Origin of the sequence: Streptomyces sp. NPDC004732 (assembly GCF_040609235.1) — a bacterium.
GTDB lineage: Bacteria > Actinomycetota > Actinomycetes > Streptomycetales > Streptomycetaceae > Streptomyces.
Map to the genome: position 1 here is coordinate 56071 of NZ_JBEXJR010000007.1, position 56728 is coordinate 112798.

At 70.6% G+C, this 56728-nt stretch carries 49 protein-coding genes and 1 tRNA gene (1 of these 50 cut by a window edge); 26 read left to right on the forward strand and 24 right to left on the reverse strand.

Translation table 11 applies throughout. From position 1 onward, the window contains the following. Positions 1-649: the 5' portion of a zinc-binding dehydrogenase gene (locus tag ABZV77_RS21700; protein WP_356259175.1), read on the reverse strand. It extends 275 nt beyond the left edge of the window; 649 of the gene's 924 nt are visible here — the first part of the coding sequence; it begins with the start codon at positions 647-649; its stop codon lies off the left edge, out of view. Positions 650-743: 94 nt separating this feature from the next. On the opposite strand from ABZV77_RS21700, the gene ABZV77_RS21705 reads away from it, so the two are divergent. Next, positions 744-1193, forward strand: coding sequence for a MarR family winged helix-turn-helix transcriptional regulator (locus ABZV77_RS21705; RefSeq protein ID WP_356259178.1), 450 nt, complete (start codon positions 744-746; stop codon positions 1191-1193). Between the two features lie 88 nt (positions 1194-1281). Here the strand turns inward: ABZV77_RS21705 and fdhD are convergent, their stop codons facing one another. The 5 genes from fdhD to ABZV77_RS21730 are packed head-to-tail and all read right to left on the reverse strand — an operon-like array spanning position 1282 to position 7870. Continuing rightward, positions 1282-2130 carry a formate dehydrogenase accessory sulfurtransferase FdhD gene (fdhD, locus tag ABZV77_RS21710; protein ID WP_356259181.1) on the reverse strand — a complete coding sequence of 283 codons (849 nt, stop codon included), beginning with the start codon at positions 2128-2130 and terminating at the stop codon, positions 1282-1284. A gap of 7 nt (positions 2131-2137) precedes the next feature. After that, complete coding sequence (locus ABZV77_RS21715) at positions 2138-2998, reverse strand: 2Fe-2S iron-sulfur cluster-binding protein (protein ID WP_356259183.1); 861 nt, start codon at positions 2996-2998, stop codon at positions 2138-2140. Beyond that, a complete protein-coding gene (locus tag ABZV77_RS21720) occupies positions 2995-4974 on the reverse strand; it encodes an NADH-ubiquinone oxidoreductase-F iron-sulfur binding region domain-containing protein (protein WP_356259186.1) in 1980 nt (659 codons plus the stop codon). Before ABZV77_RS21720 ends, ABZV77_RS21715 begins: the two co-directional genes overlap by 4 nt. Before the next feature lie 8 nt (positions 4975-4982). Next, positions 4983-6902: a molybdopterin-dependent oxidoreductase gene (locus tag ABZV77_RS21725; RefSeq protein ID WP_356259188.1), complete on the reverse strand. Its 1920-nt coding sequence runs from the start codon at positions 6900-6902 to the stop codon at positions 4983-4985. After that, on the reverse strand, positions 6899-7870 hold the full coding sequence (locus ABZV77_RS21730) for a 2-dehydropantoate 2-reductase (RefSeq protein ID WP_356259191.1): 972 nt from the start codon (positions 7868-7870) through the stop codon (positions 6899-6901). The genes ABZV77_RS21725 and ABZV77_RS21730 overlap by 4 nt, the downstream gene beginning before the upstream one ends. 186 nt (positions 7871-8056) lie before the next feature. Between ABZV77_RS21730 and ABZV77_RS21735 the strand changes: the two genes are divergently transcribed. The 3 genes from ABZV77_RS21735 to ABZV77_RS21745 all read left to right on the forward strand — a co-directional run bounded on the left by ABZV77_RS21735 (position 8057) and on the right by ABZV77_RS21745 (position 11343). Then, on the forward strand, positions 8057-9391 hold the full coding sequence (locus ABZV77_RS21735; protein ID WP_356259194.1) for an OFA family MFS transporter: 1335 nt from the start codon (positions 8057-8059) through the stop codon (positions 9389-9391). Positions 9392-9615: 224 nt separating this feature from the next. Continuing rightward, positions 9616-10563, forward strand: coding sequence for a beta-ketoacyl-ACP synthase III (locus ABZV77_RS21740; RefSeq protein WP_356259197.1), 948 nt, complete (start codon positions 9616-9618; stop codon positions 10561-10563). Between the two features lie 102 nt (positions 10564-10665). Continuing rightward, positions 10666-11343: a GntR family transcriptional regulator gene (locus ABZV77_RS21745; RefSeq protein ID WP_356259199.1), complete on the forward strand. Its 678-nt coding sequence runs from the start codon at positions 10666-10668 to the stop codon at positions 11341-11343. Here the strand turns inward: ABZV77_RS21745 and ABZV77_RS21750 are convergent. Continuing rightward, a complete protein-coding gene (locus tag ABZV77_RS21750; RefSeq protein WP_356259201.1) occupies positions 11309-11752 on the reverse strand; it encodes a PaaI family thioesterase in 444 nt (147 codons plus the stop codon). The genes ABZV77_RS21745 and ABZV77_RS21750 overlap by 35 nt on opposite strands. Positions 11753-11906: 154 nt before the next feature. Between ABZV77_RS21750 and ABZV77_RS21755 the strand changes: the two genes are divergently transcribed. The 17 genes from ABZV77_RS21755 to ABZV77_RS21835 all read left to right on the forward strand — a co-directional run bounded on the left by ABZV77_RS21755 (position 11907) and on the right by ABZV77_RS21835 (position 32933). Next, positions 11907-12500 (forward strand): GNAT family N-acetyltransferase, encoded by a 594-nt coding sequence (locus ABZV77_RS21755; RefSeq protein ID WP_356259204.1) that lies wholly within the window; start codon positions 11907-11909, stop codon positions 12498-12500. Positions 12501-12717: 217 nt separating this feature from the next. After that, entirely contained in the window at positions 12718-13899 is a 1182-nt protein-coding gene (locus tag ABZV77_RS21760; RefSeq protein WP_356259207.1) for an ROK family transcriptional regulator, read from the forward strand. A 195-nt stretch (positions 13900-14094) separates the two neighbouring features. Further along, entirely contained in the window at positions 14095-15612 is a 1518-nt protein-coding gene (locus ABZV77_RS21765) for a sugar ABC transporter ATP-binding protein (protein ID WP_356259210.1), read from the forward strand. Next, positions 15609-16628, forward strand: coding sequence for an ABC transporter permease (locus tag ABZV77_RS21770; protein WP_356259213.1), 1020 nt, complete (start codon positions 15609-15611; stop codon positions 16626-16628). The genes ABZV77_RS21765 and ABZV77_RS21770 overlap by 4 nt, the downstream gene beginning before the upstream one ends. Before the next feature lie 16 nt (positions 16629-16644). Then, the gene (locus ABZV77_RS21775) at positions 16645-17685 is read left to right on the forward strand and encodes a substrate-binding domain-containing protein (RefSeq protein WP_356259216.1); all 1041 of its coding nucleotides are present in this window, start codon (positions 16645-16647) and stop codon (positions 17683-17685) included. A 147-nt stretch (positions 17686-17832) separates the two neighbouring features. Beyond that, complete coding sequence (locus ABZV77_RS21780) at positions 17833-18981, forward strand: Gfo/Idh/MocA family oxidoreductase (protein ID WP_356260169.1); 1149 nt, start codon at positions 17833-17835, stop codon at positions 18979-18981. A gap of 59 nt (positions 18982-19040) precedes the next feature. After that, positions 19041-20054 carry a sugar phosphate isomerase/epimerase family protein gene (locus ABZV77_RS21785; protein WP_356259219.1) on the forward strand — a complete coding sequence of 338 codons (1014 nt, stop codon included), beginning with the start codon at positions 19041-19043 and terminating at the stop codon, positions 20052-20054. A gap of 195 nt (positions 20055-20249) precedes the next feature. After that, complete coding sequence (locus tag ABZV77_RS21790; RefSeq protein WP_356259221.1) at positions 20250-22712, forward strand: PQQ-dependent sugar dehydrogenase; 2463 nt, start codon at positions 20250-20252, stop codon at positions 22710-22712. Between the two features lie 13 nt (positions 22713-22725). Beyond that, the gene (locus ABZV77_RS21795) at positions 22726-24249 is read left to right on the forward strand and encodes a ThuA domain-containing protein (RefSeq protein ID WP_356259224.1); all 1524 of its coding nucleotides are present in this window, start codon (positions 22726-22728) and stop codon (positions 24247-24249) included. Between the two features lie 192 nt (positions 24250-24441). Then, positions 24442-25632: an inositol-3-phosphate synthase gene (locus tag ABZV77_RS21800; RefSeq protein ID WP_356260172.1), complete on the forward strand. Its 1191-nt coding sequence runs from the start codon at positions 24442-24444 to the stop codon at positions 25630-25632. Next, positions 25629-26663, forward strand: coding sequence for an SCO3242 family prenyltransferase (locus tag ABZV77_RS21805; protein WP_356259227.1), 1035 nt, complete (start codon positions 25629-25631; stop codon positions 26661-26663). Before ABZV77_RS21800 ends, ABZV77_RS21805 begins: the two co-directional genes overlap by 4 nt. Next, positions 26660-27646, forward strand: a complete 987-nt coding sequence (locus ABZV77_RS21810; protein WP_356259229.1) for a sugar phosphate isomerase/epimerase family protein — start codon at positions 26660-26662, stop codon at positions 27644-27646. Before ABZV77_RS21805 ends, ABZV77_RS21810 begins: the two co-directional genes overlap by 4 nt. Next, a complete protein-coding gene (locus ABZV77_RS21815) occupies positions 27643-28317 on the forward strand; it encodes an EboA domain-containing protein (RefSeq protein ID WP_356259232.1) in 675 nt (224 codons plus the stop codon). The genes ABZV77_RS21810 and ABZV77_RS21815 overlap by 4 nt, the downstream gene beginning before the upstream one ends. An 8-nt stretch (positions 28318-28325) precedes the next feature. Further along, positions 28326-29177: a TatD family hydrolase gene (locus ABZV77_RS21820; protein WP_356259235.1), complete on the forward strand. Its 852-nt coding sequence runs from the start codon at positions 28326-28328 to the stop codon at positions 29175-29177. A gap of 3 nt (positions 29178-29180) precedes the next feature. Then, entirely contained in the window at positions 29181-30350 is a 1170-nt protein-coding gene (eboE, locus tag ABZV77_RS21825) for a metabolite traffic protein EboE (protein WP_356259238.1), read from the forward strand. Beyond that, positions 30347-31723, forward strand: coding sequence for a nucleotide pyrophosphatase/phosphodiesterase family protein (locus ABZV77_RS21830; RefSeq protein ID WP_356259240.1), 1377 nt, complete (start codon positions 30347-30349; stop codon positions 31721-31723). The genes eboE and ABZV77_RS21830 overlap by 4 nt, the downstream gene beginning before the upstream one ends. A gap of 148 nt (positions 31724-31871) precedes the next feature. Beyond that, on the forward strand, positions 31872-32933 hold the full coding sequence (locus ABZV77_RS21835; protein ID WP_356259242.1) for a sugar phosphate isomerase/epimerase: 1062 nt from the start codon (positions 31872-31874) through the stop codon (positions 32931-32933). Positions 32934-33003: 70 nt separating this feature from the next. Here the strand turns inward: ABZV77_RS21835 and ABZV77_RS21840 are convergent, their stop codons facing one another. The 5 genes from ABZV77_RS21840 to ABZV77_RS21860 form a co-directional block, all read right to left on the reverse strand. After that, a complete protein-coding gene (locus tag ABZV77_RS21840; protein WP_356259245.1) occupies positions 33004-34383 on the reverse strand; it encodes an OFA family MFS transporter in 1380 nt (459 codons plus the stop codon). 1 nt (position 34384) lies between these two features. After that, positions 34385-35773: an OFA family MFS transporter gene (locus ABZV77_RS21845; protein WP_356259247.1), complete on the reverse strand. Its 1389-nt coding sequence runs from the start codon at positions 35771-35773 to the stop codon at positions 34385-34387. 123 nt (positions 35774-35896) lie between these two features. Then, positions 35897-38050 (reverse strand): acetate--CoA ligase family protein, encoded by a 2154-nt coding sequence (locus ABZV77_RS21850; RefSeq protein ID WP_356259250.1) that lies wholly within the window; start codon positions 38048-38050, stop codon positions 35897-35899. Between the two features lie 3 nt (positions 38051-38053). After that, entirely contained in the window at positions 38054-39283 is a 1230-nt protein-coding gene (gene frc, locus ABZV77_RS21855) for a formyl-CoA transferase (RefSeq protein WP_356259252.1), read from the reverse strand. A 15-nt stretch (positions 39284-39298) separates the two neighbouring features. Next, positions 39299-40984: a thiamine pyrophosphate-binding protein gene (locus tag ABZV77_RS21860; protein ID WP_356259255.1), complete on the reverse strand. Its 1686-nt coding sequence runs from the start codon at positions 40982-40984 to the stop codon at positions 39299-39301. A gap of 199 nt (positions 40985-41183) precedes the next feature. Here ABZV77_RS21860 and sucC point away from each other — a divergent pair, with 199 nt between their 5' ends. The 3 genes from sucC (at position 41184) to ABZV77_RS21875 (ending at position 44909) form a co-directional block, all read left to right on the forward strand. Beyond that, complete coding sequence (gene sucC, locus ABZV77_RS21865; protein ID WP_356259257.1) at positions 41184-42314, forward strand: ADP-forming succinate--CoA ligase subunit beta; 1131 nt, start codon at positions 41184-41186, stop codon at positions 42312-42314. Positions 42315-42325: 11 nt separating this feature from the next. Beyond that, complete coding sequence (sucD, locus tag ABZV77_RS21870) at positions 42326-43198, forward strand: succinate--CoA ligase subunit alpha (RefSeq protein WP_356259260.1); 873 nt, start codon at positions 42326-42328, stop codon at positions 43196-43198. Positions 43199-43349: 151 nt separating this feature from the next. Beyond that, positions 43350-44909, forward strand: coding sequence for an aldehyde dehydrogenase family protein (locus ABZV77_RS21875; RefSeq protein ID WP_356259262.1), 1560 nt, complete (start codon positions 43350-43352; stop codon positions 44907-44909). Positions 44910-45063: 154 nt separating this feature from the next. Here the strand turns inward: ABZV77_RS21875 and ABZV77_RS21880 are convergent, their stop codons facing one another. Next, positions 45064-46407, reverse strand: coding sequence for a DUF2254 domain-containing protein (locus tag ABZV77_RS21880; protein WP_356259264.1), 1344 nt, complete (start codon positions 46405-46407; stop codon positions 45064-45066). A 141-nt stretch (positions 46408-46548) separates the two neighbouring features. Between ABZV77_RS21880 and ABZV77_RS21885 the strand changes: the two genes are divergently transcribed. Next, a tRNA-Leu gene (locus ABZV77_RS21885) sits at positions 46549-46633 on the forward strand. Between the two features lie 166 nt (positions 46634-46799). On the opposite strand, the gene ABZV77_RS21890 is transcribed toward ABZV77_RS21885, so the two are convergent. The 4 genes from ABZV77_RS21890 to ABZV77_RS21905 all read right to left on the reverse strand — a co-directional run bounded on the left by ABZV77_RS21890 (position 46800) and on the right by ABZV77_RS21905 (position 49362). Further along, the gene (locus tag ABZV77_RS21890) at positions 46800-47423 is read right to left on the reverse strand and encodes a TetR/AcrR family transcriptional regulator (RefSeq protein WP_356259267.1); all 624 of its coding nucleotides are present in this window, start codon (positions 47421-47423) and stop codon (positions 46800-46802) included. A gap of 44 nt (positions 47424-47467) precedes the next feature. Further along, positions 47468-48340, reverse strand: a complete 873-nt coding sequence (locus tag ABZV77_RS21895; protein WP_356259269.1) for an NAD(P)H-binding protein — start codon at positions 48338-48340, stop codon at positions 47468-47470. Beyond that, positions 48337-48834 (reverse strand): nuclear transport factor 2 family protein, encoded by a 498-nt coding sequence (locus ABZV77_RS21900; RefSeq protein ID WP_356259272.1) that lies wholly within the window; start codon positions 48832-48834, stop codon positions 48337-48339. Before ABZV77_RS21900 ends, ABZV77_RS21895 begins: the two co-directional genes overlap by 4 nt. 102 nt (positions 48835-48936) lie before the next feature. Continuing rightward, complete coding sequence (locus ABZV77_RS21905; protein WP_356259275.1) at positions 48937-49362, reverse strand: Rid family hydrolase; 426 nt, start codon at positions 49360-49362, stop codon at positions 48937-48939. Positions 49363-49512: 150 nt separating this feature from the next. Between ABZV77_RS21905 and ABZV77_RS21910 the strand changes: the two genes are divergently transcribed. Then, the gene (locus ABZV77_RS21910) at positions 49513-50001 is read left to right on the forward strand and encodes a MarR family transcriptional regulator (RefSeq protein ID WP_356259278.1); all 489 of its coding nucleotides are present in this window, start codon (positions 49513-49515) and stop codon (positions 49999-50001) included. Between the two features lie 13 nt (positions 50002-50014). Here the strand turns inward: ABZV77_RS21910 and ABZV77_RS21915 are convergent, their stop codons facing one another. The 7 genes from ABZV77_RS21915 to ABZV77_RS21945 form a co-directional block, all read right to left on the reverse strand. Beyond that, positions 50015-50677: a GntR family transcriptional regulator gene (locus ABZV77_RS21915; RefSeq protein ID WP_356259280.1), complete on the reverse strand. Its 663-nt coding sequence runs from the start codon at positions 50675-50677 to the stop codon at positions 50015-50017. A 141-nt stretch (positions 50678-50818) separates the two neighbouring features. Further along, a complete protein-coding gene (locus ABZV77_RS21920; protein ID WP_356259282.1) occupies positions 50819-51823 on the reverse strand; it encodes a proline racemase family protein in 1005 nt (334 codons plus the stop codon). A gap of 36 nt (positions 51824-51859) precedes the next feature. Beyond that, positions 51860-52768, reverse strand: coding sequence for a dihydrodipicolinate synthase family protein (locus tag ABZV77_RS21925; RefSeq protein WP_356259285.1), 909 nt, complete (start codon positions 52766-52768; stop codon positions 51860-51862). Further along, on the reverse strand, positions 52765-54327 hold the full coding sequence (locus ABZV77_RS21930; protein ID WP_356259287.1) for an NAD(P)/FAD-dependent oxidoreductase: 1563 nt from the start codon (positions 54325-54327) through the stop codon (positions 52765-52767). Before ABZV77_RS21930 ends, ABZV77_RS21925 begins: the two co-directional genes overlap by 4 nt. Positions 54328-54361: 34 nt before the next feature. Further along, on the reverse strand, positions 54362-54670 hold the full coding sequence (locus ABZV77_RS21935) for a (2Fe-2S)-binding protein (protein ID WP_356259289.1): 309 nt from the start codon (positions 54668-54670) through the stop codon (positions 54362-54364). Further along, entirely contained in the window at positions 54667-55872 is a 1206-nt protein-coding gene (locus ABZV77_RS21940; protein WP_356259291.1) for an FAD-binding oxidoreductase, read from the reverse strand. Before ABZV77_RS21940 ends, ABZV77_RS21935 begins: the two co-directional genes overlap by 4 nt. Positions 55873-55937: 65 nt before the next feature. Beyond that, complete coding sequence (locus tag ABZV77_RS21945) at positions 55938-56684, reverse strand: helix-turn-helix transcriptional regulator (protein WP_356259293.1); 747 nt, start codon at positions 56682-56684, stop codon at positions 55938-55940. Positions 56685-56728 lie beyond the last annotated feature (44 nt).

Sequence of the window (56728 nt, forward strand, 5' to 3'; positions counted from 1 at the left end):
GCGGGGCCAGGGCTCTGACGGCGGGCGTCAGGAGGTCGCCGCCGACCGCGTCCAGGACGTAGTCGACCGGTTCGCCCCACCCCTCCTGGTCGTACGTGACGACGTCGTCGGCGCCGAGCCCGCGCACGAAGGCCGCCTTGCCGGGGCCGGAGACGGCGGCCACCACGCGCGAGGCACCCTTCAACTTCGCGAGCTGCAGGGCGAGATGGCCGACACCGCTCGCGGCCGCCGTGACGAGCGCGGACTCGCCGGGCGCGGGGCGGGCGGCTTCGAGCGCCCCGTACGCGACGAGGCCGGAGCGGACCAGCGCGACCGCGTCGACGGCGCTCGCCCCGTCCGGGACGGGGGAGGCCATCGCGGCGTGGAGCACGGCGTAGTCGGCATAGCCGTGCCCGAAGACCAGGCCGGTGACGCGGTCGCCCGGCGCGTGGCCGCCGACCCCTTCGCCGAGCTCGACGACCTCACCGGCGACCTCGCCCCCGAGCGGGATCGGCTCGCGGCCTTCGCCGACCTTGCGGACGACGGGAAGGGTCACGCCGACCGCCTCCACGCGCACGAGGAGCTCGCCGGGGCCCGGCGTGGGCACGGGCGCGTCCTCCAGGAACAGGACTTCGGGACCGCCGCTGTGTTCGTACCGGACACGACGCATCGGCACCACCTCCAGATGCAGGAATCGTTGGGAGTCCCAACGATAGGCACATAGTCGTGGGGAAGTCCAACGATTCTTTGGCTACGCTTCCCCCATGGCCACGACACCGCCCGCCCCCAGTACCATCCGTACCCTCCCCAGCTGGCTGCTCGGCCGCGCGGCAGCCCGCGGGCGCGGTCTGGTCGCCGACGCGCTGGCCCGCGAGGGCCTCAAGATGTGGCACCACGTGGTGCTCGCCGCCGTCGCGGACCTGGGCCCCGTCGCCCAGGCGGAGCTCGGCCGCAGCGTCTCGCTCGACCCGAAGGACATGGTCGGCGTCATCAACGACCTGGCGGCCGAAGGCCTCGTCGAGCGCGCCCCCGACCCCCGCGACCGCCGCAAGAACGCCATCACCATCACGGCGCGCGGCAGGCGCACCGTCACACGCTGCGCGGCAGCGGCCGAACAGGCCAACGCCGAACTCCTCGCGCCCCTCTCGCCCGACGAGCGGAAGCGGTTCCTGGAGCTGCTCGGCCGGATCTCGGGGGTCGAGGAGTCGGCCTGACGCCGCGGCACCGGGGCAGGGGCCCGGCCGGCGCAGGGGGCGCTCCCCGCCGGCCGGGGCGCCGCCGCCGTGCGGCGGGGAGCCCGGATCAGCCCTGGGCGGCCGCGGCCCGCAGGGCGACGCGGTGCTCGCCCGCGTACACGTTCATGGAGGAGCCCCGCAGGAAACCGATCAGCGTGAGCCCCGTCTCGGCGGCCAGGTCGACGGCGAGCGAGGACGGCGCCGAGACGGCGGCGAGCACCGGAATGCCCGCCATCACCGCCTTCTGGGCGAGCTCGAAGGAGGCACGGCCCGAGACGAGCAGGATCGCGCGGGACAGCGGCAGATTCCCGTGCTGCAGGGCACGTCCGACGAGCTTGTCGACGGCGTTGTGCCGCCCCACGTCCTCCCTTATGTCGAGCAGGTCGCCTTCTTCGGAGAAGAGCGCTGCCCCGTGCAGACCACCGGTCCGGTCGAAGACCCGCTGCGCGGCCCGCAGCCGGTCGGGGAGGCTCGCGAGCAGCTCGGTCCCGACCCGGACCGGGGGAGCGTCGGCGATCGGGAAGCGGGCGGTCGTGCGGACCGCGTCCAGGCTCGCCTTGCCGCACAGGCCGCAGGACGAGGTCGTGTAGACGTTGCGTTCGAGGGTGATGTCGGGGAGCACCACGCCGGGGGCGGTCTTCACGTCGACGACGTTGTAGGTGTTCGAACCGTCATCGAGGGCCCCCGCGCAGTACACGATCGACTGCAGCTCGTCCGCCGCGCCAAGGACGCCCTCGCTCACCAGGAAACCGGCCGCCAGCGCGAAGTCGTCACCGGGCGTGCGCATGGTGATGGCGAGCGGCTTGCCGTTCAGCCGGATCTCCAGGGGTTCCTCGGCGACGAGGGTGTCGGGCCGCTCCGAGACGTGCCCGTCCCGGATCCGGATCACCTTGCGTCGTTCCGTGACTCGTCCCATGTCTTGATCAGTCCCGGTTCTGTACGTGCTGGTAGCCGAAGCGGCCCTTGATGCAGAGGTTGCCGTGGGTCACCGGATTGTCGTGCGGGGAGGTGACCTTCACGATGTCATTGTCCTGCACGTGCAGGGTCAGGTTGCAGCCGACTCCGCAGTACGCGCAGACGGTCGTCGTCTCGGTCTGCGCGGCCTCGTCCCACGTACCGGCGGCGCGCATGTCGAATTCCGACTTGAAGCTGAGGGCGCCCGTCGGGCAGACCTCGATGCAGTTGCCGCAGTACACGCAGGCGGAGTCCGTCAGCGGCGCGTCGTGCTCGACGGCGATGCGGGCGTCGAAGCCGCGCCCCGCGACCGAGATGGCGAAGGTGTTCTGCCACTGCTCGCCGCAGGCGTCCACGCACTTGTAGCAGAGGATGCACTTGTCGTAGTCCCGCACGTACAGGTCGTTGTCGACCTTGGGTTCCTCGTTCAGGCGCGCCGCGTCGGGACCGTACCGCTCGGGCTTCGCCTCGTACTCCTTGAGCCAGGCCGCGGCCTTCGGCGTCGTCGACAGGTCGACGGAGGAGGCGAGCAGTTCGAGGACGACCCTGCGGCTGTGCCGGGTGCGTTCGGTGTCCGTGCGCACGCTCATGCCCGGCTCGGCCCCGCGCGAGCAGGCGGGGACGAGAGTGCGGGCGCCCTCCACCTCCACGACGCACACCCGGCAGGCGTTCTTGGGGGTGAGCGTGTCGCCCTGGCACAGGGTCGGGACGCCCTTGCCCGCGGCCCGGCAGGCGTCGAGGAGCGTGGCCCCTTCCGGCACCCTGGCCACCGCCCCGTCCAGGGTGAACTCCACCAGGCGGCGCGGCGGTTGCAGAGGTATCGCGGTCATTCGTACGCCCCCAGACGGTCGATGGCGGATTCCACGGCGTTCCACGCGGTCTGGCCGAGACCGCAGATCGAGGCGTCCCGCATGGCCCGCCCCACGTCGCGCAGCAGCGCGATGTCGGCCGCCGCGTCGGCGCCGGTCCGCCCGACGATGCGGTGCAGCGCCTCCTCCTGGCGGACGGTCCCGACGCGGCAGGGCACGCACTGCCCGCAGGACTCGTCGCGGAAGAACTCGGCGATGCGGAGGAGGACGCGGGGGAGCGGCACGGTGTCGTCGAACGCCAGCACGACGCCGGAGCCGAGGGTGGCCCCCGCCTCCCTGGTCCCCTCGAAGGTGAGCGGGATGTCCATCTCATCGGCCCGTACGAAGCCGCCCGCGGCGCCGCCCAGGAGCACGGCGCGGAGGTTGTCGGGCCTTCCGGCCAGGGTGAGGAGTTCGCCCAGGGTGGCGCCGAAGGGCAGCTCGTAGACGCCAGGACGTGCGACGCTCCCGGAGACGCAGAAGAGCTTGGGTCCCGTGGACTTCTCCGTGCCGATGGCCGCGTAGGCAGCCGCGCCCATGGTGAGGATCGGCAGGACGTTGACGAGGGTCTCGACGTTGTTCTCGGCAGTGGGCTTGCCGAACAAACCCTTCTCTACGGGGAAGGGCGGCTTGGCACGGGGCTCTCCTCTGTACCCCTCTATGGAGTTGAAGAGCGCCGTCTCCTCACCACAGATGTACGCGCCCGCGCCGCGCCGGATCTCGATGTCGAAGGCGTACCCCTGGCCGAGGACGTCGTCGCCGAGGAGGCCGCGGGCGCGGGCCTGTGCGATGGCGTGCTCCATCCTGCGCAGGGCCCGGGGGTATTCGCCGCGGAGGTAGAGGTGGCCGAGGTGGGCGCCGGTCGCGTACCCGGCGACGGTCATCGCCTCGATGAGCGCGTACGGGTCGCCCTCCATGATCACGCGGTCCTTGAAGGTGCCCGGCTCGGATTCGTCGGCGTTGCATACGAGGTGGTGCGGGTGCTCGGGCCGGGCGGCGGTGGCCTGCCACTTCCGCCCCGTGGGGAAGGCGGAGCCGCCCCGCCCCACGAGTCCGGACTCGGTGACTTCGCGGATGACCTCGGCGGGGCCGATGGCGAAGGCGCGGCGGAGGGCGGCGTAGCCGCCGTGGGCGCGGTAGTCGTCCAGGTCGGACGGGTCCACGATGCCGATTCTCTTGAGCAGGATCAGGCCGTCCTGTCCGGCCTGGGGGACGGCGTGGGAGGCGGGGGGTTCGGGTGGGGCGTGCTCGGGGTTCGCGGCGGCGAGGGCGATGGTGTCGGGTGCGGCCGGGGCGATGGTTGCGGTGGCGTGGTTCTTCTCCCCGGGCCCGCCCCTTCCCGAACCGGGGCTCCGCCCCGGACCCCGCTCCTCAAACGCCGGAGGGGCTGGATTTTCAGCCCGTCCGGCGTTTGAGGACGAGCGCGGAGCGCGATCGACCGAGCCCCGGGCGGCGGAGCCGCAAACTTCGGGAAGGGGCGGGGTCGGGGAAAGAGGCTCGCCCGCCCGCACCACCAACGCCGCCGGGGCCCGCTCGCACAGGCCGAGGCACGGGCTCGGTTCGACCGTCGCCCCCGGCACGGGAGCCAGCCGCTCGGCTCCGGGGCCGCAGGCCACGTCCGTGCACACCCGCACCGCCGTCCTCGCCCGCGGCCGCACCGAGAACATGGAGTAGAACGTCGCCACCCCATACCCCTCCGCGGGCGGCACCGTGAGCCGCCTGCACAGGTAGTCGAGGCCGCCCTCGCTCACCCACCCCACCCGGTCGTTCAGCGCGTGCAGCCCCGGCAGCAGCAGATCCCGCCGCTCCCGCGCCGCCCGCCCGCCCCGCGCCCACCGCAGATCCGCGGCGGCGCGGTCCTCGCCCCCTTCCCACACGGACCCCGGCGGCCCGAGCACCGCGTCCACGGCCGACCGCTCCTCGTCCGTCGGCTTGCTCTCACCGAAGTGCAGATCCATACGTCACCTCACCTCACCGGCGCGGTCAGCTTGTCGATCCGGATCGCGGAGGCCTTGAACTCCGCCGTCCCCGCGATGGGGCAATTCGCCTCGATCGTCAGCTGGTTGGTGTCGACCTCGTCGGGAAAGTGCATGGTCATGAAGGCCAGACCGGGCCTGAGCCCCGGATCCACCCACACCGGAGCCACCACCGAGCCCCGCCGCGAGGCGACCCGCACCTCCTCGCCCACCGCGACGCCGTACCGCTCCGCGTCCTCCGGGCACAGCTCGACGTACTCGCCGCGGCGCAGCGGTGACGCGTAACCCCCGCTCTGCACACCGGTGTTGTACGAATCGAGCCGCCGCCCAGTCGTGAGCCGGATCGGGTACGCCTCGTCGGTGACGTCGACCGGCGGATCGTGCGCGACGAGCCCGAAGGGCGCGGGCCTGCCGCGCCGCACCGGGTCCGCCTCCCACAACCTGCCGTGCAGGTAAGGGGGTTCGAGGCCGTCCTCGTCGGGGCAGGGCCACTGGATGCCCTGCAGGGCGTCGAGGCGGTCGTACGTCATGCCCCGGTGGTCCGGCGAGACGGACCGCAGCTCGTCCCAGACGGCCCGCGCGTCGGCGTACTTCCACTCGTGCCCGAGGAGCCCGGCCAGCTCGCAGAGGACGTCGATGTCCTCGCGCGCCTCACCGGGCGGCCGCACCGCCTTGCGGACCCGCTGCACGCGCCGCTCGCTGTTGGTCGTGGTGCCTTCGGTCTCCGCCCAGGCGGCGGTCGCGGGGAGCACCACGTCCGCGAGACCGGCCGTCTTCGTCAGGAAGATGTCCTGGACCACCAGGAAGTCCAGGGCACGCAGCCGCCGCACCGCCTGCTCGCTGTCCGCCTCGGACTGCGCGGGGTTCTCGCCGATGCAGTAGACGGCCTTGAGGGCGCCCTCCTCCATGGCCTCGAACATCTCGGTGAGGTTCAGCCCGTAGCGGGGCTGGATGACCGTGTCCCAGGCCGACTCGAACGTGCGGCGCGCGTCCGGGTCGAGGATGTCCTGGAAGCCGGGCAGCCGGTTGGGGATGGCGCCCATGTCGCCGCCGCCCTGCACGTTGTTCTGGCCGCGCAGCGGCTGCAGGCCGGAGCCGAAGCGGCCCACGTGGCCGGTCAGGAGCGACAGGTTGATCAGTGCGCGCACGTTGTCCGTGCCGTTGTGGTGCTCGGTGATGCCGAGCGTCCAGCACAACTGGGCCCGCTCCGCGCGCGCATAGGCGTGCGCCAACTCCGCGATGGCGGCCGCCGGTACGCCCGTCACCTGCTCGGCGAGCGACAGGGTCCACGGCTCGACCAGGGCCGCGTACTCCTCGTACCCCGTCGTCGCCCGCTCGATGAAGGCCCGGTTGGCCAGGCCCGCGTGGATGATCTCGCGGCCGATCGCGTGCGCCAGCGGGATGTCCGTGCCGACGTTCGGGCCGAGCCAGCCCTCCGCCCACTCCGCCGTCTTCGTGCGGCGCGGGTCGACCGCGTACATACGGGCGCCGTTCCTGATGCCCTTCAGGACGTGCTGGAAGAAGATCGGGTGCGCGAAGCGGGCGTTGGAGCCCCACATCACGATGAGGTCGCAGTGCTCGACCTCCTCGTACGACGAGGTGCCGCCGCCCGATCCGAAGGCGGCCGATAGGCCCGCGACGCTCGGCGCGTGACAGGTGCGGTTGCAGGAGTCGACGTTGTTCGTGCCCATGACGACGCGCGCGAACTTCTGCGCCACGTAGTTCATCTCGTTGGTGGCGCGGGCGCAGGAGAACAGGCCGAAGGCGCCCCGGGCCCGCTCGAACCCGGCCGCGGTGCGGGTCAGCGCCTCCTCCCAGGTGGCCCGGCGCAGCGGTTCGTCGCGGGAGTCGCGGACCAGGGGGTGGGTGAGGCGGGTGTACGTCTTGGGGGTGCGGTCGCGTTTGCTCATGCGGCGGTCCTCGATGCGAGCAGGTCCGAGATGGCGTGGACGGTGCGCAGCGTCGGCACCGGAACCCCGGTGATGTCCGCGAGTTCGACGACCGCCGCGAGCAGCACGTCGAGTTCCAGCGGTCTGCCGCGCTCCAGGTCCTGGAGGGTGGAGGTGCGGTGGTCGCCGACCCGCTCGGCACCGGCGAGGCGCCGCTCCACCGAGATGTCGGGCCTGCAGCCGAGGGCCGTGGCGACGGCGAGCGTCTCGTTCATCATGATCTCGATGACGCGCCGGGTGCCGCCGTGTCTGCACATCTCGCCCATCGTGGCGCGGGCAAGGGCGCTGATCGGGTTGAAGGAGATGTTGCCGAGCAGCTTGATCCAGATGTCGCCGCGCAGCTCCGCCTCGACCGGGCACTTGAGGCCGCCCGCCACCATGGCCTCGCTGAAGGCCGCGCAACGGGCCGAGCGGGTCCGGTCGGGCTCGCCGACGGAGAAGCGGGTGCCCTCCAAGTGGCGCACGACGCCCGGACCTTCGAGCTCCGTCGCGGCATAGACGACACAGCCGATGGCCCGCTCCGGCGCGAGCACCGCGCTCACCGCGCCGCCGGGGTCCACGCTCTCGACGCGGTGGCCGTCGTGCGGGCCGCCGTGCCGGTGGAAGTACCACCAGGGGATGCCGTTCTGCGCGGCGACGACCGCGGTGCTCCCGTGCAGGAGCGGTTCGATCAGCGGCCCGCACGCCGCGTACGAGGTGGCCTTCAGGCCCAGGAAGACGAAGTCGACCGGCCCGATCTCGGCCGGGTCCGCGGTGGCGCGGGCCCGTGCGGTGAAGTCTCCGCGCGGGCTCAGCACCCTTACTCCGTGCTGCCTCATGGCCGCCAGATGCGGTCCACGGGCGACGAGATGGACGTCGGCGCCCGCGCGGTGCAGCGCGGCTCCGACGTAGGCGCCGATCGCACCGGCACCGAGGACTGCGACTTTCACGGTGGGGCGCTCCATTCGGTCGAGGGATCCGAGGAACGTGCGTCGTGGGGCGTAAGTCAGAGGAACGTGAGCCGACGAACGTATGGAGAATTTCGCCGACGAAATATTGTCTACAGTATGGAAGTTGGGTGGGCAAGGGTTCGTGCGGGTTCCCAACCCCTCGACTTCTTCCTATGGTTCGGGATCATGAGGCCCCCCGTCGCACCCCCCGGATGGTCCCGCTGGCTCGTGCCCCCCGCCGCGCTCTCGGTGCACCTCTCCATCGGCCAGGCCTACGCCTGGAGCGTGTTCAAACCGCCCCTCGAATCCGCCCTCGACCTCACCGGCACCCAGAGCGCCCTGCCCTTCCAGCTCGGCATCGTCATGCTCGGCCTCTCCGCCGCGTTCGGCGGCACACTGGTCGAGCGCAACGGCCCGCGCTGGGCGATGGCCGTCGCCCTGACCTGCTTCTCCTCCGGCTTCCTGATCGCCGCCCTCGGCGCTGCGACGAGCCAGTACTGGCTCATCGTGTTCGGCTACGGCTTCGTCGGCGGGATCGGCCTCGGCATCGGCTACATCTCACCCGTCTCCACGCTGATCAAGTGGTTCCCCGACCGGCCGGGCATGGCCACCGGCATCGCGATCATGGGCTTCGGCGGCGGCGCGCTCATCGCCTCGCCGTGGAGCGCGCAGATGCTGGACTCCTTCGGCACGGACTCGGACGGCATCGCGCTCGCGTTCCTCGTGCACGGCCTCACCTACGCCGTCTTCATGGCGCTCGGCGTGTTCCTGGTGCGCGTGCCGCGGACGGAGGGCGCGCACCGGCCGGGCGGCCCTGGCGCGCTCGACGGACCGCAGGTCTCGGCGGCGCGGGCCGTCCGCACCCCGCAGTTCTGGTGCCTGTGGGTCGTCCTGTGCATGAACGTGACCGCCGGGATCGGCATCCTGGAGAAGGCCGCCCCGATGATCACGGACTTCTTCGCGGACACCGGGACGCCCGTGTCGGTCTCCGCCGCGGCAGGCTTCGTCGCCCTGCTCTCGGCCGCGAACATGGCAGGCCGCATCGGCTGGTCGTCGGCATCCGACCTGATCGGCCGGAAGAACGTCTACCGCGTCTACCTCGGCGCGGGCGCGCTCATGTATCTGCTGATCGCACGCTTCGGGGACACCTCGAAACCGCTGTTCATCTGTTGTGCGCTGGTGATCCTCTCCTTCTACGGAGGGGGCTTCGCGACGATCCCCGCGTATCTGAAGGACCTCTTCGGCACGTACCAGGTCGGCGCCATCCACGGGAGGCTGCTCACCGCGTGGTCGACGGCGGGCGTCCTCGGACCGCTGATCGTGAACCGGGTCGCCGACCACCAGGAGGAGGCGGGCAAGCACGGCTCGGGCCTCTACGGCCTCTCCTTCGCGATCATGATCGGACTCCTCGTCGTGGGCTTCGTCGCGAACGAGCTGGTCCGGCCCGTCCATCCCCGCCACCACATCCCCGTCCCGAAGGAGGCCGCCGATGACCACACCGCCGAGCACACCGCCAAGTAATCGCCGCGCATTGACCGTGTTCGCCTGGCTCTGGGTGGGTATCCCGCTCGGATACGGGGTCTATGAACTCGTACACAAGGTCACACAGCTCTTCAGAGGGTGACCAGATCATGAGAAGCATCCAAACCCTGCGCTCCTTTCCTGTCGCATTACGTGCATCGTTACTCGTGAGTCGCTGACCAAACTGGAGGGTCCCGTATCTTCGGCACAAGGGGGACCCGTACATGCACGGCTCGCGCATCGCCGCCGTCGGCCACTACCAGCCCGCCAGGATCCTCACCAATGAGGAGCTGACGGCCAAGGTCGACACAAGCGACGAGTGGATCCGGTCCCGGGTGGGCATCCGCACCCGCCATATCGCGGGCCCGGAGGAGCCGGTCGACGAGCTGGCCGCGCAGGCGGGCGGCAAGGCCCTGGCCGCCGCGGGCCTGACCCCCGAGGCGATCGACCTCATCGTGGTCGCCACCTCCACGGCCATCAACCGCTCGCCGAACATGGCCGCACGGGTCGCCGCGCGCCTCGGCGTCCCAGGACCGGCCGCCCTGGACCTCAACGTCGTGTGCGCGGGCTTCACGCACGCGCTGGCCACCGCCGACCACACCCTGCGGGCCGGTGCGGCCACCCGCGCCCTGGTCATCGGCGCGGACAAGATGTCCGAGGTCACCGACTGGACGGACCGCACCACCTGCGTCCTGACCGGCGACGGCGCGGGCGCGGTCGTCCTGGAGACGTGCGGCCCCGACGAGGAGCCCGGCATCGGCCCCGTGCTCTGGGGCTCGGTGCCCGAGATGGGCAACGCCGTGCGCATCGAGGGCACGCCGCCCCGCTTCGCGCAGGAGGGCCAGAGCGTCTACCGCTGGGCGACGACCCAGCTGCCCCCGCTCGCCCGCGCGGCCTGCGAGCGCGCCGGGCTCACCCCTGCCGACCTCGCCGGGGTCGTCCTGCACCAGGCCAACCTCCGGATCATCGAGCCCCTCGCCGAGCGCATCGGCGCGGTCAACGCGGTCGTCGCGCGCGATGTCGTCGACTCCGGCAACACCTCGGCGGGCAGCATCCCGATGGCGCTGTCCAAGCTCGTGGAGCGCGGCGAGATCCGCTCCGGGGACCCGGTCCTGCTCTTCGGCTTCGGCGGCAACCTCTCGTACGCGGGGCAGGTCGTGCGGTGCCCGTGAATGAGTCACGCACCGCTGTGTGATCGGCTCAACTCCCCCTGGTACTGGCCCCTGTAGCTCGTAGACTGTAGACAAAAGGCAATCTTCGAGGAGGGGACCGCGATGTTGTCCACAGGACTGCCGCCGGGGGCGGTGCCCAAGCTCGAACGTCCGGGTCCGCTCAGAGAGCGGGTCTACGAGGCCCTGCTCGAACTGATCACGACCCGTTCGCTGCAGCCCGGCCAGCACCTCGTCGAGAGCGAGCTGGCCGGGCATCTCGGCGTCTCGCGGCAGCCGGTGCGCGAAGCGCTGCAGCGGCTCAACACCGAGGGGTGGGTGGACCTGCGGCCCGCCCAGGGCGCGTTCGTGCACGAGCCGACCGAGGAGGAGGCGGACCAACTCCTCACCGTCCGCACCCTGCTGGAGGCCGAGGCCGCCCGGCTCGCCGCCGCGAACACCGGCCTCGCGGGCATCGCGGAGCTCGACGCGCTCTGCACCCGGGGCGAGCAGGCCGTGGCCGACGGCGACGTGGACCAGGTGGTCACCCTGAATGCCGCCTTCCACGCGAAGGTGATGGAACTCGCGGGCAACGTGGTCCTCGCCGAGCTCGCCGGGCAGGTGGACCGCAGGGTCCGCTGGTACTACACGCCGGTGGCCCGGCAGCGCGGCAGGCAGTCCTGGCTGGAGCACCGCGAGTTGATCGCGGCGATCGCCGAGCGCGACGAGCGCCGCGCAACGGACGTCATGCGGGCCCACACCGAGCACACTAGGCAGACCTACCACCAGCGCGACCAGGGCTGAGCACCGCCTGGGTCTGCGTGGTCTGTCCCGCGAGCCGCCCCTCGTCGTCGTACACCTCCGTCTGCACGACGATGAACGAGCCGCCGACATGCAGCGGGCGGGCCACCGCGCGGGCCGTCCCGGAGCGGACGGCCCGGAGGAAGTTGGTCTTCGACTCCACCGTCGACGTGGTCGCCCCCGACGGCAGGTTGAGGAACGCACAGACCGCGCCGACCGTGTCGGCGAGCGACATCAGCGCCCCGCCGTGCAGCACGCCGCCCGCCGTGCACACGTCGGGCGACCACTCCAGGGTGCCCTCGACGTGGTCGGGCCCGGCTTCGGCGAAGGCGATGCCGAGGCGCGCGGCAAAGGGGACCATGTCGAGCAGCCGTGTGTGCAGTGCGTCCTGAGGCGGGACGTTGTCCGGCATGGGGCGGCCTTCCGTTCGGGGCGGCGAAGGGCCGTCATCGTGCGGCACGGTGCCGCGAGCCGTCGATTACCTCGGAGGTAGGCGCAGTCCCGCACACCGCCCCGTACGGTCCGATGCACACGCCCACTACCGTCGGCAGACCGGGAGAAGCGAGATGAGTACGCACCACCGCATACGCCCCGCGATCGGCGAAGACATGCCGGTGGCCGTGAACACCCTCGCCAGGGCCTTCGCCGACTATCCCTTCACCCGGCACGTCGTCGCGGCCGACGACCACCACCAGCGAGTTCGCCGCTTCCAGGAGCTCTTCCTCAAGCGCATCGGGATGGTCTACGGACGGGTCTGGGTCGCGGGCGCGGGCCGCGCCGTCGCCGTGTGGACCACCCCGGACCGGGACCCGGGGCCCGGCTTCGCCGCGATCGGCCCGCTCGTCGGCGAGCTCGCGGGCGACCGTGCGCCCTGGTTCGCGTCGGCGGACCGGGCGCTGCAGCCGTACCGGCCCCGGTACCCCGCCTGGTATCTCGCCGCGGTCGGCGTCGACCCGGACGAGCAGGGCAAGGGCCTCGGCGGCGCGGTGATCAGACCCGGCCTCGACGCCGCCGACCGTGCCGGATTCCCCTGCTTCCTGGAGACCTCGACGGAACAGAACGTGGCGTTCTACGAGCGCCTCGGCTTCACCGTCACGGCGGACGTGCCGTTGCCGGACAACGGCCCCCGCACCTGGTGCATGCTCCGGCAGCCCGCGTAGCCGCAGGCCCTCGGCCCCTCACGCCCCTTTGTCCTGTGACTGGAGAAAGTCATGGGTAATTCCCGCGCAACTTCTTCCCAGTCCCGGCAGGCACTGCTACGTTCCCCTCGAAAGCTTGAAAGAAGCCCTGAGGCGAAGGCGTCGGCGACCACCGCGCACCAGCCCGCGGGCAACGGCATGGGAAGCCCGATGAGGCGGGGAGGGGCGCGTGAGACGTATGACGGCTCGACCCGCCAACACGCACCAGGCACGGCTGTTGCGCCTGTTGCGTGACGGAGGACCCAACTCCCGCGCCCAGCTGGGCGATCAGGTCGATCTCTCGCGGTCCAAACTGGCCGTGGAGGTCGACCGGCTCCTGGAGACCGGACTCGTGGTCGCCGACGGACTCGCCGCCTCGCGCGGCGGCCGCCGCTCCCACAACATCCGCCTGGCCCCGGCCCTCCGCTTCCTCGGCGTGGACATCGGCGCGACCTCGATAGACGTCGCGGTGACCAACGCCGAGCTGGAGGTACTCGGCCACATCAACCAGCCCATGGACGTGCGCGAAGGTCCGGTCGCGGTCTTCGAGCAGGTCCTCGCCATGGCGGCCAAGCTCAAGGCCTCCGGGCTCGCGGAAGGGTTCGACGGCGCCGGTATCGGCGTCCCGGGTCCAGTCCGCTTCCCGGAGGGCGTGCCGGTCGCCCCGCCGATCATGCCGGGGTGGGACGGCTTTCCCGTCAGGGAAGCGCTCAGCCAGGACCTCGGCTGCCCCGTCATGGTCGACAACGACGTGAACCTCATGGCGATGGGGGAGCAGCACGCGGGCGTCGCACGCTCCGTGGCCGACTTCCTCTGCGTCAAGATCGGCACGGGCATAGGGTGCGGCATCGTCGTCGGCGGTGAGGTCTACCGCGGTACGACGGGCAGCGCCGGCGACATCGGCCACATCCAGTCCGAACCGGACGGACGCCCCTGCGCCTGCGGCAACAAGGGCTGCCTGGAAGCCTATTTCAGCGGCGCGGCGCTCGCCCGCGACGCCGAGGAGGCGGCCAGGGAGGGACGTTCGGCGGAGCTCGCCACGCGGCTCGACGAGGCGGGACGGCTCAGCGCCGTCGACGTCGCGGCGGCCGCAGCCGCGGGTGACGCCACCGCACTCGACCTCATCCGCGAGGGCGGCAACCGCACCGGCCAGGTCATCGCGGGCCTCGTCAGCTTCTTCAACCCCGGCCTCGTGGTGATCGGCGGCGGTGTGACCGGCCTCGGCCACACGCTGCTCGCCGCGATCCGCACCCAGGTCTACCGCCAGTCGCTGCCCTTGGCGACCGGCAACCTCCCCATCGTCCTGGGCGAGTTGGGCCCCACCGCCGGAGTCATCGGCGGCGCCCGCCTCATCAGCGACCACCTGTTCTCACCGGCCTGACCGTCACGTACACCACGTACGTCACGTACACCACGTACGCCACGCACGGAACGTAGCGCCACCTCATCCGGCACAGCGCCCTGCTCCGCCCTGCGCTGATCCGGCCCGCACCACACAACCGGCTCCGCCCTGCCCTGCATCAGCCTGCCCTGAATCCGCCCTGCCCTGCTGCGATCGCCGCCGAGGGGAACCGTCATGGCACAAGAACCACCGCTGCTCACCATGTCCGGCATCACCAAGTCGTTCCCTGGAGTCCGTGCCCTCGACGGCGTCGACCTCCAGGTCCAGGCCGGGGAAGTGCACTGCCTCCTCGGCCAGAACGGCGCCGGGAAGTCCACCCTCATCAAGGTCCTCGCCGGCGCCCACCAGCCCGACGGCGGCGAGATCACCTGGCGCGGCGAGCGCACCACGCTCCGCTCGCCGATCGCCGCCATGCGGCTCGGCATCGCCACCATCTACCAGGAACTCGACCTGGTGGAAGGGCTGTCCGTCGCCGAGAACGTCCATCTCGGGCATGAGCCGACCGCCGCCGGATTCGTGGTCCGCGGTCGGGCTGCGAGGGCGTCAACTGCCGCTCTGCTCAAGCGACTCGGGCATGCCGAGATCGATCCGGGCCGACTGGTCGGCGAGCTCTCCGCGGCCCAGCAGCAGATCGTCTCGATGGCCCGCGCGCTCTCGCACGAGGTGCGCCTCATCGTCATGGACGAACCGTCGGCCGCCCTCGACCCCGACGAGGTCGACAACCTCTTCCGCATCGTCGCCGACCTCACGGCCGACGGTGTCGCCGTGGTCTACATCTCCCACCGTCTTGAGGAGATCCGCCGCATCGGCGACCGCGTCACCGTCCTCAAGGACGGCCGTGCCGTCGCGGGCGGTCTCCCCGCGGAGTCCACGCCGACCAAGGACGTCGTGGCGCTGATGACCGGCCGCAACGTCGAGTACGTCTTCCCCGACCGGCCCGTCGAACCGCCCACCGCGCAACCGGTGTTGACCGTCCGCGGCCTCTCCAGGCACGGCGAGTTCGAACCCATCGACCTCGATCTGCGCCCCGGCGAGATCGTGGGCCTCGCCGGACTCGTCGGCTCGGGGCGCTCCGAGATCCTGGAGACGATCTACGGCGCACGCAAACCAAGCACGGGCCAAGTGGCCGTCGAAGGGCAGACGTTGCGCCCCGGAAGCGTCCGGGCCGCCGTCCGCGCGGGGCTCGGCCTCGCCCCCGAGGAGCGCAAGGCGCAGGCCCTGCTCATGCTGGAGTCCGTCACCCGCAACGTGTCGGTCTCCTCCATGTCCCGCTTCTCGCACGGCGGCTGGCTCGACCGGGGCGCCGAACGCGAGGCCGCACGTGCGGCGACGCGCGAGCTCTCGCTCCGCCCCGACCAGCCCACGGCCCCCGTCCGCACCCTCTCCGGCGGCAACCAGCAGAAGGCCGTCCTGGCCCGCTGGCTGCTGCGCGGCTGCCGCGTCCTGCTGCTCGACGAGCCGACCCGCGGCGTCGACGTCGGCGCCCGCGCCGAGCTGTACGCGGTCATCCGCCGCCTCGCCGACGAAGGCCTTGCCGTGCTGCTCGTCTCCAGCGAAGTGCCCGAAGTGCTCGGCCTCGCCGACCGCGTCCTGGTGCTCCGCGAGGGCCGCGTCGTCCACACCGCCCCCGCCCGTGAACTCGATGAACACCGCGTACTCGACCTCGTCCTTGAAGGGAGCCCGGCGGCATGACCCAGCCAGCCCCGGCGGCCGAGGCCGCCACCCACAAGAGCGCCCCTGCAGATGGCGGCAGCCCGTGGCGCACCGCGGTGGCCCGCGCCGACGTGCGGACGCTCTCGCTGCTCGGCGTGCTCGCCGTGCTGATCGCGATCGGCGGCATCACCCAGCCCGACTCGTTCCTCGACACCGACAACGTCCAGCTGATCCTCACCCAGGCGTCCGTCATCGGCGTGGTCACCGTCGGCATGACGTTCGTGATCATCTCCGGCGGCATCGACCTGTCGGTCGGCGCGATCGTCGCGCTCGCCTCGGTGTGGGCGACGACGGTCGCCACCCAGGACTTCGGCTTCGCAGGCATCCTCTTCACGGCCGTGATCGTCGGCATGGGGTGCGGCCTGGTGAACGGCCTGCTCGTGGCGTACGGCGCGATCGTGCCGTTCATCGCCACCCTCGCCATGCTGGCGGCGGGCCGCGGCCTCGCCCTGCAGATCACCGACGGCAAGACCCAAATGGTCACCGTCGACGGGGTGTTGAAGCTCGGTGAGCGTGATTCGTACATCCTCGGCATCCCGCCGCTTGTCCTGGTCTTCGCCGCCGTCACCGTGGTCGGCTGGCTGCTCCTGAACCGCACCACCTTCGGCCGCCGCTCGGTCGCCGTCGGCGGCAACGCGGAAGCAGCCCGCCTGGCAGGCATCGACGTCCGCAGGCAGCGGCTCTACCTGTACCTCCTCTCCGGCCTGTGCTGCGGCATCGCGGCCTTCCTGCTGATCATCCTCTCCGGCTCCGGCCAGAACACCAACGGCAACCTGTACGAACTCGACGCCATCGCGGCAGTGATCATCGGCGGCACCCTGCTCACCGGCGGCCGCGGCACCATCACGGGCTCCGTGCTCGGCGTGCTGATCTTCACCACGATCCAGAACATCTTCGCGCTCAACAACCTGGAGACCGCGACCCAGCAGATCGCCAAGGGCGCGATCATCGTCGCCGCGGTGCTCGTCCAACGACGTACGGCCACCACTTCCTGACCCGAGGGGTTCACTCATGCCATCCCACACGAGCCGCAGAGGACTCCTCTTCGGAGCCGCCGCGCTGTCCACCGGAGCCCTCGTCACGGGCTGCACCAGCAACGAGTCGAAGGACGACGGCGCCGACGACAAGTCGCAGCAGGTCGCCGACGACAAGCCGGGCAAGAAGGTCACCATCGGCTTCGCGGGCCCCCAGGCCGACCACGGCTGGCTCAACGCCATCAACGACAACGCCAAGAAGCGGGCCGAGAAGTACTCGGACGTCACGCTGGAGGCCACCGAGGGCTCCAACGACACCGCGGCGCAGATCGGCCAGGTCGAGACGCTGATCAACAAGAAGGTCGACGTCCTCGTCGTCCTGCCCGCCGACGGCAAGGCCCTCACCCAGGTCGGCCTGAAGGCCATGCGGGCGGGCATCCCCGTCGTCAACCTCGACCGCGTCTTCGCCTCCCCGCAGGCCTACCGCTGCTGGATCGGCGGCGACAACTACGGCATGGGCCTGAGCGCCGGGCACTACATCGGCGAGAAGCTCAAGGACAAGAAGAACGCGCGTGTCGTGGAGCTGGCGGGCCTCGACAACCTGGAGCTCACCAAGCAGCGCTCGAAGGGCTTCGACGACGCTCTCAAGAACTACCCGAACATCAAGAAGGTCGCCCGCCAGGCAGCCGACTTCACCGTCGAGTCGGGACAGTCGAAGATGTCCCAACTGCTGCAGGCCCAGAAGAACTTCGACGCCCTGTGGAACCACGACGACGACCAGGGCGTGGGCGCCCTGCGCGCCATCAAGCAGGCGGGCCGTGACGACTTCCTGATGGTCGGCGGCGCGGGCGCGCTCTCCGCCATGCAGGCCATCGACGCGGACAACAGCGTCCTGAAGGCCACCGTCCTCTACCCGCCCACCATGGCCGCGTCCGCGATCGACCTCGCGCGCGCCCTCGGCCAGGGCAAGGGCATCAACGGCATGGCCGAGTTCGAGATCCCGTCCTTCGTCACCTGCTACTCGGCCGTGGTCGACAAGGAGAACGTCGGCCAGTACATGTCCACCGGCTTCAAGTGATGCGCACGCCCGCACCCCCCACCGAGCGTCGACGAGGAGGATTACCGCATGCGTGAGACGGAAACCGAGGCCGGTGCCGATTCCCAGCCGGGGGCCGGTGCCGCGGCCGACCCCGGGCCCGCGGAGAAGCGGCCGCTGGGCGTCGGCATGGTCGGCTACGCCTTCATGGGCGCCGCCCACTCACAGGGCTGGCGCACCGTGGGGCGCGTCTTCGACCTGCCGGTGCGGCCGGTGCTCTCGGCCGTCTGCGGCCGCGACGGCGGCGCCGTGCGCGCCGCCGCCGACCGGCTGGGCTGGGCCGCCGCCGAGACCGACTGGCGCGCCCTGATCGCCCGGGACGACGTCGACATCGTCGACATCTGCACGCCCGGCGACAGCCATGCGGAGATCGCCGTCGCCGCCCTGGAGGCGGGCAAGCACGTGCTGTGCGAGAAGCCCCTCGCGAACACCGTCGAGGAGGCCGAGGCGATGGCCGAGGCCGCCGAACGGGCGCGCGCCCGCGGCCAGGTGGCCATGGTCGGCTTCAACTACCGCCGGGTGCCCGCGCTCGCGCTCGCCCGGCGGATGGTCGCCGAAGGGCGGCTCGGGGCGCTGCGGCACGTACGCCTGACGTACCTTCAGGACTGGCTGGTGGACGCGTCGTTCCCGCTCACCTGGCGGCTGCGCAAGGACCGGGCGGGATCCGGGGCGCTCGGCGACCTGGGCGCGCACATCGTCGACCTCGCCCAGTACCTGGTGGGGGAGCCGGTGGCAGGAGTGTCGGCGCTGACCGAGACCTTCGTGCGCGAACGGCCCCTCCTCGAAGGGGCGTCCAGCGGGCTCACCGCTGCGGGCGGCAGCAGGCTCGGGACGGTCACCGTCGACGACGCGGCCGTCTTCACGGGACGGTTCCCCTCCGGCGCCCTCGCCTCCTTCGAGGCGACGCGGTTCGCGGCGGGCCGCAAGAACGCCCTGCGCCTCGAACTCAACGGATCCGAGGGCTCGTTGGCCTTCGACCTGGAGCGCCTGAACGAGCTCTCCTTCCACGACCACACCGAGCCCGCCGCGTCGTCCGGCTTCCGCCGCATCCTGGTGACCGAGCCCGACCACCCGTACGTGGACGCCTGGTGGCCGCCGGGCCACGGCCTCGGCTACGAGCACACCTTCGTGCACCAGGCCCGCGACCTGCTGCACGCCATCGGCACCGGGGCGCGGCCCGAACCCTCCTTCGCCGACGGCCTCTCCGTGCAGCGGGTGCTCGCCGCGGTGGAGGAGAGCGCGGCGAAGAACTCCGTGTACACGCCCGTGCCCGCCTGATGCCCGTCCGATTCCCGCCCCGATTCCCGCTCGGATTCCCGTTCTGAGGAGGCCTGGTCATGCCACGGCAGTTCACGCTCTTCACCGGCCAGTGGGCCGACCTTCCGCTCGAAGAGGTCTGCTCCCTTGCCCGCGACTTCGGCTACGACGGCCTCGAACTCGCCTGCTGGGGAGACCACTTCGAGGTCGACAAGGCGCTCGTCGACCCGTCGTACCTGGACGGGCGGCACGCGCTGCTCGACAAGTACGGGCTCAAGTGCTGGGCGATCTCCAACCACCTCGTGGGTCAGGCCGTCTGCGACGCCATCATCGATGAGCGGCACCAGGCGATCCTGCCCGCCCGCATCTGGGGCGACGGCGAGGCGGAGGGAGTGCGGCAGCGGGCGGCCGCCGAGATCAAGGACACCGCGCGGGCGGCCGCGGCCTTCGGCGTGGACACGGTCGTCGGCTTCACCGGCTCCTCGATCTGGCACCTGGTCGCGATGTTCCCGCCGGCCCCCGAGTCGATGATCGAGCGCGGGTACGAGGACTTCGCCGAGCGCTGGAACCCGATCCTGGACGTCTTCGACGCACAGGGCGTGCGGTTCGCCCACGAGGTACACCCCTCGGAGATCGCGTACGACTACTGGACCACGCACAAGGCCCTGGAGGCCGTCGGCCACCGCCCCGCGTTCGGGCTCAACTTCGACCCGTCGCACTTCGTGTGGCAGGACCTCGACCCGGTCGGGTTCCTCTACGACTTCCGCGACCGCATCTACCACGTCGACTGCAAGGAGGCCCGGCGCCGCCTGGACGGCCGCAACGGCCGCCTCGGCTCGCACCTCCCGTGGGGCGATCCGCGCCGCGGCTGGGACTTCGTGTCGGCGGGCCACGGAGAGGTCCCCTGGGAGGACGTCTTCCGGATGCTGCGCTCCATCGCGTACGAGGGGCCGGTCTCCGTGGAGTGGGAGGACGCGGGCATGGACCGCCTGCAGGGTGCGCCGGAGGCGCTGACGCACCTGAAGGCGTTCGATTTCGAGGCTCCGACCGCGTCCTTCGACGCGGCGTTCGGCGGCTCCGACCGGACCGACTGACCAGTCCGTCTCATGCCACGTTTGTCCATTGACAGGAAAAAGTTCAACTTCCGTCCTGCACAAGGGCTTTCCGCCCGGGACAAACGTGGCTACCGTCCTTGAGGTGTACAGGACATGAATGGTCCGGGGTGACGGCGCACCCCGGCGCACGGCGCACTCACCCCGTACGACCGTCCCCCCTCCGGAGGAACTTCCGTGCACAGCAAACGCCCGAGACTCCGCAGAACCCTTGCCCTGCTCACCGGCACCGTACTCACCGGCGCCACTCTGACCCTCGCCGTACCGCACGCCGGTGCCGTGCCCGCCGACCCGCCCGCGAAGGCCGCCCCCGTCGCCGAGGACTTCCAGCAGGTCACCCTCGCCAAGGGCGAGCCGGAGACGGGCGAGCCGATGACGCTGGCCGTCCTCCCGGACCGCTCGGTCCTGCACACCTCCCGAGACGGCACGCTCCGCCTCACGGACGCGTCGGGCAACACCAAGGTCGCCGGGAAGATACCGGTCTACACACACGACGAAGAGGGCCTCCAGGGCGTCGGAATCGACCCGAAGTTCAGCGAGAACCGCGGGATCTACCTCTACTACGCGCCGCCCCTCGACACCCCCGCGGGCGACGCCCCGGAGACCGGCACGGCCGAGGACTTCAAGAAGTTCGACGGCGTGAACCGCCTCTCCCGCTTCGTCCTGAAGGCCGACGGCACCCTGGACGCCGCCAGCGAGAAGAAGGTCCTCGACGTCCCCGCGAGCCGGGGCACCTGCTGCCACGTCGGCGGCGACATCGACTTCGACAAGGACGGCAACCTCTACCTGTCGACGGGCGACGACTCCAACCCCTTCGCCTCCGACGGCTTCACGCCCATCGACGAGCGCGCGGACCGCAACCCCGCCTTCGACGCGCGGCGCAGCGCGGGCAACACCAACGACCTGCGCGGCAAGATCCTGCGCGTCAAGGTCGCCGACGACGGCAGCTACACCGTCCCCGACGGCAACCTCTTCGCCAAGGGCACCGAGAAGACCCGCCCCGAGATCTATGCGATGGGCTTCCGCAACCCCTTCCGGATGAGCGTCGACAAGCCGACCGGCACCGTGTACGTCGGTGACTACGGGCCCGACGCGGGCGCGGCCGACCCCAAGCGCGGCCCCGCGGGACAGGTCGAGTTCGCCCGGGTGACCAAGGCGGGCAACTTCGGCTGGCCGTTCTGCACCGGCAAGAACGACCCCTACATCGACTACGACTTCGCGACCGGCACCTCCGGCGCCGCCTTCGACTGCGCGGCCCCGAAGAACGACTCGCGGCACAACACGGGCCTGACCGACCTGCCGCCCGCGCAGGAGGCCTGGATTCCCTACGACGGCGGTTCCGTGCCCGAGTTCGGCAGCGGCTCCGAGTCCCCGATGGGCGGCCCCGTCTACCGCTACGACGCGGCGAACACCTCCCCGGTGAAGTTCCCCGAGGCCTACGACGGTGACTTCTTCGCCGGAGAGTTCGGCCGACGCTGGATCAAGCGCATCGAGCAGGGCGCGGACGGCACGGTCTCGAAGATCAACCCGTTCCCGTGGACCGGCACCCAGGTGATGGACATGGAGTTCGGCCCCGACGGCGCGCTGTACGTCCTCGACTACGGCACCGCTTGGTTCGGCGGCGACGAGAACTCCGGACTCTTCCGCATCGAGAACGCCACCGAGGGCCACTCCCCGGTCGCCGAGGCGAGCGCGTCCGTGACCAGCGGGCAGGCCCCGCTGCAGACCAAGTTTACCTCGAAGGCCACGGATGCCGACGGCGGGACGCTGACCTACGCCTGGGACTTCGGCGACGGCGGCAAGTCGACGCAGCAGAACCCCACGTACACGTACAAGAAGAACGGCGTCTACACGGCGACCGTGACCGTGAAGGACTCCACCGGACGCACCGGCTCGGCCAGCGCGCACATCACCGTCGGCAACACCGCGCCCAAGGTGACCCTGGAGGTTCCCGGCGACGGCCAGCTGTTCACCTTCGGCGACAAGGTGCCCTTCAAGGTGAAGGTCACCGACCCGGAGGACGGCACGATCGACTGCACCAAGGTGAAGGTCACCCACATTCTCGGCCATGACAGCCACGGCCACCCGGTCACTTCGGCCAACGGCTGCGAGGGCACCATCCAGACTTCCGCCGACGGCGAGCACGACCCCAACGCCAACATCTTCGGGGTCTTCGACGCCGAGTACACCGACAAGGGCGCGAACGGCCAGCCCGCGCTGACCACCCACGACCAGAACGTCGTCCAGCCCAAGCACCGCCAGGGCGAGCACTACAACGACTCCAAGGGCGTCTCCGTCGTCAACCACACCCCGGCGCACGGCGGCAAGACCGTCGGCGACATCAACAACGGTGACTGGGTCTCCTTCAAGCCGTACGTCCTCGGCAACGCCACCAAGCTGACCGCACGTGTCGCGTCGGCCGGATCCGGGGGCACGCTGGAGGTACGCAGCGGATCCGTGGGCGGCAAGCTGCTGGGCAGCGCGAAGGTGGCGCCGACCGGTGGCTGGGAGACGTACAAGGACGTCAGTACGGCGATCGCCAAGCCGCCGACGAAGACCACGACGCTCTTCCTGGTCTTCAAGGGCAAGGGCTCGGGAGCGCTCTACGACCTGGACGACTTCACCTTCACGACGAGCTGAAAGGGGTCAGCACATGCGCGCATCTGTACGGCTGGCCACCGCGACGGCCGCGGCCGCCCTGCTCATCGGCTGTGTGTCGGGCCCCGCGGCCTCCAAGCCCGAGCCGCCGAAGAAGGCCGGTGAGAAGGTCCTCGTCTTCTCCAAGACCGCCGGTTTCCGGCACGACTCGATTCCCACCGGCATCGACACCGTCAAGGAACTCGGCGCCGCGAACGGCTTCACCGTCGACGCGACCGAGGACGCGGGGGCCTTCACGGCCGCCAACCTGGCCCGGTACGACGCCGTGGTCTGGCTCTCGACCACCGGCGACGTCCTGAACGCCGACCAGCAGGGGGCGTTCGAGCAGTACATCCGCGACGGCGGCGCCTACGTCGGCGTGCACGCCGCCGCCGACACCGAGTACGACTGGCCCTTCTACGGCGGGCTCGCGGGCGCCTACTTCCAGTCGCACCCCGCGATCCAGCCCGCGAAGGTCCATGTCGAGGACCACGCGCACCCGGCCACCGCCCACCTGGGCACCGGAAGCTGGGACCGCACCGACGAGTGGTACAACTACCGCGCCAATCCCCGGGACCGGGCCCGCGTGCTCGCCTCCCTCGACGAGTCGTCGTACACGGGCGGCACGATGTCCGGCGACCACCCCATCGCCTGGTGCCAGAGCTACGAGGGCGGCCGCTCCTTCTACACGGGCGGCGGCCACACCAAGGAGTCGTTCGCCGAACCGGCCTTCCGCCAGCATCTGCTGGGCGGCATCCGCTGGGCCGTCGGCGCGGCCCAGGCCGACTGCAGGCCGGAGAAGGGCTACACGCCGATCTTCGACGGCAAGGCCTCCTCACTGGAGGACTGGAAGCAGGCAGGCCCCGGCTCCCTGCAGCTCGACGAGGGCGACGGAACGCTCAAGACCGTCGGCGGCATGGGCATGCTCTGGTACGACCGGCGCGAACTCGGCTCCTACTCCCTCAAGCTCGACTGGCGGATGCGGGGCGACGACAACTCGGGGATCTTCGTGGGCTTCCCGCCCTCCGACGACCCCTGGTCGGCCGTGAACAACGGCTACGAGATCCAGATCGACGCCACGGACGTCCCCGAGAAGACCACGGGCTCCGTCTACGGCTTCCGCTCCGCCGACCTGAAGAAGCGCGACAAGGCGCTGAACCCGCCGGGGGAGTGGAACACCTACGAGATCCGCGTCGAGGGCGAACGCCTTCGCGTCTACCTCAACGGGGTGCAGATCAACGACTTCACCAACACCGACCCGGCCCGGAGCCTGCGACAGGGCCACATCGGCATCCAGAACCACGGGGACGCCGATGAGGTCTCCTTCCGGAACATCCGGCTGAAGGACCTCCCGGCAAAGGGCCACCCGGGGAAGGAACAGCGGACCAAGGACCAGTCGACCAAGGATCAACCGACCGCAACTCAGCCGACCCAGGATCAACTGACCGCAACTCAGCCGACCAAGGACCAGCCGACGGACGGCCTGTCGGCACACCGCTCCGGCCCACCCGCCCCGACCGGGTCGGGCGCGGGTCGCTAGACGGCGGCGGGCGGAGGACGCCGGACCTCCGCCCGCCGTCTTGCACCGCACTCACGTTCCGCGAGCTCCCGAGTCGTGTCCCGAGCTCTTGAGTCATGGCAGGAGGCAGCCGTGTCCACATCCGCGACCTCTACATCTGCGCCCTCTACTCCTCCCCTCGGGACGCCGCCCGTCGGGCCCGTCGGCGTATGGCTGATCGGGGCCCGCGGCTCGGTCGCGACCACGGCCGTGGCGGGCTGCGCGGCCATCACCGCCGGACTCCACGCCCCCACCGGCATGGTCACCGAGACCCCGCCCTTCATGGACCGCGGCCTGCCGACGCTGTCCTCCCTCGTCTTCGGCGGACACGACACCACGAGCTGCCCCCTGCCCAAACGCGCCGAGGAACTCGCCGCAGGCGGTGTCCTGCCGCACGGCCTCCCCTCGGCGGTGCACGCCGAACTCGCCGCCGCCGACGCCGAGATACGTCCCGGCGGACCGCAGCCGGGCGACGCCCGCAGCGACGAGGAACTGATCGAAGCCTTCACCGCCGACCTCCTCGATTTCGTACGTCGCCGGGGACTGGCCCGCGCCGTGGTGGTGAACGTCGCCTCGACCGAACCACGCCCCGCGGACGGCGCCGAACGCCTCCCCGCCAGCTCCCTCTACGCGGCCGCCGCCCTGCGCGCAGGCTGCCCCTACGTGAACTTCACCCCCTCGACCGGCCTGCACCACCCCCACCTCACCGAGGCGGCACGCACCTCCGGCCTCCCCTACGCGGGCCGGGACGGCAAGACCGGCCAGACCCTGCTGCGCTCCGTGCTCGGCCCGATGTTCGCGCAACGAGCACTCGCCGTACGCGCCTGGTCGGGCACGAACCTCCTCGGCGGCGGGGACGGCGCCGCCCTGGCCGACCCCGCGGCCGCCGCGGCGAAGAACGCGGGCAAGGAACGCGTCCTGGCCGACACGCTGGGCTCCGCCCCCGAGGGCGAGGTCCACATCGACGACGTCCCCTCCCTCGGCGACTGGAAGACGGCCTGGGACCACATCGCCTTCGACGGCTTCCTCGGCACCCGCATGGTCCTGCAGACCACCTGGCAGGGCTGCGACTCGGCCCTCGCCGCCCCCCTGATCCTGGACCTCGCCCGCCTGACGTCCCGCGCCCACGAACGCGGCCTCTCCGGTCCCCTGCCCGCCCTCGCCTTCTACTTCAAGGACCCCGACGCGGGCGCCCCCGCGGCCCTGGGCGAGCAGTACGCGGCACTCCTGGACTTCGCGGAGCGGTTGGGGGGAGCCGCCCCCACCGGGCGGTCTGACCGTGCCCCGGAAAGCGGCCCGTCGGAAGGCGCTCCGTCGGAAGGCGGCCCGTCGGAAGGCGGCCCTTCGGAAGGTGAGTCCATATGAGCGCCGGGAACGCCTCCCGCGCCTGGGTCGAACTCCTCCGTGTCCCCGCCCTGTTCACCGTCCCCGGCGACGCCCTCGCCGGAGCGGCGGCGACCGGCCTGCGTCCCAACCACCGCACCCTCCTTGCCATCGGCTCCTCCCTCTGCTTGTACGAGGCCGGTATGGCCCTCAACGACTGGGCAGACCGCGCCGAGGACGCCGTCGAACGTCCCGAGCGCCCCCTGCCGTCCGGCCGCATCGCCCCACCCGCGGCCCTCGCCGCGGCAACTGCCCTCACCGCCGCGGGCCTCGCCCTCGCCTCCCGCGCGGGCCGCCCGTCCCTCGCCATGGCGGGAGCCCTGGCCGCAACGGTGTGGGCCTACGACCTAGGTCTCAAACACACGCCCGCAGGACCGGCAGCCATGGCCGCCGCACGCGGCCTGGACCTGCTCCTCGGCGCGACCGCCACGGTCGGCCAGAGCCAGAGCCAGAGCCAGAGGCAGGACCAGGGCCAGGGCTCGCGCGCCCGCTCCCGTGCCCGCGCCGCCGGGCCTTCGGCCGCTGCCCTCGCCGCCCACACCCTCGCCGTCACCGTGGTCTCCCGCCGCGAGGCCCAGGGCGGCTCCTCGGCCGCGCCCTTGGCCGCACTGGCAACGACGACGGCACTGGCCCGACTGATCGGCTCCACCCGCCCAGGTTTCGGCACCGGTTCCAGGGGCCGCCAGGGGTTTGGCGTCGGTGGTAGGGGAGAGCAGGTCCGCTCTCCGGGCCTGGACGGGCACGACCTCCGGACCACTGCCGTCACCGGCCGACAGGCGCTCCGCGGCGTCCTCGCGCTCGCCTACGTCGGGACCGCCGCCAAGCCCCTCTTCCACGCCGCCCTCAATCCGTCACCTCCCCTGACACAGCGCGCCGTCGGCGGCGGCATCCGCGCCATGATCCCGCTGCAGGCCGCGCTCGCCGCCCGCGCCGGAGCGGCGGGCACCGCCCTGCTGACCGTCGCCCTCGCCCCCGCCGCCCGGAAGTTCGCACGGAAGGTGAGCGTCACATGAGCGGAACAGCCCCGCAGCACCCCCTCCCGGCCGACGCGCGGCAAGGCGACGGGCTCCGCTTCGGCTACGGCACCAACGGGCTCACCGACCTCCGCCTCGACGACGCCCTCGGCCTCCTCGCCGACCTCGGCTATGCGGGCGTCGGCCTGACCCTCGACCACATGCACCTGGACCCCCTAGCTCCCGATCTCGCCTCCCGCACCCGTCATGTGGCCCGCCAGCTCGACCGCCTCGGCCTCACCGTCACCATCGAGACGGGCGCCCGCTACGTCCTCGACCCCCGCCGCAAACACGGCCCCTCTCTCCTGGACCCCGACCCGGAACGCCGGGCCGAGCGCGGCCGTCTGCTGATCCGCGCCGTCCAGGTCGCCGCCGACCTGGGCGCCCACGCCGTGCACTGCTTCAGCGGCATCACCCCGGCAGGCACCTCGGACGACGTCGCGTGGCGGCGCCTCGCCGACGCACTCGGCCCCGTACTCGACGCCGCGTCGGGCGCCGGAGTCCCGCTCGCAGTCGAGCCCGAGCCCGGCCACCTCCTCTCGTCCCTCGCCGACTTCCACCACCTGCGCCACGAGCTCGACGACCCCGACCCCGGACTCCTCGGCCTCACCCTCGACATCGGCCACTGCCAGTGCCTCGAACCCCTCCCTCCCGCAGACTGCGTACGCGCCGCCGCCCCCTGGCTGCGGCACGTCCAGATCGAGGACATGCGCCGCGGAGTCCACGAGCACCTGCCCTTCGGCGACGGAGAGATCGACTTCCCGCCCGTCCTGGCAGCACTCGCCGCCGCCGACTACCGAGGGCTGACCGTCGTCGAACTGCCCCGCCACTCCCACGCGGGCCCCGAACTCGCCACCCGCTCCATCGACTTCCTGCGCCGGGCACAAGCCGCCGTCCCGGTCACCGCAGCCGCCGGACCTGCCCCCACCTCCGTGACCGTTGCTGCCCCCGCCCCTGCGCCTGTCGAAGGAGGTACCCCGTGACCGACACCTCCGAGATCGCCGCCCTCCGCACCCACCTCGAAAGCGACCTGGGCGGAGCCGCCCGCGCCTGGCTCGACCAGGCCACCGCCGAGGCCGCCGCCCACGGAGGGCGACCCGAGCGGGACGGACCGGGGCCCAGCCCCACGTGGGAGCTGAGGTTCGCCGAGGCCGGACGCCGCTGCGGCCCCGACCACGCCGACGACGCCCGCATCCTGCTGCTGCACGCCGCGAACGCGACCCCGGACACCCTCGCCCGCGTCTACGCCCAGGGCACCGCGGCCGAACGCCGAGCCGTCCTGCAGGCACTGCCCCACCTGGTGGCGGGCCCCGACGCCCTGCCGCTGGTCGAGGACGCCCTGCGCACCAACGACACCAGCCTCGTTGCCGCTGCCGTCGGCCCCTACGCCGCCGCGCACCTCGCCTCGCACGACTGGCGTCACGCCGTCCTCAAGTGCCTGTTCACCGGTGTCCCGGTGGACGCCGTCGCCGACCTCCCCAGGCGCGCCCGCGGAGACGTCGAACTGGCCCGGATGCTCGGCGACTACGCGGCCGAGCGGTCCGCAGCCGGCCGAGCCGTCCCCGGCGACCTGCACCGCGCCCTGCGTCTGACCGCCCCCGAGTCCCCCGAGCCCCTCTCGGCCCCCGCGGGCCCTCTCACCGGCGAGGAGTAGGAGTCCTGATGCGCATCTTCGACCCCCACATCCACATGACGTCCCGCACCACCGACGACTATCAGGCGATGTACGCCGCCGGTGTCCGCGCCGTCGTGGAACCCGCCTTCTGGCTCGGCCAGCCACGCACCTCGCCGACCTCCTTCTTCGACTACTTCGACTCCCTCCTCGGCTGGGAACCCTTCCGCGCGGCCCAGTACGGCATTGCCCACCACTGCACGATCGCCCTCAACCCCAAAGAAGCGAACGACCCCCGCTGCACCCCCGTCCTCGACGAACTGCCCCGCTATCTCGTCAAGGACAACGTCGTCGCCGTCGGAGAGATCGGCTACGACTCCATGACCCCGGCCGAGGATGCCGCGCTCGCCACCCAGCTGCAGCTCGCCGCCGACCACGAGCTGCCCGCTCTCGTGCACACCCCGCACCGCGACAAGCTCACGGGCCTGCGCCGCACGATCGACGTGATCAGCGAGTCCGCCCTGCCCCTGGACCGCGTCCTGATCGACCACCTCAACGAGACCACCGTCAAGGAGGCCAAGGACAGCGGCTGCTGGCTCGGCTTCTCCGTCTATCCCGACACCAAGATGGACGAGGAACGGATGGTCGCGATCCTGCGCGACTTCGGGCCCGACCGGGTGCTGATCAACTCCGCCGCCGACTGGGGCAGGAGCGACCCCCTCAAGACCCGCAAGGTCGCCGACGCCATGCTGGCCTCCGGGTATGACGAGGACGACGTCGATCTCGTGCTGTGGCGCAACCCCGTGGCGTTCTACGGGCTCAGCGGCCGCCTCCAGCTCGATGTGCGAGAACCGGACGCCGCCACCCACGAAGGCAACTCCATCCTGCGCGGCGGGGCGTGACCCATGCGCTTCCGGCACCCCGACGGCTCCACCGTCCACCTCGCCTACTGCACCAACGTCCACCCGGCCGAGACCCTCGGCGGCGTGCTCGCCCAGCTCCGCGACCACTGCGAGCCCGTGCGCAAACGGCTCGGCAGGGACCGCATCGGCATCGGTCTGTGGCTCGCCAAGGACGCCGCAAGCGCCCTCATCACCGACCCCGCGGCGCTGCGAGGCCTGCGCACCGAACTCGACCGGCGTGGCCTGGAAGTCGTCACCCTCAACGGCTTCCCCTATGAAGGCTTCGGCGCGGAACAGGTCAAGTACCGCGTGTACAAGCCGGACTGGACCGATCCGGAGCGCCTCGGTCACACCACCGACCTGGCCAGGCTGCTCGCCGCGCTGCTCCCCGACGACGTCATCGAAGGCACCATCTCCACCCTTCCGCTCGCCTGGCGCACCCCCTTCGACGCCCCGCGTGCCGAGACCGCCCGAACGGCCCTCACCGCGCTGGCCCAACGCCTCGACGCCCTCGCCGAGCTGACCGGCCGCTCCATCCGCATCGGCCTCGAACCTGAGCCCGGCTGCACCGTCGAGACGACCGCCGACGCCATCGCTCCCCTCACCGCCGTCGGCCACGACCGCATCGGTGTCTGTGTCGACACCTGTCACCTCGCCACCTCCTTCGAAGATCCACAGACCGCCCTCGACGCCCTCGCCGCCGCAGGCGTCCCCGTCGTCAAGTCGCAGCTGTCCGCCGCGCTCCACGCCGAACACCCCCACCTCCCCGAGGTACGCGAAGCCCTCGCGGCCTTCGACGAACCCCGTTTCCTCCACCAGACCCGCACCCTGACCGGAGCCGGTCTGCGCGGCACGGACGACCTCGGCGAAGCACTCACCACCGACGCGCTGCCCGACACCGCCCCCTGGCGCGCCCACTTCCACGTCCCCCTCCACGCGGCCCCGGCCGCGCCCCTCACCTCCACGCTCCCCGTCCTCCAGGACGTCCTGACCCGGCTCGTCGGCGGGCCCGTCCCCCTCACCCGCCATCTCGAGGTCGAGACCTATACCTGGCAGGCACTCCCGCCCGCGCTGCGTCCGCGCGGCCGCCCCCAGCTCGCCGAGGGCATCGCCGCGGAACTCTCCCTCGCCCGCGACCTCCTGACCGACCTCGGCCTCAAGGAACTCCCATGACCCCGACCCCCTTGCTGGTTCTCGACGTCGTCGGCCTCACCCCGCGCCTTCTCGACCACATGCCGCACCTCAAAGCGCTCGGCCAGGCCGGGTCCAGAGCGCCGCTCGGCACCGTCCTGCCCGCCGTCACCTGCGCCGCACAGTCCACCTTCCTGACCGGCACCACCCCCGCCGAGCACGGCATCGTCGGCAACGGCTGGTACTTCCGCGAGCTCGGCGACGTACTCCTGTGGCGTCAGCACAACGGGCTTGTCTCCGGCGACAAGCTGTGGGACGCCGCCCGTCGCGCGCACCCCGGCTACACCGTGGCCAACGTCTGCTGGTGGTACGCCATGGGCGCCGACACCGACTTCACCATCACCCCCCGCCCCGTCTACTACGCCGACGGCCGCAAAGAGCCCGACTGCTACACCCGGCCCCCGGCCCTCCACGACGAACTCACCGAGAAACTCGGTACGTTCCCCCTCTTCCACTTCTGGGGTCCCGGCGCCGACATCGTGTCCAGCCGCTGGATCGTGGACGCGACCCGGCACATCATCGACACCCGCCACCCCGACCTTGCCCTGTGCTACCTCCCTCACCTCGATTACGACCTGCAGCGCTTCGGCCCCGACGACCCGCGCTCCTTCCGCGCGGCCGCCGAGCTGGACGCGACCGTCGCGCCGCTCCTGGACGACGCGAAGGCGGAGGGCAGGACCGTCGTCGCGCTGTCCGAGTACGGCATCACCCGGGTGAACCGTCCCGTCGACATCAACCGGGTCCTGCGCCGCGCGGGTCTGCTGGAGGTGCACACCCAGGACGGCATGGAGTACCTCGACCCGATGGCATCCAGGGCCTTCGCCGTCGCCGACCACCAGATCGCCCACATCTACGTCCGCCGCCCGGAAGACCTCGAAGCCACCCGCGCCGCCCTCGCGGACGTCCCCGGCATCGAGCAACTCCTCGACGACGAAGGCAAGAAGGACCACCATCTGGACCATCCGCGCTCCGGCGAGCTCGTCGCCGTCGCGGAGCCGGACGCCTGGTTCACGTACTACTACTGGCTCGACGACGCCCGCGCGCCCGACTTCGCGCAGCTCGTCGAGATCCACCGCAAACCCGGCTACGACCCCGTCGAGCTCTTCATGGACCCCCAGGACCCGTACGTCCGCGTCAAGGCCGCGGGCGCGCTGGCCCGGAAGAAGCTCGGCATGCGCTATCGCATGGCGGTCGTGCCCCTGGATCCGTCACCTATTCGCGGCAGCCATGGCCGCCTGCCCACGAGCGAGGACGAAAGTCCGCTCATTCTGTGCTCCACCCCCCGCGCCGTCAGCGGCCGCGTCGCGGCCACCGATGTGAAATCGCTCCTGCTCGACCTCGCGGGTCTGCGGTGATGTCCACCGACCCGCGTCGCTGAATCTGCTTGATCTCCACTGAACCAGACAGCTCGGGCCCTGGCATCAGGGCCCGACCCTCAGTGATCCCTGATCCGTTCTTCGAACCCATCCCTGACGCGCCCCTGATGCCCACGAGGAGAACCGCATGAGCCGCAAGCCGACCTCCACCGATCCTGAACTCGCCCGCAGACTCAGCCGACGCGGCGCGCTCGGTGTGGCTGCCGGAGCCACTGCCGCGGCGCTCGTCGGGGCAGCCGCCCCCACTGCCTCGGCAGCCCCGACCGCCTCAGCGGCCGCAGGCAAGGGGCACGGCCATCTCGTCCTGCCGCCGGGGCGCCTCGGCATCCAGCTCTACAGCCTGCGCGACAAGGTCTCCACCGTCGGATTCGCGCCCGTCTTCGCCGAGTTGGAACAATACGGATACGACGAGATCGAATTCGCCGGATACACCCAGGGCTCGGCGGGCGCCATCACCCTCGCCCAGCTCAAGGCGCTGGCCCGCGACCACGGCCTGAATCCCATCGGGTCCCACGTCGGCTATTACGACGACAACAATCCCAACGCGTACACCTTCGCGCAGAACCTCACCAAGGTCCTGGACGAGGCGGAGGCCCTCGGCCTGAAGCACATCGGCACCGCCTCGGGCCCCTTCCGCTACGGCACCACGGTCGACGCCTGGAAGCGTGCGGCGGAGGACTTCAACACGTACGGCGAAGCGGCCCGCAAGCGCGGCATGAAGTTCTACCAGCACAACCACGCCGAGGAGTTCTCCTTCGCCACCGACAAACCGAAGGTCCGCCTCTACGACGTGCTCCTTGCCGAGACCGACCCCGACTTCGTCTACCTGGAGATGGACATCTACTGGGCGTTCAGCGCCCAGTTCCGCTTCGGCAAGCGGGTCGACGGCACCCCGGCCCCCTTCCACCCGCTCGACTACGTACTGAAGCAGCCCCACCGCTATCCCCTGTTCCACGTCAAGGACGGCATCCGCGACGAGAGCACCCGCGACGGCTATCGCATGACGGATGTCGGTGACGGCGACATCGACTACAAGAAGTTCCTGTCGAAGGTGACCGCACGCACCCACCAGGGCCGGCGGTACCACCACTGGCAGACCGAGCACGACAACCCGGTCGAGTCGTATGCCTTCGCCCGCAAGTCCAGCGAGCACCTGCACTCGCTGCGCTCCGGCCGTTGCGGCGACTGATCGCATGACGGCGTGGATGGGCCCTCCTGCCCGGAAGCGGGAGGGCCCATCCACTAGCGGTCGGGGGCCGCTAGACCAGAACTCCACGCACGCGTGGTGCTTCCGGCTGCCGCAGCAGCAAGGAGAGGCCTGCCGCGATCAGCGACACGACACCTGCGGTCACATAGGCGCCGATGTACCCCCAGGAGTCCACGACCATCGCGCCCAAACCGCCGCCGAACAGCCCGGACACGAGCTTCGCGCTGTACACCATGCCGTAGTTGGAGGCGTTGTTGTTCTCTCCGAAGTAGTCCGGTACCAGGGCCGCGAACAGGGGATAGAACGCGCCGCCCGCGAAGCCGGAGAGGAAGGCGAAGACGAGGAACAGGGGCTGGTTGCCGATTTCGCCGGCCCACAGCACGCCGAACTGCGCCACCGCGAGCACCAGACAGACGTACGTCAGGGTCGGTTGCCTGCCCAGACGGTCCGAAAGCCAGCCGACCACCCCGCGGCCCGTTCCGTTGATCACCGACATGACGCCCATCGACGATGCCGCGATGAGTGGCCCGAAGCCCATCTCCTTCGCGAAGGGAACCTGGAAGGAGATCCCGAAGATGGACACTCCGGCGCAGCAGAGCATGCACACCCACATCAGGGGGATCACGCCGGTGTGCAGCGCCTCTCCGGGAGTGAACTGCCGGACAGCGGGTGGGTTCTTGGCCAGGGCCATCGCGGTGCGGGGGTCGCCGCCGCGCCGCAGCGGGTCCACCTCGGCAGGCCACCAGTTCTTCGGCGGATCCTTGAAGAACAGCCCCGCCACCAGCGTCACGGCGAGCACGTAGAAGCCGACGAGGTCCAGCACGGTGCGGTAGTTGGACGTGTCGAAGCCGTACGAGAACAGGAAGATGAACGGCACCGCTCCGTAGGCGAATCCGCCGTTGACGAAGCCTGTCTTGCCGCCGCGTCGCTCGGGATACCACTTGCCGACCATGTTCACGCAGGTCGAGTAGATCAGCCCGGACCCGACGCCGCCGAGCAGGCCGAAGCCGACCATGGCGGCTGCCACGTTAGGGGCGTGGCTGAGGCTGACGAAGCCGAGCAGCGACAGGACCGAGCCCGTCAGCATGGCCGCCCTGCTGGTCAGGATGCCCTTCTCGCGCAGCTTGCCCGCAGGGAAGGAGACCCCGGCCTGGAAGAAGATCCAGACGCTGAGCACCCAGAACGTGTTCGACGACGTCCAGTGGTGCGCGGCGGACAGGGTGTCCTCGGCCGCTCCGAAGGCGTACTCGAAGACGCTGATGGCGAGCATGGCCACCCAGGGCAGCGCCACCATCGTCCAGCGGGGGCGGCCGAGGATCTCCCGGTCGCTCTCGCCGATGCGGTAGACGCGCCCGCGCGCGTCCTTGAGCTCTCTGTACGGCGCGTCGTGATCGGCCGACGCGTTGGGTCCGGCGATGGGCTCCGCCGTCATGTCAAGCCATCTCCTCACCGAGAGGTTGCGGATTGGGGCTGATGTTCTTGGAATTCGGCCTGCCGGGTTGCGACAGGAAGAGTGCGATGAATCCGGCGAACAGGGATATCGAGCCGGCCAGGGTGAATGCGCCGGTGTGGCCCCAGTGGCTGACCACCACGGCCCCCATGCCGGAGCCAAGGAGTCCGGAAACGAGCTTCGAGCTGTAGACCAGGCCGTAGTTGGAGGCGTTGTTGTTCTCGCCGAAGTAGTCCGCCGTCATGGCCGCGAACATCGGGAAGATGGCGCCGCCGCCGAAGCCGGAGATGCTGGAGAAGATCAGGAAGAGCGGGAGGTTCTGGATTTCGGCGGCCCACAGGATGCCGTACTGCGCCAGGCCGAGGACGATGCAGACGAAGATCAGGCAGCGTTTCCGTCCGTAGCGGTCCGAGAGCCAGCCGATGACACCGCGGCCCGTGCCGTTGACGACGGCTTTCAGTGACATCGCCGTGGCGACGATTCCGCCTGCGAAACCGGCCTCCTCGCCGATGTCCACCTGGAATGCGATTCCGAAGATGTTCACGCCCGATGTGCACAGCAGGCAGAACCACATCAGCGCCACCCGGCCGGTCTGCCACGCCTCCCTGGGGGTGTACTGCCGGACGGCGGGCGGGTTCATGCGCAGGGCGCGCCGTGCCCGTGGGTCGTCCGGCGGGCGCAGCGGGTCCACATCCGCGGGCCACCAGTTCTTCGGGGGGTCCTGGAAGAAATGGCCCGCGGACGCGACCATCTTGGCGAGGAGAATGCCCGCCGAGACCAGGACCCAGCGGAAGTTCGACAGGTCCATATAGCCGGTGAAGAGAAAGACGAACGGCACCGATCCGTAGGCGAATCCGCCGTTGACGAATCCGGTCTTGCCGCCCTTCCTCTCCGGATACCACTTGCCGACCATGTTCACGCACGTCGCGTAGACCATGCCGGCACCCATACCGCTGAACATGCCGAAACCGAGGTAGGCGACGACCACGTGCGGGGCGAAAGCGAGCGACAGATATCCCAGGAGTGTGCCGAGCGCACCGAGCATCATCGCCCAGCGTGCCGGGAGCTTTCCGCTCTCCCGGAGCTTGCCCGCCGGAAAGGCCACCGCCGCCTGGAAGAAGACCCAGACGCCAAGCATCCAGAAGATGTGCAGGCTGCTCCACTGGTGCGCGGTGTGCAGGGTGTCCTCGGCGGAGGCGAACGCGTACTCGGCCGAGCTGATGCCCATCATGCCCACCCACGGCAGGATGACCATCCACTTGCGCTTGCGGCCCATGATGTCGATGTCGGTCTCGCCGACGCGGTACATCCGGCCGTTGACGTCCCTCACCTCCCGGTAGGGGACGGTCGTTCGTATGTCGGTGGTCGTCATCTCGCTCAGCACCCCTTGCGTCGGAAAGATCCTGGCCAGCGCCCCCTGTCCCGTCCCTTCCGTGTGCGCACGGGTCCCGGGACCGGCCGTCGCGCACCGCCGGCCGGCCCCGAACCGTTCACCTCATCGACCGCCCCCCAACAGCCCGGCCGCCCGTGCCCACCGGTACTTGGCGCCGAGCGCGGCGACCGGCTTCTCGGTCGTGTACGGGTACGCCACGACTCCTCGCTCGAAGAGGTACTGGCAGGCCTCCTCCACCTCGACGTCGCCCGCCAGCGATGCCACCACGGGCTTCTCGATGCCGCGCGCACGGAACTCCGCCACCACGCGGGCCGTCAGTTCGGCGAAGACCATGGGAGGGGTCACGATGGTGTGCCAGTAGCCGAGCACGAGGGCGTGGATGCGCGGGTCCTCCAGACCGAGCCTGATCGTCGCCTCGTACGTCGACGGCGGCTCGCCGCCCGTGATGTCCACGGGGTTCCCCGCGGCCCCGAAGGGCGGGATGAACGCCTTGAAGGCCGCGTCCAGGTCCTCCGGGATGTCCATCAGCCGCAGGCCGTTGTCGGTCACCGCGTCGGAGAGCAGCACGCCCGAGCCGCCCGCGCCGGTGATGATGACGATGTCGTCGCCCTTCGGGGTGGGCAGGACCGGCAACGCGCGCGCGTACTCGAGCATTTCGTTGAGCCCCGGTGCCCGGATGACACCCGCCTGCTTGAGGATGTCGTCGTACACGGCGTCATCTCCGGCGAGCGCGCCCGTGTGCGACCCGGCGGCCTTGGCACCCGCCGCCGTGCGCCCTGCTTTGAGGACCACTACCGGCTTCTTCGGGACGGTCGCGCGGGCGGCCTCCACGAAGGCGCGGCCGTCCTTGAGGTCCTCCAGGTGCATGGCGATGCACTGCGTTTGGGGGTCCTCGCCGAACCACGTGAGGAGGTCGTCCTCGTCCAGGTCGGACTTGTTGCCGAGCCCGACGATCGCCGAAACCCCTGTCTTCGTGGTCCGTGCGAAACCGAGGATCGCCATGCCGATGCCGCCCGACTGGCTCGTCAGCGCCACCGGGCCCTTCACGTCGTACGGGGTGCAGAACGTGGCGCACAGGTCCTGCCACGTCGAGTAGTAGCCGTAGATGTTGGGGCCGAGGAGCCGCACGCCGTGCCGTTCGCCTATGGCCACGATCTCGTCCTGGAGGGCGTGCTCGCCCGTCTCCGCGAAGCCGGACGGGATCAGGACCGCATTGGGTACGCCCTTGCGGCCGACCTCCTCCAGGGCTGACGCGACGAACTTGGCGGGGATCGCGAAGATCGCCACATCCACCTCGCCCGGAACGTCCGTGACACTCTTGTACGCCTTGCGGCCCAAGATGTCATCGGCTCTGGGATTCACCGGATGGATCTCTCCGGAGAAGCCGCCGTCGATGAGGTTGCGCATCACCGAATTGCCGATCTTCCCCGCCTCGTTGGAGGCGCCGATGACCGCTACGGAGCGGGGCCGCATGAGTCGGCGCATGGAGGCGAGCATCTCCGCGCGCGTGTAGGTGCGCCGTGCCTTGGGCGCTCCTTCGGAGAGGATGATGCGGACATCCGCCGCGAGCGCGCCGTGCGGTGTGGCGATGACCGGGTTGAGGTCGACCTCGGCGATCTCCGGGAAGTCGGTGACCAGTTGGGAGACCCGGCGGATCTGCTCGGCGAGGGCCCACCGGTCCACCGGCTGCGCACCGCGCACTCCGCGCAGGATCTCCGCCGCCCGGATCGAGTCGAGCATGGAGACCGCCTCGTCGGCGTCCACGGGCGCCAGACGGAAGGTGACGTCCTTGAGCACCTCCACGAGCACTCCGCCGAGCCCGAAGGCGACGATCTTCCCGAAGGTCGGGTCGGTCACCGCCCCCACGATGACCTCCTGGGCCGATGGACCGCCCGGCAGCAGCTCCTGTACCTGGACGCCCTCGATACGGGCCTGAGGTGCGTACGCGCGGGCGTTCTCGACGATGCGGTGGAAGGCGGCCCGGACATCGGCGGCGCCTTCCACACCGACCACCACGCCGCCCGCGTCGGTCTTGTGCAGGATGTCCGGGGAGACGATCTTCATGACGACGGGACCGTCGAAGTGGGAGGCGTGCGCCACGGCCTGGTCCACGTCGGTCGCCAGCTCCTCGCCCGGTACGGCGATCCCGTAGGCGTCCGCGATCACCTTGCCCTCGGGGGCGGTCAGCGACGTACGTCCTTCGGCGCGCACCGCGTCTAGGAGCGCGCGCACCCTCAGCAGGCGGTCTTCGGCCATCACTCAGATCACCCCGTTCGACTTGAGCAGCCGGACTTCCTCGTCGCCGAGGCCGAGCTCGCCGATGTACACCTGTTCGTTGTGCTCGCCCAGCAGTGGCGAGCTGTGCACGTCCACGGGGGAGTCGGAGAGCTTCAGCGGGGAGCCGACCGTGGTGAAGGTGCCCCGCTCGGGGTGCGCGACCTCGACGACCATCTCGTTGGCGACCAGTGAGGCGTCCTCGATGATCTCCTTGGTGGAGAGAATCGGGCCGCAGGGAATGTTGTGCGCGTTGAGCCGCTCCAGTACGTCCCACTTGGGCAGGGTCGAGGACCACTCCTCGATGAGCTGGAACATCTTGCCGAGCTTCGGGAGCCGCGCCTCCGGAGTCGCCCAGTCGGGGTCCTCGGCCAGCTCGGGACGCCCGATGAGCTCGGTGAGCGGCTGCCAGCCCACGGGCTGCACGATGACGTACACGTAGTCGTTCGGGCCGCCGGGAGCGCACTTGACGGCCCACCCGGGCTGTCCGCCGCCGGAGGCGTTCCCGGAGCGCGGGACCTCGTCTCCGAAGTCCTCGTTCGGGTACTCCGCGAGCGGTCCGTGGGCGAGCCGCTGCTGATCGCGCAGTTTGACCCGGCACAGGTTCAGCACGGCGTGCTGCATCGCCACATTCACGCGCTGGCCGCGACCGGTGTTCTCCCTCTGGAAGAGGGCGGCGAGAATCGCCGCGACGGCGTGGATGCCGGTCCCGGAGTCGCCGATCTGGGCGCCCGTGGCGAGCGGTGGGCCCTCCTCGAAGCCGGTGGTCGACATGGAGCCGCCCATGGCCTGGGCGACTACTTCGTAGGCCTTGAAGTTGGTGTAAGGGCCTTCTCCGAAGCCTTTGATCGAGGCGTAGACGATGCGCGGGTTGATCTCCTGGATGCGGTCCCAGGTGAAGCCCATCCGGTCCACGGCACCGGGGCCGAAGTTCTCCACCATCACGTCGGACCGTCGGATCAGCTCCGTCAGGAGCTCCTTGCCTCGCTCGGTCTTGGTGTTGAGGGTGATGCTCTTCTTGTTGCAGTTGAGCATCGTGAAGTACAGGGAGTCGACGCCGGGGAGGTCACGCAGCTGCTTGCGCGTGATGTCCCCGGAGGGCGCTTCCAGCTTCACCACGTCCGCGCCGAGCCAGGCGAGCAGCTGGGTGGCGGAGGGGCCGGACTGGACGTGTGTCATGTCGAGGACGCGAATGCCTTCGAGAGCCTTGGTCATGGCCGTCAGGGCTCCTCACTTGTACATGGTCTGGTTCATGGTTCCGGGGGCGTAGGCGTCCGGGTCGACCCATACGTTGATGAGCGAGGGTTTGCCGGACTCGCGGGCGCGGCGCAGGGCCGGGCCTATGTCGGCGGAGTCGCGGACCTCTTCGCCGTGGCCGCCGAGCATCTGGGCGAACTTGTCGTAGGGGACATCGCCGAGGGTGTTGCCGACGCGCTCGCGCTCCTTTCCGTACTTGGCCTGCTGGCCGTAACGGATCTGGTTCATCGAGGAGTTGTTGCCGATGACGCCGACGAAGGGGAGGTCGTAGCGCACGAGGGTTTCGAAGTCCCAGCCGGTGAGACTGAAGGCGCCGTCTCCGAAGAGCGCCACCACGTCCTTCTCGGGCCTGGCCTGCTTGGCGGCGAGTACGAAGGGGATGCCGACACCGAGGGTGCCGAGCGGGCCGGGGTCCATCCAATGGCCGGGCGACTTGGGCTGGACGACCTGACCGGAGAAGGTCACGATGTCGCCGCCGTCGCCGATGTAGAGCGAGTCTTCTGTGAGGAAGTCGTTGATTTCGCTCACCAGGCGGTACGGGTGGATGGGCGAGGCGTCGGACTTCAGGTGCGGCAGGCGCTTCTCGACGGCGGTCTGCTCGGCGGCGCGGAGTTCGTCGATCCATTCTTTGCGGCGGGAGGCTCCGCCGTTGACGCGTCCGGACGCGGCTTCGGTGACCGACTTCAGGATCAGGCCGGCGTCCCCGACGATGCCGAGGTCGACGTCCCTGTTCTTGCCGACGGTGCGGTAGTCGAGGTCGATCTGGACGACGGTGGCATCCGGGGACAGCCGCTTTCCGTATCCCATGCGGAAGTCGAAGGGCGTGCCCACGATGACGATGAGGTCGGCGTTGGAGAAGGCGTAGCGCCGGGAGAGCTGGAAGTGGTGCGGGTCTCCCGGCGGCAGTGTGCCGCGGCCTGCCCCGTTCATGTAGGCGGGCACGTTGAGGGCGCGTACGAGTTCGACGGCCGCCTCGGTGCCCCGGGTCGTCCACACCTGGCTGCCGAGCAGGATGGCGGGCTTCTCCGCGTGCACGAGAAGGTCGGCGAGTTTCTCGACGGCCTCGGGGTCACCGGGCGAACGGGTGGAGGCGCGGTAGTGCCCGGCCTTGGGGACGCGGGCCCTGTCGGCAGGGACCTTGGCGTCGAGGACGTCGCGGGGGATCTCCAGGAAGGACGGGCCGGGGGCGCCGTGGTAGCACTCGCGGAACGCCATGGACACCATGTCGGCCGCGCGTGCGGTGTCCGGCACCGTGGCGGCGAACTTCGTGATCGGCGTCATCATGTCGACGTGTGGGAGGTCCTGGAGGGACCCCATCTTGTGCTGTGTGTGCGCGCCTTGGCCGCCGATCAGCAGCATGGGGGACTCCGCGCGAAAGGCGTTCGCCACGCCGGTGACGGCGTCGGTCGTGCCGGGGCCCGCCGTGACCACCGCACAGCCGGGCTTGCCCGTGACGCGTGCATAGCCGTCGGCCGCGTGGGCCGCGACCTGCTCGTGCCGCACGTCGACGACGTCGATGCCCTCGTCGACGCAGCCGTCATAGATGTCGATGATGTGGCCGCCGCAGAGGGTGTAGATGACCTCCACGCCTTCCGCTTTGAGTGCTTTGGCGACCAGGTGTCCACCGGAGATTTCGTTCTGGCTGGAGTCGTCGGGCATGGCGAAGTCCTGTCCCTTCGTAGGGGAGTTGGAGTGCGCTCACACGCGTTCGGGGGCGCCCTCGCGATAGATTGCATACAGTCGACGAATACTGTATGAAGCTTGTTATCCCGCATCCCGTGAGTGGTGTCCAGGGGGCGTGCGCCATTTTTAGCCGCCGGGGGACACCCCCGGTCGGACGCAGCGGTCAGGAGCCGAAATGGATCTTTTCGAGCACCAGGCAAGGCAACTCTTCGCAGACCACGGCATCTTGGTGCCGCGTGCCGAGGTCGCCCACACGGCCAAGGAGGCACGGGCTGCCGCGGAACGCCTCGACGGCCGCGTCGTCGTCAAGGCCCAGGTCAAGACCGGAGGGCGAGGCAAGGCGGGCGGGGTGAAGCTCGCCGCGGACCCCGCGGCGACGGAGATCACCGCACGCCAGATCCTCGGCATGGACATCAAGGGCCACACCGTGCGCGCCGTGATGGTGGCTCACCCCGTCGACATCGCGGCAGAGTTCTACGTCTCCTATGTACTGGACCGGGCCGCCGGACGCTTCCTCGCGATCGCCTCGGCCGAAGGCGGCACCGAGATCGAGGAGGTGGCGGCGGGCCGCCCCGAAGCGGTGGCACGCATCCCGATCGCCCCCGCGGAAGGGGTGACACAGGAGAAGGCCGCCGACATCGCGGCCGCCGCGGGCCTCCCACCCGAAACAGCCGACACCTTGGTCAAACTCTGGCGCGTTCTGATCCACGAGGACGCCCTCCTCGTAGAGGTCAACCCGCTCGTCCGCACGGACGGCGGCGACATCCTCGCCCTCGACGGGAAGATCACGCTCGACGACAACGCCCGCTTCCGTCAGACGCGGTGGGGCGCACAGCCCGAGACGTACGACCAGGAACTGGAAGCGACCGCCGCGGCCAAGGGCCTCAACTACGTGAAGCTCGACGGCGAGGTCGGCATCATCGGCAACGGCGCCGGACTCGTCATGTCGACGCTCGACGTCGTCGCAGGCTGCGGCGCCCGCCCCGCCAACTTCCTCGACATCGGAGGCGGCGCCTCAGCCGAGGTCATGGCGGACGGCCTCACCGTCATCCTCTCCGACTCCTCCGTCAGGTCCGTCTTCGTGAACGTCTTCGGCGGCATCACCGCCTGTGACGCCGTGGCCGACGGCATCGTCCAGGCCCTGGAGACGGTCCGATTGACCAAGCCCCTGGTCGTCCGCCTGGACGGCAACAACGCCGCCCGCGGCCGCGCGATCCTCGACGGCCGCGCCCACCCCCTCGTGCAGCAGGCCACCACGATGGACGACGCGGCCCGCCGGGCCGCCGACCTCGCCAACGCGCGGTAAGGAGCACGGACATGGCGATCCACCTCACCAAGGAGAGCAAGGTCCTCGTCCAAGGTATGACCGGCGCCGTCGGCATGCAGCACACCCGTCGCATGCTCGCCGCGGGCACGGACATCGTCGGCGGCGTCAACCCCCGCAAGGCGGGCCGCACCGTCGATTTCGACGAACGCGCCGTCCCCGTCTTCGGATCGGTCGGCGACGCGATGGCCGCCACGGGCGCCGACACCACGGTCGTCTTCGTGCCGCCCGCCTTCACCAAGGCCGCCGTCATCGAAGCAGCCGACGCCGGAATCGACCTCGCCGTCGTCATCACGGAGGGCGTCCCCGTCCACGACTCCGTCGCCTTCCTCTCGTACGCGAAGGAGCGCGGCACCCGTGTCATCGGCCCCAACTGCCCAGGGCTGATCACCCCCGGGCAGTCCAACGCGGGCATCATCCCCGCCGACATCACCAAGCCGGGCCGCATCGGCCTCGTCTCGAAGTCCGGCACCCTCACCTACCAGCTCATGTACGAGCTCCGCGACATCGGCTTCTCGACGTGCGTCGGCATCGGTGGCGACCCCGTCGTGGGCACCACACACATCGACTGCCTCGACGCCTTCCAGGACGACCCCGAAACCGAACTCATCGTCCTCATCGGCGAGATCGGCGGCGACGCCGAGGAACGCGCGGCCGCATACATCAAGGCCTCCGTCACCAAGCCCGTCGTCGCCTACATCGCCGGATTCACCGCTCCCGAAGGCAAGACCATGGGCCACGCCGGAGCGATCGTCTCCGGCTCGTCGGGCACCGCACACGCCAAGAAGGCGGCGCTCGAGGCCGTCGGCGTGCGGGTCGGCGACACCCCGACCGAGACCGCACGACTGGTGCTCGACCTGCTGTGACCTCTCTCCGTCTCCCACGACGAGACGAACTCCCGCGATCTCCCGCGATCTCCCGCGACCTTTCGCGATCTCCCGTGATCTCCCGCGAACTCTGTGACGCCCTGTGATGTCCCTCCCGCCCCGACCGTGCACCGTGAGCGGAGACAACCGGATGACACCCCGAAGCACCCACCGAGACGTCAAGACCCTCAAGTCCGGAACCGCCTGGTCCGACACCTGGCAGCGCTGCCTCGCCGCCGCGCCCGAGGCCTTCCGCGACGGCTGCGTGCTGAACCTGTGGAACGGCACCTGGCAGGCGGACGGCCGACCTCTGCCCGCGACGAGCCCCGTCGACGGCACCCCCATCGCGGGCCCGCCCCGGCTCGATTCCTACACCGCCCGCCGAGCCGTACGCGCCGCACTCGACCAGCACCGCGCTTGGCGGCACACCCCGCTGCCCGAACGCCGCGCACGCATCGCCGCCACCCTCGACTCCCTCGCCCGGCACCGGGAGTTGCTCGCGCTGCTCCTCGTCTGGGAGATCGGCAAGCCCTGGCGGCTCGCGCAGACCGATGTCGACCGGGCCGTCGACGGCGTGCGTTGGTACGTCGACGGCATCGACGCGATGCTCGACGGCAGGGCCCCGCTCGACGGCCCCGTCTCCAACATCGCGAGCTGGAACTATCCGATGAGCGTGCTCGTTCACACCATGCTGATACAGGCATTGGCAGGAAACGCGGTCATCGCCAAGACCCCGACCGACGGCGGCGTCGCCTGCCTGACCCTCGCCTGTGCCCTCGCCGCCCGCGAAGGACTGCCCGTCACCCTCGTCAGCGGCAGCGGCCGCGAGCTGTCCGAACCACTGGTGCGCGCACCCGAGATCGGCTGCGTCTCCTTCGTCGGCGGCCGCGACACGGGCGCCGCCGTGGCCACGGCCGTCGCCGACCTCGGCAAGCGGCACATCCTCGAACAGGAAGGACTGAACACCTGGGGCATCTGGAACCACAGCGACTGGGACGCGCTCGCCGCGCACGTCCCCAAGCTCTTCGACTACGGCAAACAGCGCTGCACCGCGTACCCGCGCTTCGTCGTCCAGCGTGACCTCTTCGACGAATTCCTCGCCGCCTACCTACCGGCGGTCCGCACCGTCCGCGTCGGACACCCGCTCGCGGTCGCACACCCCGAGGACCCGTTCCCCGACCTCGACTTCGGACCGTTGATCAACGCTGCCAAGGCCAAGGAACTCGCCGACCAGGTCTCCGAAGCCGTGGACCGGGGTGCCGTCCCGCTGTACCGCGGCGCCGAGAACACGGGACGTTTCCTGCCGGGCCAGGACACGGACGCGTACCTCCACCCGGTCACGCTCCTCAACCCGCCACCGTCCTCACCCCTGCACCACGCGGAGCCGTTCGGCCCCGTCGACACGATCGTCCTCGTCGACACCGAGGCGGAGCTCCTCGCCGCCATGAACGCGTCGAACGGTGCGCTCGTCGCGACGCTCTCCACCGACGACCCGGCCACGTACGAACGCCTTGCGCCCCAGATCCGTGCCTTCAAGACAGGCCGGGGCAAGCCACGCTCGCGCGGCGACCGCGAGGAGCTCTTCGGAGGGTTCGGCGCGTCCTGGCGTGGCGCGTTCGTGGGCGGCGAGCTGCTGGTCCGTGCCGTCACGCAGGGGCCTGCGGGCGAGCGGCTGCCGGGGAACTTTCCTAGCAGCCATCGCGTGGTGTGACGGGGCGACGGGGCGGGGCCAGGTGGTGCGGGGCGGGCGCGGGGCCAGGCGGGGCGAAGGAGCGCGTTCACTGGTGCTGGTGCTGGTGCCGGTGAACGCGGCTGGCACACCCACAGCCCCGCACACCCGCACACCCGCACGCCCCGTGCTCCGATCAGCCGATCCCCTGGCGGTCCGGCAGGAGGGCGAACGTTCGGTCCGCCGCCTCCGGTACTGAGCGTTCCACGGCCTGGGCGAGGAGCTCGCGGTGTCGTAGGAGGGGCTCGCGTCGTTCCTCGGGGACGAGGAGCAGCAGGTCGTCGAGCCCGGCGAGCATGCGCCGGGTCACCTGGGGGTTGCCGATCGCGGCTCCTCTGATCTCGGTGAAGCCCAGATCGGCGAGGGCGGTCCAGTCCGGCACCGACTGCACGAGCCGAAGTGCGCCGCGCCGGTCCCGGTGCCCGAGCGCACCCAAGGGGTAGGGGGCGATCGACGCGAGGAACTGCACGATGCGGTCCAGGGCCTGCACGGCGGTCGTCGGATCGTTGACCGCGGGGGACAGGGCACGCAGCGCGATGTCGGAGAGTTGTCGCAGGCCGAACGCGAGATCCTGGTGGAAGGTGCGCTCCACGCCCACGGACACGGTGTAGCCGAGAGCTCGCCGGGACGGTGCCGCCCCGCCGTGCACCGTGAACACAGGCGTCCCCGGCACCACGAAGTCCCCGATCCGGGGGATCAGCCGCAGTACGACCCCCTGCCGCCGGGCCGCGCGCACGGCCCGCGCGATGTTCACGTCCCGCAGCACGCCCGCCCGGCCCAGATGCTTGACCCGGGCGGTCTCCGGCCCGAGCTGCTCCGTGTCCACCGGGAGCTCCGTGGGCTGCTTCACGGCCACCCGGAACGACTCGCGGGCGATCCTGTCGATCACGAAGCCGATCCGCATCATCCGGACCGTCCCGTTCACGTAGGCCACGAACAGCAGCAGGCTCAGCAGCACCATCGCCATCGCGAGCACCGCCTCGACCAGCGGCACGCTCGTCAGGAGGCGGGGGTCCCGCTCGCTGTCGAACGAGGTGAGCGTCAGCAGGGAGAAGAGGAACGTCGCCATGAAGACGGTGAGCGTGATCTTGGTGATGCGGGACCGTACGTACAGCCGCACCACCCGCGGGCTGAACTGGCCGCTGGCCATCTGCACGGCCACGAGGGAGATGCTGAAGACGACACCGATGAAGGTCATCATGGCGCTGCCGATGGTGCTGATCACCGCCTTCGCGTCGTCGGCGATCCCCATCAGGTCCTTGATCTGGTCGTAGTCCCCGGAGTCCTGCAGCGCCGCAACGATCTCCGAGTCCAGCTCCGCCGCGACCCACCACAGGAGGATGGCCCCCAGCAGCCCCGCGGTCGGCGCGAACCACATGGTGTCCCGCAGGTGCTCGCGGAGAGGGGACAGCATCCGGGGGCGGCGCACCTTCACGTCGCCGAGCCTTCCGGTCCCGTCGGTAATCAACCCGTCACTCATGGTGAGACTGTAGGCGGGGTGGTGCGGGGAGCTGCGGATCCCGTGGTCGGCGTGCGGATACGCAGGTGAAAGGCACTCCGAAACCTTGGTATTGTTGTCCATGTCGCCGCGGGGAACACACCGCACGGCGGCAGACACCTAGTCCGGGTGGCGGAATGGCAGACGCGCTAGCTTGAGGTGCTAGTGCCCTTTATCGGGCGTGGGGGTTCAAGTCCCCCCTCGGACACAGAGCAGACATAGAGCAGAGCGGCGGACGGTTCGCGAAATCGTCCGGAAGCTTTCACGAGATGCCGGTGAGTCGTTACGACTCACCGGTTTTTTGTTGTCTCCGGGCCGTCGGGCCGGGTGGTCGGGGTGAGTGGTCGGGCCGGGTGCTGCGCCGCACGTGCGGACTACTGACGGGGCGTCTCCGGCTGCGCTCCCAGCGCACGGATCAGCATGTCGACGAGCGAGTCCAGGAACTCCTGGCCCACGGGCAGGCGACGCACTGTCAGGCGCCAGAAGATCGGAGCGGCCAACAGGTCGAGCATGAGTTCGCGATCGACGTCCTCCGGGAGTTCCCGCCGGGCGACCGCCCGGTCGATGAGGGCTTCGCCTCTCTCGCGCCGGGGGTCTCCCACATTCGCGGTGAGCGCTTCGGCGAGTTCTTCGTTGCGCAGCGCCTCGGCGACCACGTCGGGGAGGATCCGACCGAACCTGGGGTCGTCCAGCCATGACAGAACCGCGGCGAGCACGGCCCGGAGATCGCCCCGCAGTGACCCGGTGTCGGGAGTTTCCGCGAGCGGGACGCTGAGCTGGGACAGGGCGGAAACCGCCAGAGCGCTCTTGGACGGCCAGCGACGGTAGAGCGCGCTCTTTCCCACCCCGGCGCGTTTGGCGACAGCTTCCATCGAGAAGCGTCCGAAACCCTTTGCCGCGAGCTCGTCCAGGGCGATGTCGACGATTGCTTCCGTCAACTCCAACTGGAGCACCGCGGCACCGGTGGGCTTCCTCTTCTCACGGTCTCCGGGCTCCATGGCGGGGAGCCTAACATTTGGACGGTACCGTTCCGACCATATGGTCAGGGCGTGAGCAGCTTGTCCCGGTGTTCGCTCATGAACTCCTTGAGGGAGCGCGGTGGGCGGCCGGTGAAACGGCTGACGGTATCGGCCACGAAGTCGTTCTGACCGGTACGGATGAGATCGTCGAGACTGGCCAGCGAGGCGGAGAAGTCTGCGGGGTAGCCGGAATCGACGTACTGCCGCACCCGCTGTTCGACGCTGACCGCGATGTGCCGGATCGGCTTGCCGGTGGCCTCGGTGAGGACGGCCGCCGCATCGTCATAGCTGATCGACTCCGGCCCGGTGACGAAGAACTCGCTGTTGTGCGCGGCATCGTCGACGAGGAGAGCGGCAGCGGTGGCACCGATGTCCCCGGCGTCGACGAACGCCTGCTTCCCGCTGCCGGTCGCGGTGACGAACTCCTGCGAGGAGCGGATCGCTTCCGCGAGCGGGTGCCTGCCGACGAAGTTCTGCATGAACCACGACGGCCGGAGCACCGCCCATTCCGGCATGACGGACTGGACGAGCGAAGCCACCTGTCCCAGGCCCGGGTCGCCTGTCCGGACGGCCGATGAACTGAGGAACACCGCCCGCCGCACCCCGGCCCGCCGCGCCTCGGCGAGAAAGGCCTCGACCGGCGGGACGGGGTCGGCCACGCCGACCGGCGCGATGAGGTAGATGCGGTCCACCCCGGCCACAGCCGTCGCGTAGGTGCCCGGGTCGGACCAGTCGAACCTCACGTGGTCAGTGCCGGTGCTCCGGACGTCCTTCGTCGAGGTGGTGCGGATCGGCACCCCGGAGCTGGGCGCCCCGGAGCCCCGCAAGCTCTTCGCCACCGCGCCGCCCGTGTTTCCGCTGGCGCCGAGCACCAGGATCCTAGGTGTCGCGTTCATGACTGCTCCTGCGCGGTGAGGATCTCGGTGAGGGGCTTCTCGCCGGTGACGGCGTCCACGATCTGGGGCAGGGATCCCAGTGCGTGGCCGGCGGCCAGCGGATTCCAGTAGTCCTTGTAGGACACGATGCCCTGCTCGCCCACGCGGATCACTCCGACGTAGTCGATGTCGTACCGTCGGCCGGTGGCCAGTGCGGTCCCGCCCACGCCCCACTCGACGATCATCACGTCCGGGTCGGCCGTCTCGTGGCGCGTCTGATGGCGGATGCTCTGCAGGTCGACGTGGTCGGCATAGGAGCGCACGTACTCCCTGACCTCCTCGCGGCCGCTCAGGTTCGCATGACCCGGAGGGGCGAAGGGGAACTCCATGACGCCGTCAGGGGCCCACAAGTCCGCGAAACCCATCATGTCGTGCGCCAGGAGCACTTCGTGCATGCGGTCCATGACGTCATGGACGCGCTGGCGACGGGCAGCGGCGTCGAGTCGCTCAGCCATCACAACCTCCTCGTTCCGGCCGGTCTTCACCGGCCATCTGGACGGTACCGTCCCGTCCAGATTTTGACCATACGTTGCCGGTGTCGTCCCGTTGGTGCTGCGTCAGTTCCCGGAGCCGAGGATGGCGGTGACGCGGATCTCCACGCGCATGGCGGCGAGGCCGAGGACCGTGACGCCGGTCTCGGTCCAGATCGGCGCGCGGCCGTTGAGGCGACGGCGGAACTGCTCGGCCATGACCCTGTTGTGGTCCTCGCCGATGGCGTCATCACCCGGTGCGACCTTGTGGTACGAGTTGACGTGGATGACGTCCTGCCAGGTCGCGCCGACCGTGGCGAGTGCGCGCTCCACGTTGTCGAAGGCCTGGACGATCTCGTCTTCCAGTGCGTCGGGGATGGCCAGGTCGTCGTCCACCCCGGCCTGGCCGGAGATCTCGACCCGGTCGTCGACGCGGACGGCCCCGCTGTAGCCGAGGGCCGCGTGCAGCTTCTCGCCGTAGCCCGGAACGATGCCGAAGGTGACGGTGCTCATGATGCTTCCTCTTCCCTTGCATGGGTGTGCGTTTTCCCGCGCTTGAGTTCACGCGTAAAGTGACAGTAGCAGGCAATGACTTCATGTGTGAAGTGATGGCGGACTTTGCCGGAAGAGGCGGGAAGATTCATGAGCGGTACGGGAGGGCCCATGAGCGGCACGGGCGAGCACGAGGGCGACGAGGAGCTGCGCTGGCTCGACGAGCAGGAGAAGGCGGCGTGGACGGGGCTGATCTCCCTCGTTCTGCTGCTGCCCGGCAAGCTGGAGTCGCCGCTGCGGCAGGACCACGACCTCACCCTGTTCGAGTACCTCGTGCTCAGCCACCTCTCCGAGGCGCCGAAGCGCACGCTGCGGATGGGCGAGCTCGCCTTCCTCGCCAGCGGATCGCTCTCCCGTCTGTCCAACGTCATCAAGCGCTGTGAGCGGCGCGGCTGGGTCGTACGGTCACCCGACCCGGCCGACGGCCGCTACACCCTCGCCGAACTCACCGACACCGGCTTCGACATCGTGCGGCTGGCCGCGCCCACGCACCTGCGCTCCGTGCGCCGCATGGTCCTCGATTCGCTCAACACGGCCGACCAGAAGGCCCTCGTCCGCATTGCGCAGAAACTCCGCGTCGTCCCCGACGACTTCGGCTGATGGAGGGGGAGCCTCAGGTCGTGGCCCACAGCGATCGCACGTGGCCCAGGTGGCGCGCCATGCACTTCTCCGCGCCCTTGGCGTCGCCCGCCAGCATCAGGTCCAGGAGCTCGATGTGCTCCTCGGCCGAGGGGGTCAGCTGGTCGCGCTCGTCGAGTGCGGTGAGGCCGTAGAGGCGGGAGCGCTTGCGGAGGTCGCCGACCGTCTCGACAAGACGGTCGTTGCCCGAGAGGGCGAGGAGCGAGAGGTGGAAGCGGCGGTCGGCCTCCAGGTAGGCGATGAGATCGTGGTCGCGGGCGGCGCGCACGATCTCCTCGGCGACCGGACGCAGCACCTCCAGGTCCTCCCTGGCCGCGGTGCGCGTGATCCGTCCGATCATGGGGACCTCGATCAGGCCGCGGATCTCCGTGTACTGGTCGAGATCGCGTTCGTTGACCTCGGTGACCCGGAAGCCCTTGTTGCGGACGGGCTCGACGAGACCCTCACGGGCCAGGTCGAGCATCGCCTCGCGCACCGGCGTCGCCGAGATGCCGAAGTCCTCGGCCAGGCCGGGCGCGGAGTAGATCTCGCCGGGGCGCAGCTCGCCGGAGATCAGGGCGGCCCGCAGGGCGTGGCCGACCTGGTCGCGCAGCCGCTCCCTGGTGGTGATGAGGTTCTTCTGCTTCAGGTGCCCCATGGTGTCCCCTCCGGTGGTGCCCGCGCCCGCGCGGATCACCAAAGTACAATGTCACGTTGCCAAATGGGGGCCGGGTGGCGAGGAAACTCCCAGGTGGAGGCGCGGGGACCTGGTGGAGGAGCCGGGAAGCTCGGTGGGGACTCAGAGGAGGAAACCCGCGGGGAACGGGTCGTCGGGGTCCAGGAAGTACTGGGCGGTGCCCGTGATCCAGGCCCGTCCGGTGATCCGGGGAACGACCGCGGGCATCCCCGCCACCTCGGTCTCCTCCACCAGCCGACCCGTGAACTCCGTGCCGATGAACGACTCGTTGACGAAGTCGCGGTCCAGCGGGAGCTCGTCGCGCGCGTGCAGCTGCGCCATGCGTGCGGACGTGCCCGTCCCGCACGGTGAGCGGTCGAACCAGCCCGGGTGGATCGCCATCGCGTGCCGGGACCGACGGGCGTCCGAGCCGGGCGCGGCCAGGTAGACGTGCTTGACCCCGGTGATGTCCGGCTGTTCGGGGTGCGTCGGGCGGTCCGGTGACGCGTTGATCGCGTCCATGACGGCGAGCCCCGCCGCGAGCAGGTCGTCCTTGCGGGAGCGGTCGAACGGCATCCCCAGCGCGTCGAGTTGCACAAAGGCGTAGAAGTTTCCGCCGTAGGCCATGTCGTACGTCACCGTGCCGTGCCCCGGCACCTCGACCTTGCGGTCCAGGGCCACGCAGAACGCGGGAACGTTGGTGAGCGTCGCCGATGTGGCCGCGCCGTCGGTCACCCGTACGTCGACGGCCACCAGGCCCGCCGGAGTGTCCAGCCGGACCGTCGTGACCGGCTCGGTCACCTGCACCATGCCGGTCTCGACCAGGACGGTCGCCACGCCGATCGTGCCGTGGCCGCACATCGGCAGGAGCCCGGACACCTCGATGTAGAGGACTCCGTAGTCGGCGTCGGGCCGGGTAGGGGGCTGGAGGACGGCACCGCTCATCGCGGAGTGGCCGCGCGGCTCGTACATCAGGAGCGTGCGCAGGTGGTCCAGGTGCTCGATGAAGTGGAGTCTGCGGTCGGCCATGGTGGCGCCGGGGATCACCCCGACACCGCCGGTGATCACACGGGTGGGCATGCCCTCGGTGTGCGAGTCGACGGCGTGGAAGACGTGACGGGTGCGCATGGGCCCTTTCCCTCCGGTTGAGGCTCTTGCTTCGGTTCAGCGATGGCCCGCGGCCATCGCCTTTTCCGTGGCCGACCGCACCAGCGCCTCCGTGGCGCCGGACAGCGGGGAGCGCGGGGGGCGGGTCGGGCCGCCGCGGCGGCCCACGATGTCCATCGAGAGCTTGATGGACTGCACGAACTCCGTCTTGGAGTCCTGGCGCAGGAGCGGGTGCAGCGATCGGTAGAGGGGCAGCGCCGTCTCCAGGTCGTGGGCGCAGGCGGCGTCGTAGAGCTCCGCGCAGGTGGCGGGGAAGGCGTTCGGGTATCCGGCGATCCAGCCGACGGCACCCGCCAGGGCGAGTTCGAGCAGGACGTCGTCCGCACCGATCAACAGGTCGAGGTCCGGCGCGAGTTCGGCGATCTCGTACGCCCTGCGGACATCGCCGGTGAACTCCTTCACGGCTACGACCGTGCCGTCGCCGTGCAGCCCGGCCAGCAGCTCAGGGGTCAGGTCGACCCTGGTGTCGAGGGGATTGTTGTACGCGACCACGGGCAGGCCGGACTTGGCCACCTCGGCGTAGTGGGAGCGTACGGCCTGTTCGTCGGCGCGGTAGGTGTTCGGCGGCAGGAGGAGCACGGAGCCGCAGCCCGCCTCCGCGGCCTGCTCGGCCCAGCGGCGGGACTCCGCGCTGCCGTAGGCGGCGACGCCGGGCATCACGCGTGCCCCGTCTCCCGCGGCCTCGACGGCGGTACGGACGACGCGGGCGCGCTCGTCGTCGGTGAGGGTCTGGTACTCGCCCAGGGAGCCGTTCGGCACGACGCCGTCGCAGCCGTTGCCTATGAGGTGGCCGACGTGCTCGGCGTAGGCGTCGTAGTCGATGGAGAGGTCGTCGCGCAGGGGGAGCGCGGTGGCGACCATGATGCCGCGCCAGGGGCGGTCGGTGGTCCAGTGTCCGGCGGTCATGACGGCTGCCCTTCGGTCGGGTGGGGAGGGAGTGCGGGAGGGGTGGGGGGATGGGGTTGAGGTCGGGGGTGGGGCTGGGGTTGCGGCTCCAGGGCGGCCAGGGTGTTCAGCGGCACCGGTGTGGCCAGTGGGCGTCGGTCTGCGCCGGAAGGTTCGGGGCCGGGTGTCGGCGTGGGGGAGTGTGCGGCCAGGCAGGACACCGCCCAGCCGCACATCCGGCCCTGGCACCAGCCCATGCCCGCCCGGGTCAGGAGCTTCACGGAGCGCGTGTCCCGGGCGCCGTACTCCGTGACGGCCTCGCGGATGCGGCCCGCGGGGACCTCCTCGCAGCGGCAGACGTCGGTGTCGTCGGAGAGCCACCGCGTCCAGCCGTGGCCCGGCGCGTGTGCGGCGGCCATGACGTCGGCGAAGGCGTTCATGTGGTCGCGGCGGCGCCGCAGGGAGCGTAGGCGCGAGAGCGGGCCGGGGCGTCGGCCGGTCAGTCGGGCCGCGACGGCCAGCGCCGCCAATTCGCCCTCCACCATGGCCTGTTGTGCTCCGCCGACCCCTGACGTCTCGCCCGCCGCCCACAGGCCGCGCAGCGACGTCTCCTGGAGCGGGCCGAGCGCCAGGGCGTGCGTGCCGTCGACCGTCTGCCGGGTGGCGCAGCCCAGACTGGTGGCCAGGTCTATCTGTGGGACCAGGCCGTGGCCGACTGCCAGCGCGTCGCAGTCGATACGGCGCTCCGTTCCCGGTATCGGACGCCATGTGCGGTCGAGCCGCGAGACCGTCACCGCTTCCACGCGGTCCTTGCCGTGTGCTTCGGTGACCGCGTGGCGCGTGCGCACGCGTACCCGGTGGCGCAGCAGGGCTCCGGCGTGGTGCGCGCCCTCCGTCACCTTGTGGGGCTGGACGGCGAGTGCGCGGGGGTGCCGTGCGTATCCGAAGTACGAGGAACCGTCGAGCAGTTCGGGCACCTCGGCCCCGGCCGTGACGAGCGAGGCGGCCACGGCGAGCAGGAGCGGGCCGCTGCCCGCGACGACCACGCGTTTGCCGGGCAGGACGAGGCCGGACTTGAGCATGGCCTGGGCGCCGCCCGCGCCGACCACGCCCGGCAACGTCCAGCCGGGGAAGGGGAGGTGTCGCTCGTACGAGCCGGTCGTGAGGAGGACCGCGTGGGCCCTTACGCTCACCGGGCGCTGTCCCTCCTCGCCGGGGTCTCTGTGTTCTCCGTGTTCTCCGGGTACTCCGGGTTCTCCGTGGCCGCCCGTGAGGGCGTGAACGGTCCAGTGGTTCTCGGCCTCGCGCGTCACCGTCCAGACGTGGTGGCCGAAGAGGCAGGTGACGTCGCCGTTCCGCAGGCGGTCGCGCAGGTCGGCGAATGCGGTCCAGTCGTGGTGCAGGGCCTCGGGGCGGGTGGCGCCCGTGGCGGGTGCGGGGTGGCGGTAGAACTGGCCGCCCGGTTGGGCCGCCGCGTCCAACAGGGCGACAGACAGACCGAGTTCGGCGGCGGTCACGGCACCGGCGAGGCCTGCCGGACCGGCGCCGAGTACCGCAAGATCGTACGGTTCGTCAGGCACGCCCTCGGGCAACGCCTCGCTCCCCTCAGTCGTCTCAGTCGTCGAACCCGGCATGACCGTTCCCCTCCTGCGTCGTGACCGTGTCGCCGGGGCGGGCGGTGACCAGGCAGGCGCGCCGGTTGGGGCGGCCGTTGACGGTCGCGAGGCAGTCGTAGCACTGGCCGATGCCGCAGAACGCCCCGCGCGGCCGCCCCCCGCCCCGGGTGGTCCGCCAGGCGAGGATTCCCGCGGACCAGAGCACGGCCGCGATCGACTGGCCCGGCAGCGCGTCGAGTCGGCGTCCGTCGAAGGTGATCGTGAAGGTCGCCTCGGGGGAGGCCCCCACGAGATCGGTCGGCTTCATCGGGCTGCCTCCTCTCGTGCGAAGCGATCCGGCGCGAACGGGCGCGCGTCCAGTGGGAGTTCACCGCCCGTCAGCATGGCGGCGATCAGTGCGCCGGTCGCCGGAGCGAGGCCGATGCCCGCGCCCTCGTGGCCGCAGGCGTGCAGCAGACCGGGGAGGCGCGGGTCGGGGCCGATCGCCGGGAAGTGGTCCGGGAGGTAGGGGCGGAACCCTGCGTACGTGCGGATCGCCCGGACCTGGGCCAGGGCGGGGAAGAGGCGTACCGCCTGGCCCGCGAGGCGGCGCAGGACCTCCACCGACAGGGTCCGGTCGAAGCCGACCCGCTCCCGGCTCGCCCCGATCAGCACCGGGCCCGCCGGAGTGCCCTCCACCACGGCGGAGGTCTGCAGCGCCGCCGAGCCGCTCGCGACGTCGGCGACGTACTCGGCGGAGTACACCTTGTGGCGCACCACGCGCGGCAGCGGTTCGGTGACGAGGACGAAGCCGCGACGGGGCAGCACCGGCAGCTCCAGGCCCGCCATGCGGGCGAGTTCGCCGCCCCACGTACCGGCGGCGTTGAGCACGTGCGGTGCGCACACCTCGCCCCGCCGCGTACGGACGCCCCGCACCTCGCCCCTGGCCCCGGTGAGGACCGCGGTGACCTCCTCGCCGAGCCGGACCGTGAGGCGTCCGGCGTCGGCGGCCGCCCGCAGCAGGTGTGCGGCGGCGAGGGCGGGCTGTACCTGGGCGTCCTGCGGGTAGTGGACGCCGCCCGCCAGGCCCGGTGCGAGATGTGGTTCGAGGTCGGCGAGGCGGTCGGCCGGGACCTCGGTGGCCTCGACGCCCGCGTGCCGTTGCTCCGCGGCGAAGTCGCGCAGGGCGGCGAGCGCGGGCTCGGTCGAGGCGACGACCACGCCGCCCTTCGTCTCGTACTCGATGAGGGAGGGGAGGTCGGCGGCCAGATCCTGCCACAACTTGGCTGAGTACAGCGCGAGTTCGAGTTCCGGGCCCGGGGCCTTGTCGGAGACGAGGAGGTTGCCCTCGCCCGCGCCCGTGGTGCCGCCCGCGACGGGGCCGCGGTCGATGACGGTGACGTGGAGCCCGGCGCGGGTGGCGTAGTAGGCACATGCGGCGCCGACCACGCCCGCCCCCACGACGATGAGGTCTGTGGGGCGGGCAGGGGGTGAGAAGTGCGGCCGTTCGGACGGGTGTCTCGTGAGCACGGCAGTAATATTTCACATGGCACTGGCGCTGCCAAGAGGTCGTGCACGAAGGGGAGTTGCCGTCGTCAGCCGCGGCGGTGATGCGTGCCGGGCGTATATCCGTACGCCCGGCGGAAGACATCGATGAACGCGCTGGTGGACGCCCATCCGCACCGGTGCGCGACCGATGTGACCGGCATGTCGTCGGCCAGCATGCGCAGTGCGTGGTAGAGGCGCAGTTGGGTGCGCCACTGCGGGAACGTCATGCCCAGTTCGCGGCGGAAGAGGCGGCTCAGGGTGCGTTCGCCCGCGCCCGCCTCCGCGGCCAGTTCGGCCAGACCGCGCGGGTCCGCGGGGTCGTCGTGCAGCAGGTCGCAGACGGCCGCGAGGCGGGAGTCCGAGGGGGTCGGCAGCTGTACGGGCTGCTGGGGCGAGGCGCGCAGCTGGTCGAGGAGCACGGCGCGCAGGCGTCCGCGTTCGGGGGACTCGTCCTGCGGCGTCCGGGTGCAGGCGAGGATCAGTTCGCGCAGGAGCGGGCTGACGGCGAGCACGGCCGGGGCGCCGAGGCCGAGCGGATTCGTGTCCGCGGGCAGGCCGAGCAGGTGCAGGGCCAGGTGGCCGTGGGCGCGGTGTGCGTGGACGCATCCGGCGGGGACCCAGATGGCCCGGGTGCCCGGCGCGAACCAGGTGCCCGCGTCGGTGGTGACGGCCACGACTCCGGAGCCCGCATAGACGATCTGGTGGTCGTCGTGGCGATGGGCGTCGATGCGCTCGCCGGGGGACAGTGCCCGGGTGGCGGTGGGCGCTTCGGGGGTGTGGCGGATATTCGGCACAGGTTGGCACTTTATCGGAAGCGGGCCAGGGTGGGGCGTGGCGA

What these genes read in the sequence shown, in the direction of transcription:
- ABZV77_RS21705 (WP_356259178.1), top strand. Translation starts at nt 744, where the DNA reads ATGGCCACGACACCGCCCGCCCCCAGTACCATCCGTACCCTCCCCAGC.
- fdhD (WP_356259181.1), bottom strand. Translation starts at nt 2,130, where the DNA reads ATGGGACGAGTCACGGAACGACGCAAGGTGATCCGGATCCGGGACGGG.
- ABZV77_RS21715 (WP_356259183.1), bottom strand. Translation starts at nt 2,998, where the DNA reads ATGACCGCGATACCTCTGCAACCGCCGCGCCGCCTGGTGGAGTTCACC.
- ABZV77_RS21720 (WP_356259186.1), bottom strand. Translation starts at nt 4,974, where the DNA reads ATGGATCTGCACTTCGGTGAGAGCAAGCCGACGGACGAGGAGCGGTCG.
- ABZV77_RS21725 (WP_356259188.1), bottom strand. Translation starts at nt 6,902, where the DNA reads ATGAGCAAACGCGACCGCACCCCCAAGACGTACACCCGCCTCACCCAC.
- ABZV77_RS21735 (WP_356259194.1), top strand. Translation starts at nt 8,057, where the DNA reads ATGAGGCCCCCCGTCGCACCCCCCGGATGGTCCCGCTGGCTCGTGCCC.
- ABZV77_RS21740 (WP_356259197.1), top strand. Translation starts at nt 9,616, where the DNA reads ATGCACGGCTCGCGCATCGCCGCCGTCGGCCACTACCAGCCCGCCAGG.
- ABZV77_RS21745 (WP_356259199.1), top strand. Translation starts at nt 10,666, where the DNA reads ATGTTGTCCACAGGACTGCCGCCGGGGGCGGTGCCCAAGCTCGAACGT.
- ABZV77_RS21750 (WP_356259201.1), bottom strand. Translation starts at nt 11,752, where the DNA reads ATGCCGGACAACGTCCCGCCTCAGGACGCACTGCACACACGGCTGCTC.
- ABZV77_RS21755 (WP_356259204.1), top strand. Translation starts at nt 11,907, where the DNA reads ATGAGTACGCACCACCGCATACGCCCCGCGATCGGCGAAGACATGCCG.
- ABZV77_RS21760 (WP_356259207.1), top strand. Translation starts at nt 12,718, where the DNA reads ATGACGGCTCGACCCGCCAACACGCACCAGGCACGGCTGTTGCGCCTG.
- ABZV77_RS21765 (WP_356259210.1), top strand. Translation starts at nt 14,095, where the DNA reads ATGGCACAAGAACCACCGCTGCTCACCATGTCCGGCATCACCAAGTCG.
- ABZV77_RS21770 (WP_356259213.1), top strand. Translation starts at nt 15,609, where the DNA reads ATGACCCAGCCAGCCCCGGCGGCCGAGGCCGCCACCCACAAGAGCGCC.
- ABZV77_RS21775 (WP_356259216.1), top strand. Translation starts at nt 16,645, where the DNA reads ATGCCATCCCACACGAGCCGCAGAGGACTCCTCTTCGGAGCCGCCGCG.
- ABZV77_RS21780 (WP_356260169.1), top strand. Translation starts at nt 17,833, where the DNA reads ATGGTCGGCTACGCCTTCATGGGCGCCGCCCACTCACAGGGCTGGCGC.
- ABZV77_RS21785 (WP_356259219.1), top strand. Translation starts at nt 19,041, where the DNA reads ATGCCACGGCAGTTCACGCTCTTCACCGGCCAGTGGGCCGACCTTCCG.
- ABZV77_RS21795 (WP_356259224.1), top strand. Translation starts at nt 22,726, where the DNA reads ATGCGCGCATCTGTACGGCTGGCCACCGCGACGGCCGCGGCCGCCCTG.
- ABZV77_RS21805 (WP_356259227.1), top strand. Translation starts at nt 25,629, where the DNA reads ATGAGCGCCGGGAACGCCTCCCGCGCCTGGGTCGAACTCCTCCGTGTC.
- ABZV77_RS21810 (WP_356259229.1), top strand. Translation starts at nt 26,660, where the DNA reads ATGAGCGGAACAGCCCCGCAGCACCCCCTCCCGGCCGACGCGCGGCAA.
- ABZV77_RS21820 (WP_356259235.1), top strand. Translation starts at nt 28,326, where the DNA reads ATGCGCATCTTCGACCCCCACATCCACATGACGTCCCGCACCACCGAC.
- eboE (WP_356259238.1), top strand. Translation starts at nt 29,181, where the DNA reads ATGCGCTTCCGGCACCCCGACGGCTCCACCGTCCACCTCGCCTACTGC.
- ABZV77_RS21830 (WP_356259240.1), top strand. Translation starts at nt 30,347, where the DNA reads ATGACCCCGACCCCCTTGCTGGTTCTCGACGTCGTCGGCCTCACCCCG.
- ABZV77_RS21835 (WP_356259242.1), top strand. Translation starts at nt 31,872, where the DNA reads ATGAGCCGCAAGCCGACCTCCACCGATCCTGAACTCGCCCGCAGACTC.
- ABZV77_RS21840 (WP_356259245.1), bottom strand. Translation starts at nt 34,383, where the DNA reads ATGACGGCGGAGCCCATCGCCGGACCCAACGCGTCGGCCGATCACGAC.
- ABZV77_RS21845 (WP_356259247.1), bottom strand. Translation starts at nt 35,773, where the DNA reads ATGACGACCACCGACATACGAACGACCGTCCCCTACCGGGAGGTGAGG.
- ABZV77_RS21850 (WP_356259250.1), bottom strand. Translation starts at nt 38,050, where the DNA reads ATGGCCGAAGACCGCCTGCTGAGGGTGCGCGCGCTCCTAGACGCGGTG.
- frc (WP_356259252.1), bottom strand. Translation starts at nt 39,283, where the DNA reads ATGACCAAGGCTCTCGAAGGCATTCGCGTCCTCGACATGACACACGTC.
- ABZV77_RS21860 (WP_356259255.1), bottom strand. Translation starts at nt 40,984, where the DNA reads ATGCCCGACGACTCCAGCCAGAACGAAATCTCCGGTGGACACCTGGTC.
- sucC (WP_356259257.1), top strand. Translation starts at nt 41,184, where the DNA reads ATGGATCTTTTCGAGCACCAGGCAAGGCAACTCTTCGCAGACCACGGC.
- sucD (WP_356259260.1), top strand. Translation starts at nt 42,326, where the DNA reads ATGGCGATCCACCTCACCAAGGAGAGCAAGGTCCTCGTCCAAGGTATG.
- ABZV77_RS21875 (WP_356259262.1), top strand. Translation starts at nt 43,350, where the DNA reads ATGACACCCCGAAGCACCCACCGAGACGTCAAGACCCTCAAGTCCGGA.
- ABZV77_RS21880 (WP_356259264.1), bottom strand. Translation starts at nt 46,407, where the DNA reads ATGAGTGACGGGTTGATTACCGACGGGACCGGAAGGCTCGGCGACGTG.
- ABZV77_RS21890 (WP_356259267.1), bottom strand. Translation starts at nt 47,423, where the DNA reads ATGGAGCCCGGAGACCGTGAGAAGAGGAAGCCCACCGGTGCCGCGGTG.
- ABZV77_RS21895 (WP_356259269.1), bottom strand. Translation starts at nt 48,340, where the DNA reads ATGAACGCGACACCTAGGATCCTGGTGCTCGGCGCCAGCGGAAACACG.
- ABZV77_RS21900 (WP_356259272.1), bottom strand. Translation starts at nt 48,834, where the DNA reads ATGGCTGAGCGACTCGACGCCGCTGCCCGTCGCCAGCGCGTCCATGAC.
- ABZV77_RS21905 (WP_356259275.1), bottom strand. Translation starts at nt 49,362, where the DNA reads ATGAGCACCGTCACCTTCGGCATCGTTCCGGGCTACGGCGAGAAGCTG.
- ABZV77_RS21910 (WP_356259278.1), top strand. Translation starts at nt 49,513, where the DNA reads ATGAGCGGCACGGGCGAGCACGAGGGCGACGAGGAGCTGCGCTGGCTC.
- ABZV77_RS21915 (WP_356259280.1), bottom strand. Translation starts at nt 50,677, where the DNA reads ATGGGGCACCTGAAGCAGAAGAACCTCATCACCACCAGGGAGCGGCTG.
- ABZV77_RS21920 (WP_356259282.1), bottom strand. Translation starts at nt 51,823, where the DNA reads ATGCGCACCCGTCACGTCTTCCACGCCGTCGACTCGCACACCGAGGGC.
- ABZV77_RS21925 (WP_356259285.1), bottom strand. Translation starts at nt 52,768, where the DNA reads ATGACCGCCGGACACTGGACCACCGACCGCCCCTGGCGCGGCATCATG.
- ABZV77_RS21935 (WP_356259289.1), bottom strand. Translation starts at nt 54,670, where the DNA reads ATGAAGCCGACCGATCTCGTGGGGGCCTCCCCCGAGGCGACCTTCACG.